Raw genomic sequence first — 54,086 nt, 5'->3', positions numbered from 1 at the left:
ACCCACTTCCCGTCGACCAGCCGCTGTACCTCCAAGAAGGTGCCGCCCCGGCGGACGTTGTTCTTCGGATGCCCGGTGGCGAACTCGACCGTCGCGGTCCGGCCGCGGGCGTACGACGGGTCCGGCGGGGTCAGCACACCGCCGAACGCGGCGCCGGGGGGCGGGTTGTCGTACACCACACCCGTCTGGAAGTTGAACTGCCGCCCCGACTCGTCCGGCGGCGCCGTACCGCGGTCGAGCTCGCCGCCCTCGCGCAGGGACGCCGCGACCCGTGCGTACTCCTGCTGGTAGGCGGGCAGCGTGTAGCGGCCGTAGAGGGTGGAGCCGCCCTCGTACTGCTGGCTGTCGTACTCCTCCGGTGTCGTCACGTACTGGCTGTAGGAGTTGGCGTACCCCTGGAGCAGCACCCGGTCGAGCGGGACACCGAGCTGCTCCGCCACGGTACGGCGGACACGGAGTCCGGAGGTGATCGTGAACTCGCCAGGTCCCGCTACGAGATGGAGTTCGCCGATCTTCATGATCTGCAGGGGCAGGATCTTCGGGGTGACCGGATACACGTTGCTCAGCAGGCCCGTGGGGACGAGGCTCGCCTTCGGGTACTGGCAGGTCGCCAGCCAGGACGGCGTGTCGACGTGCAGCGCGTCGATGATGGAGGCGATCGGGGTGCGTGTGCCCTCGTTGAAGCCGGGGATCGCAGGACCGTCCTCGACACTGCCCGCGAGCGTGGACGCGCCCACGACGGCGGGACAGGTGCGGTGCTCCTGCCCGTCCGGGGTGTACGCCCCGTTCACCGTCACGTTCTCCATGTCGACGTAACTGAGCCGTGAGTCGACACCGCCGCTGATCGGCTCGGCGTTCTGGTAGATCGTGCGGGCCTTGTCGAGCTGGCGTTCGCCGATGATGCGCGCGTTCTCGAACTCGTCCTCGGTCGGGCCGGATCCCGGCTTCAGGTTGAGGTTGGGGGACATGTCGCCGGCGTTGGTGTTGGGGAACGCGGCGACGAACCCGGGTGTGTTGTCGAGATAGCGCACACCCTCCAGGTCGTGTTCCCAGGAGTAGGAGGCGTAGCCCTTGTTGTCGGGGCTGATGAGTGTGTTCTTGTTGGTGATCGAGGTGTTGTGCGTGGCGAACCAGCTGATCGCCCCGGCTTCCTTGTCGCCCTGCCGGAACCGCAGCACGGTCATGGCGGGGTCGACGGCTCCGGGGAACGCGGCCCGGTCGGCCGCCGGATTGCGGTCGAAGGCGGTACGGGACCGGTTGACGCTGGCGTTGGTGAGGGTGCCGGTGCCCAGGCTGATGGTGCCGGGCTTCAGGTCCTCGTGGGCCTTGACGACGGACTCGACCATGCCGTCGACGATGGCCCGGTAGGTGCCGCTCTGGAAGCCGAGAACGGAGAGGTTGTACGCGACATCGTGCGAGTAGCCGCCCGGCCCCGAATGGGTGTGGGTGGCGGACAACAACACGTTCTCGTCGCCGTACAGGCCGCCGTAACGCTCCTTCAGACGTGAGATGACGCCCTGCTGCACGGACTGGAAGACCATCGCCAGGTCGGCGTTGACGTACACGACGCGCTTCCCGCTCGCCGGGTCGGCGACGACGAACGCGCGCGACCGCTGCCGCTGGTGGATGCCGGAGGTCTTCTGGTCGAAGCTCGAATACCCCATCATCCCGGTCTCGGCGGCCTCGCCGGTGACGTCGGCGATGCCGCGCCCGACGAGGTAGTTCCCGTCGCCGGCCGCGTCGCCGGCTTCGCCGCCGGAGGCGAGGGCAGGGGGAGGCGCGGTGAACGAGGCGGCTCCCAGGGCCGCGACGAGGGCCAGGACGGCGAGTCTGCCTCTGGAGCGGCGGGGCGTGGGGGGTGACATGAAACCTCCTGGGCGGGGAGTACGACGGGACGCCCGCCCCGGTTGGCGGGCTGGGAACGGTGCCCCGACGGTAGAGGCGAGAGCCCTGCCGCGCATAGATCTCTACCGGCCAGTACGCGGCCCCTTGGTTCGGCAACCGGGTGCCGGCTGTCGGTGCGGTGGTGTGTGATCGGAGTATGGCGATTGGGTTGGGCAAGCCGGGAGTCGACGGGCTGAGCGAGGCTGTGGGCGTGCTGCGTCAGTGGCAGTACGACGGGGCGCCCATGCAACTGCATCCGGGGGACCTGGGCTGGTTCTGGCGGTCGGGTGCCGAAGCGACCGCCGAGGCGGTCAGGACATGGAGCCGGGACGGACAGATTCTCGCCGTCGGGCTGCTGGACGGCCCCGGGGCTCCTGCGGCTGACGATCGCGCCGGACGCTCGGCGGGACGAGGAACTGCTGCTGGCCTGCGCGGACCCGGGGACGGGCGAGATCAGTCGTCCCGAGTTCTTCGACCGGGCCCTCTCCGGAGCCGTTCTCGCCGCACTGGAGCTGTGCGGCGTGATCACCATCGAGGACCTGCGGATTGTCGAGCTGCGACCGGTCACGCTGGGAGAGCCGGTCCTCGACTCCTTGTCCGAGCAACTCGTGTTCCGGATAAGACGCGGCCAGCCCGACAAGGGCAGGCCCGGCTCGTCGGCCCACGGGAGAGTCTGCGGGCTCTGCGCCCCGAACTGCCCCGTGGCGTCGCCGCCCGCATGGCCGCGGCGGCACGTATCGGCATCGCCGCCTCCCTGACCAAGTGGCCGCTCCAGGGCTGGATCCGCTCGTGGCCCCACTTCCGTGACATCGAGAAGCGCTACCTGGACGCGATGGAGGCCCGTGGGGTGCTGAGCGCCCACCGGCGCCGCGTTCTGGGGCTCGTTCCCCGTACGTCCTGGCGCGTCGTGTCTCCCGGGGACGCCCGGCACTCCGCGGCCGTGATCGCCGAGGCGGTCCAGACGGTCGTGTACGGGCCGGCCCCGGTGCGGCGTCACCGCGCGCCGTCTCTCTGGTCGCCCTGGTCGGGGCCGCCGGCCTTGCCACGCGCATATATCCGGGTCCCGAGCATGCGCGGCATACGGAGCCGTATCGAGCAGATCACCGAGGGTCATCCGATCGGCGCGGCCGTGAGCGCCGTCAGAGAATCCGACCGCCGGGCGCGCAAAGCCGACTGAACGCCCTCGTGCCCGCCGGCCCGGCACGGACCACACCGGGCCAGGTGCCTGAGGTAACCGAGCACTTCGCCGCCGCCGGTCGCGGTGACCCGAAGGCAGTTGTCCATAAGTCCTCCCGCTGGACCGAGCGGCGTCGGCTCACCACACGATGGATGCCGGTGAGGTCTTCGGCCGGATCGTGCCGACCCGTAGCCCACGGTCGGTACGCCCCTCCCCGGCACACCGCGCCGCTGCGGCCGGGACCGGCCCAGGCCGGTTCGGCCGCGTCGGGGGAATGGTGTATGCAGGAGGTATGCGTAGCTGGTCCGGGTATACGGTTTTCAGGCACCCACCGATCGCGGGTGGGGCCCTGATTCTTGTGCCGCTGGCCATCATCATCGCGGTGCCGGTGATCGACATCTGGCTGCCCCCGAACCTCCACGTCGCGCCGCTGCTCGTCGTCGCGCCGACTTTCACCGCGGCGTTCGCCGGCCCCCGGCTCGTGGCGGCCATCGGGGGACTGGCGGTGCTGTCCCAGATCGTCGCGGGCCTGGAAAGACACGCGCTGGGCGAAGAACGCGTCGTGCTGGAAGTCGTCTCGCTGGTTGTCGTCTCGGCGCTCGTCACCCTTTTCTGTTATCTGCGAGAACGGCACCAGCTTCAGTTGGCCAGGGCGCAACTGGTCTCCGAAACAACGCAGTCGGCCTTACTGCGGCCGTTGCCGCCGCATGCGGGGCCACTGCGGATCGCGAGCGAGTACCGCTCGGCGGAGCCCGACAGCCGCATCGGGGGAGACCTGTTCGCGGTCACCCGCACCGAGCACTCGACCCGCTTCCTCATCGGAGATGTCCGGGGCAAGGGGCTCACCTCCCTGAACGGCACCTCGATCATGCTCGGCGCCTTCAGAGCCACCGCCCACCGGCAGGCACCGCTGCCGGAGCTGGCCGCGTATCTGGAGGGCAGCGTCCGCTGGGGCCTCGGAGAGCTCGACTCCGCGCAGGACGAGAGCGGCGAATGGTTCGTCACGGCGCTGGTGGCCGACATCCCGGACGACGAACAGGTCGTCCATGTGGTCAATATGGGGCACCCACCGCCGATGGTGATCCATGAGGCGGCCACGACACCCCTCCTCGTACGCAAATCGGCGCCACCCCTGGGACTCGGCGGGCTCGGCGAGACGTCCTACGTGGAGGAAACCTTCCCCTTCACCCGGGGTGACTTTCTGCTCCTGTACACCGACGGGGTGTCGGAGGCGCGGGACGGCAAGGGCGACTTCTACCCCCTCGCCGAAGGCGCGGCGGTGGCCGGCCGCTCGGCCCTCCGGTCGAACGGCGGCCCCTCCGTCATGCTCCACCACCTCTTGGACGACCTGCTCTCGTACGCGGGTGGCGAGTTGGGCGACGACATGGCGATGGTCGCCGTCTCCTGGGGCGACCCGGGAAGGCCCCCGGGCGACACGCGCACCCCGGCGCCCGCCGACACCTGACAGGGCAAGCCCGCCGGTCCTCGCGGACGAGGTCCGCAACCGCGTCAAACGCTGACCCGACTCCGTCCGTCCGCTGCCGATCGGCAGTGTGGCCGTACTTGGTTTCGAATGACACCGTATCGAATGAGCGGATGGCTGTAGTGTGACCGAATGGTCGCCGATACCCCTCATTCAGCCACTGCCCCGCGTGCGCCCGACCGCCCCGGGGACGCCTCGCCCTTCGCGCTCGGCCTGCTGCTGCGCCGGGCGCACTGGCGCGCGGCCGCGGTGATGGGGGAGGCGCTTCGGCCGCTCGGCATCGAGCTGCGGCATTTCGCTGTGCTGATCGTGCTGGTCAACGAGGGCCCCACGGTGCAGCGGGACTTGGTGGCGGCGACGGGGTCGGACAAGGCCGGGATCATGCGGGTCGTGGACGACCTGGAGGGTATGGGGCTGGCCGTACGGAAGGCCGTTCCGGGGGACCGGAGAGTGCGGGCTGTGGAGATCACGCCCGCGGGGCTCGAACTCTTCGACGCGGCTCATGTGGCGGCGGAGCCGCTGGCTGAGCGTGTGGTCGCCCAACTGGGGCCCGGCGAGTCCGAGCGGCTGGCGGAGCTGCTGACCCGGATCGCCTACCCCGCGGACGGCGAGGCGTAAGCCCACCCGCGCCAGGACGCCGTACGACCGCCCGAAGAAAGGGGACCGAACGGCGTCCGTGGGTCCTCAATTACGTGACGAAGCGAGGCGCTCGACCAGTTCCCTGGCCTTGGTGGCCGCGTCCTCGATGGCGCGTACGCGGGACGCCTCGTAGAGGGGCACCAGATCGGACATGGCCGGATTCCTGGGCGCCAAGGTGAGTTCCGGGACGATGAAGTCGAGGTCCAGGGCGAGGCTGTCCTTGCCTCGCCCGTGGTGCGGCCGGGCAGGAACACGTTGTCCAGCCAGGCTTTGAGGGTCGACGGGATCGAGTAGTTGTGCGTCGGGGCGCCGATCAGGACGGCGTCCGCCTGCTCCAGTTCCTCAATCAGCTTCACACGCGTGGCGAACGCGGCGGCCTGCCCCGGGGTGCGCTCGGAGGGCGCGGCGCAACCGGCGGTCCACGCGGCGGCGGTGATGTGCGGGACGGGGTCGACGGCGAGATCGCGGTGGATCACCGTGCCGTCCGGGCGCTGTTCCTCCCATGCCTCGCGGAAGGCTTTCGCGAGGGCGCGGCCATGTACAGCGCCTTGTCGTGGAACACCTGGAACCAGGTGAGCCCGACGAAGAGATAGATCCCGGCGAGGAGCTGGCACAGGCCGGGCATGAAAATTCCCCATACGCCCATCGCCCGGTCGACATCGGCATTCCGCCGCGGAGCGCGGAGCAGCTCCTGCGGACCGTAGATCAGATAGCCGGTGCCGAGACCGAAGAACCCCAGCACTACAGGCACGAACGCCGAATCGGGGAAGATCACGGCGAATTTGCCGGGGTCCATCACGCACACCTCCACCAGGGGGAAGTCGGGACCGGCGAAATCACCGACCGGCCGGGCTTCGAAATGTGAGACCGAATCAATCCCAGGACGTTGATCGCTGCCACTCGGATGTGCCATCCGTGTCGGCGGGGTCATCCGCGCACCTTCCAGGGGCGGACCCGGGCGCATTTCCCTAGGCTGTATATACGTCGGGCTTTCCGGCCCGGCCTCTGTCGGTCAAGTGCCACAATCCGGCGCGGAGGGATCGGGACATTCATGAGCACCATCGAGGCTTCCTCCGACGTGGACGTTCCGGTCCGCGTGGCCTACAACCAGTGGACGCAATTCGAAAGCTTTCCCCGCTTCATGGACGGCGTGCAACGGATCGACCGGCCGCAGTCGACGATGACCCACTGGGTGACCCGACTGGGGCCGATGACTCACGAGTTCGACGCGGAAATCGTGGAGCAGAGCCCTGACGAGCGGGTCAGCTGGCGAAGCATGGGCAGGCCCCGTCATTCGGGCACCGTGACGTTCCTGGAACTGGCCGAGGACCGTGTGCGGGTGACGCTGAGAATCTTCTTCGCACCGCGCGGACTCGTCGAGCGCGCCGGTGACGCGCTGGGCGTCGTTCACCGTCGGGTGCACAACGACCTGAAAAGCTTCAAGGAATATATCGAGGGTCAGGGACGAGAGACCGGAGAGTGGCGTGGCGCGATCAGCGACAGCCATGTCCGGCCGAACTCAGGACAGAAACATCCACACGTCCCCAACTGGCCGACAGGCTGAGGCGAAAGGCAATCCGGATGAAGAGGCGACCGAACGAGGAACCGAGCGGGAGTGAACTTGAGATCACTCCGCCCAAGAAATGGGCGGCGGGCGTTCCCGCCGTCGCTCACGCGCTTGGCTATTCCCTCGCGGAGACCTCGGCCCGGCACACCGCCCTGACGCTGCTGAACCTCAATCAGATCCGGGGTTTCGACTGCCCCGGCTGTGCCTGGCCCGACCCGGAGCCGGGGAGCCGACACCGTAACGAATACTGCGAGAACGGCGCCAAGCACGTCAACGACGAGGCGACCACACGGCGCATCACCCCCGAGTTCTTCCGTCGTCATTCGGTGACCGAACTGGGCCGAAGATCGGACCTGTGGCTCAATCAGCAGGGGCGGCTCACCGAGCCCATGGTGAAGCGGCCGGGCTCCGAGCACTACGAGCCGATCAGCTGGCACGAGGCGCTGGGACTGATCGCCGACGAACTCCGGAACCTGGACTCGCCCGACGAAGCCGTCTTCTACACCTCGGGACGGGCCAGCAACGAGGCGGCCTTCGTCCTCCAGCTCTTCGCCCGCACCTTCGGGACCAACAACCTTCCCGACTGTTCCAACATGTGCCACGAGTCGAGTGGCGCCGCCCTGCACGAGACGCTGGGCACGGGCAAGGGCAGTGTGAGCCTGTCGGACATCCACCACGCCGATCTGATTCTCATCCTGGGCCAGAACCCCGGCAGCAATCACCCCCGGATGCTCTCGGCGCTGGAGGAGACCAAGCGCAGGGGCGGCCGTATCGTCGCGATCAACCCGCTGCCGGAGGCGGGCCTGATGCGGTTCAAGAATCCGCAGAAGCCCCGGGGTTTGGTGGGCCGGGGGACCGTGATCGCCGACGAGTTCCTGCAGATCCGGCTCGGTGGTGACCTCTCCCTCCTCCAGGCGCTGAACCTGCTGCTGCTGGAGGCGGAGGACGCCGCGCCCGGCACCGTGCTCAACCGGACCTTCATCGACTCGCACACCAAGGACTTCTCGGAGTTCGCCGAGCACATCCGCTCGACGGTCTCCTGGCCCGACGTCCTCAGGGCCACCGGACTGACCCGCGCCGGGATCGAGCGGCTGCGTGATGCCGTCCTCGGGAGCGAACGTGTCGTCGTCTGCTGGGCGATGGGGCTGACGCAGCAGAAGCACGCCGTCGCCACCATCCGGGAGATCGTGAACTTCCTGCTGCTGCGGGGCAACATCGGCAAGCCCGGGGCCGGGCCGTGTCCCGTACGGGGCCACAGCAACGTACAGGGCGACCGGACCATGGGTATCTGGGAGAAGATGCCCGAGGCGTTCATGGAGGCCCTCGGCCGCGAGTTCTCGTTCGAGCCCCCCGCCGCGCACGGTCTGGACACGGTGGATTCCATCAGGGCGATGCTCGACGGGCGGATCAAGTTCTTCCTCGGCCTCGCGGGAAACTTCGTACGGGCCACGCCCGACAGCCCGGTCACCGAGAAGGCGCTGCGCCGCTGCCGCCTGACGGCCCAGATCTCGACCAAGCTGAACCGTACGCACACGGTCTGCGGCGACACGGCGCTGATCCTTCCGACTCTCGGCCGGAGTGAGAAGGACATCCAGGCGGGCGGGGAGCAGTTCATCACCGTCGAGGACTCGATGAGCCAGGTCCACAGCTCCCGCGGACGTCTGGAGCCCGCCTCCAAACAGCTGCTCAGCGAGGTGGCCATCCTCAGCCGGCTGGCCCGCAGGACGCTGGGGGACCGGGTGACCGTGCCCTGGGAGGAGTTCGAGGGGGACTACGGAACAATCCGGGACCGTATCGCCCGGGTGGTACCGGGCTTCGACAACTACAACGCGCGGGCGATCCGTCCCGGTGGCTTCCTGCTGCCGAACCCGGTCAACGAAGGGGTCTTCCCCACCGCCGCCGGGAAGGCGCTCTTCACCCGCAACGCCTTCGAGATGCTGGATGCCCCCGAGGGGCATCTCGTACTGCAGACGCTGCGCTCGCACGATCAGTGGAACACCGTCCCGTACACCACGGACGACCGCTACCGCGGCATCCACGGCTCACGCCGAATCGTGATGGTCAACCAGACCGACCTGGACGCGCTCGGCCTGCGCGACGGCGACGAGGTCGACCTGGTCACCGTCTGGCACGACGACATCGAACGCCGCGCCGAAGGCTTCCGCCTGGTCGCCTACCCGACCGCGGTCGGGTGCGCCGCCGCGTACTACCCGGAGACGAATGTGCTGGTGCCCCTGGACAGCGTGGCCGACGTCAGCAACACGCCGACGTCGAAAGGTGTGGTGATCCGTCTGGAGCCGGTACGAGCAGGAGCGACGGTCCAGCGGTGAGATCCGGTCTCTCCGGGGGCGTCGCGCGATCGTCACCGGGGGGACCCTGACCGGAGTCCGTCCAGGACGACGGTGAGATGCGCCGGCCTCGCACGGCCCGTGTCCGGATCGCGCGGCAACGCGGAGAGGATGGCGAGCACGTCCGCGGACGAGATGTCCCGGCGTACTCGCGCCAGCTCCTGGGCTCGCCGGAACAGCACGTCGAACGCCGCCTTCATCGGCGCACAGAGCTTCCCGACGGGCGACGTGTCCTCCAGCAGCGCCGTGCTGAGGTGGGCGCTCATCCCCCGGTACCGCGCGCCGATCTCCTCGTACGCGCCGATCCACTCCAGCAGCGCCTCCCACGGGTCCCCGGCACTCATCCGGGCCTCGGCCGCCTCGGTGAGAGTGTCCACCTGGGAGCGCAGGATCGCCGCGAACAGGTGCTCGCGCGTGGGAAAACGGCGGTGCATCGTCGCCCGGCCCACCCCCGCGCGTCTGGGGATCTCATCGAGCGGGGCGTCCGCTCCCAGCTCCCGGAAGACCTCCGTCGCGGCGGCCAGGACGGCCGCCACGTTGCGGGCCGCGTCGGCACGCATCACCTGGCCGGGGACTGTCATGATCCGACCGTAACAGCTAAGTGGGCACAGTGCCCACTTAAGGTCTGGCCTGAGGACGCGCAGTCCGTCGAGCAGCGGAGCGGAAATGACCCAGCGGATCTGGCATGTGGGAGTGGCGGTCGACGACCTGGAGAAGGGGAAGAAGGAGTTCACCGAGGTGTTCGGGCTGTCCTGGCGCCCCATTCGAGTCCGCGCGCTGACGCTGACCGACGCGCAGGGCACCGACCACGAGGTCGAATGCCACGTGACCTTCTCAGAAGGAGGCCCGTTCGCCGTCGAGCTGTGGGAATCGATCCCGGGCACCCCGCTGGCGGCTCCGCCCGGCGGAGGCGTGCACCACATCGGCTACTGGGTCGACGGCATGGCCCAGGAGAACGAGCGACTGTCGGCACTGGGATTCGGCCCGCACACGACGGTCGGCGGGCGTCCGCTGCTCAACGCCGGACCGTCCGGAACGGTCGTGGAACTCTGCGACCTGCGCAGCGACCGCCCCCAACTGCGCGACCTGCTCCCGGCCGGCTCGCGGTACGCGGGGCCACCCGTTCTCGACTCCGAGCTGTGAACCATGTCCCGGGCGGTCAACACACCTAGCTGGTGAGGAAGTCGCGGATCGCCGCCGCGATCTCGTCGGCGTGGGTCTCCAGGGCGAAGTGACCGGTGTCGACGAGACGGACATCGGCGTCGGGGATGTCACGCTTGAAGGCCTCGGCCCCGGCGGGGAGGAAGAACGGATCGTTCCTGCCCCACATCGCCAGCAGCGGCGGCCTGTTCGTCCGGAAGTACTCCTGGAAGGTGGGGTAAAGGGCGACGTTGCTCGCGTAGTCCAGGAACAGGTCGAGCTGGATCTCGTGCGCGCCGTCGCGTGCGAGGTAGTAGTTGTCCAGGCCGTATCCGTCCGGACTGACCCGCGTCACCTCGGGGACGCCGTGCTCGTACTGCCAGACGGTCGTCTCCGGCTGTACGAGCGTCCGGATGGCTTCCCGGTTGGCTGCCGACGGGTCCTTCCAGTACGCCTGCACCGGACTCCAGTTCTCGCTCAGCCCTTCCTCGTACGCGTTGCCGTTCTGCGTCACGATCGCGCTGATCCGCTCGGGATGCCGGGTGGCGATACGGAATCCGACGGGCGCGCCGTAGTCGAAGACGTACAGCGCGAACCGGTCCAGGCCCAGTACCTCGGTCAGGCCGTCGATCACGTCGGTGAGGTGCTCGAAGGTGTAGTCGAAGTCGTCTCGCGCGGGCATGTCCGACCTGCCGAAGCCGGGCAGATCGGGAGCCACGATGTGGAACCGGTCGGCGAGCAGCGGGATCAGGTCGCGGAACATGTGGCTCGACGACGGGAAGCCGTGGAGCAGAAGCAGTGTGGGCGCGTCGGGCGCTCCGGCCTCCCGGTAGAACACCTTCAGACCGTCCACGTCTGCCGTGCGGTATGCGATGTCAGCCATGACGTTCACCTTTCTCGGGGAGGCAGTCGGCGGCCCCACGGCCGCCTCCGCCTCCGGACTGCTCCATGTAACTGATCAATTGCCACTGTGAGGGTTATTAGCTGAACGTGTTTCCCGGAGTGAGCCAGGGGTCCTGCGGTTGGCTCAACGACCGGGAGTAACTGCTCTAGCCCCACTAGCAAGGTTAGGAATCGCACCGTAACTTGTCAACACGACTCAAGGGGGTTACTCTCTTGTTCGAGAGTTGACGTTTCACGTTCGCGCGACAGGAAGGGGTGGCCGCATGGCCCAGGACGCTCCGGCTCTGTTCCTGGCCGACACGCTCGGCCTGGACTTTCTCAACTCCGTCGCCACGCCCGCCGACACACCGGTCGACTGGATCGAGGACGGTGACGGCCTGCTGGCCTGGCTGGAGCAGGCGGAACTGGTGTCGCCCGACACGCTCGCATCCCTGCGTGACCAAGCCCTGCCCGGCGAGTTCGACAGCGTCGCCGCCCAGGCCCGTGGTCTGCGCGAGGAGTTCCGCACGTTCGTGCGCGAACACAGGGGCAGGCCCCTGGGTGCGGAGGACGTGGCGGATCTCGCACCGCTGAACCGGCTGCTCGCGCGCGACGAGGCATTCCTTCAACTCGGCGTCGCGGAAGGCGAGAACGCCCCCGGCCTTCAGCTGCGGACGATGCGCCGCTGGCGCTCGCCGGAGTCGCTGCTGCTGCCCATCGGCGAGGCGCTCGCGAGATTCCTCGGCGAGGAGGACTTCTCGGACGTCAAGGCGTGCGAGGGTCCGGCGTGCACGCTGATGTTCGTCGACCACACCCGGGGCCGCGCCCGCCGTTGGTGCAGCATGGCGCTCTGCGGCAACCGCGCGAAGCAGGCCGCGCACCGCGACCGGGTCAAGAAGAGCCGGGCCGCCGCGAGCGGCTGACTCGCCCCGCGGCTCACTCGTACGGCACCGTCCGGGGGCGGTTTCCCCTCAACCGCGACGCCGAGGGGTTCCCGCGCGCGGTGCCACCGGGACAGCTTTACGTTGGACATATGAACAGGCAGAGGGTGAGGAGACCGGAGGAGTACCTGCGCCGCGCGGACCCAGCACTGGGCTCGGTCATCGACGAGATGGAGCACAGTGGCGGCCCCCGCCCCTCGCTGCCGCCCGATGCGTCGATGTCGAACGATCCGAAGATGCCGACGGATTGCTACGGCGCCCTCATCAGGGGCATCGCCGGCCAGAACATCTCGGCCTTCGCGTCGCGTGCGATCTACCGCAAACTCATCGAGCGCTTCGGCGGCCGGCCTCCCACACCCCAGCAGGTCCTTGACGACGATCCCGACGCCCTGCGTGTCGCCGCCGGCCTCTCCCACGCGAAGACGGACTCCCTGCGCTCGCTCGCGGAGCACATCCTGTCCGGCGAGCTCGAACTCGACCGTCTGCACGATCTTCCCGACGACGACGTCATTCATGAGCTCAGCGCTGTGAAAGGCATCGGAACGTGGACGGCCCATATGTTCATGATCTGGCACCTGCACCGGCCTGACGTCCTGCCCGTCGGTGACCTGGGGATCCGTCAAGCGGTCAAGAGGCTCCACCACCTGCCCGGACTTCCGACACCGGCGGAGGTGACACGCATCGGGGAGCCGTGGCGCCCCTACCGGACGCTCGCGTGCCTCTACCTGTGGCGTCTCGAAGAGTCGGAACCCCAAGTCTGACGTGACCACCCGGGCCCCGCCCTGCGGGCGACGGCGCTACTTCGCGGACAGGCCCTAGCCGCAGGACGGGCACAGCCCCCGGTACGTGACCTCGACCTCGGACACCGTGAAACCGAACCGTTCCGCCGCCGGGAGGCCCGCCAGCGGATCGCCGTTCGGGTGGACGTCGCGGACCGTACCGCAGCGGGAACACACCAAGTGCTGATGCGGGTGGCGGGCGTTGGGGTCGTAGCGCATCGCGCGGCCCGCGGTGGAGACCTCTATGACCTCGCCGAGGGAGACCAGTTCGCCCAAGGTGTTGTAGACGGTCGCCCGGGAGATCTCGGGCAGCCGCTTCGCCGCGAGCGCGTGCACCTCGTCGGCCGTGAGATGTACGTGGTCACCGTCGAGCACCTGCGCGACGACGCGGCGCTGGGAGGTCAACCGCCAGCCACGCCCCCGCAGTCGCTCCAGCAGGTCGCTCATATCAGTTCACCTGTTCAGTGTTCGCGGGATCCCGAGGCGCGTCCACGGATGCCCAGTTGGCCGGATTCTTACCGGATGTACTTTTAGTTCACTTCTTGACTTGGACTCTGTCCATCGTAGGATCAGTTCCGGTCGACAGCCAAGAAACAGCGCGTGACGGCTCCCGGCCGCACCGAGCACCGTGATCCGCCAGGTCCAGAAGGATTCCCATGTCTGAGAACCATGATGCAATCGTCGTAGACGCGAAGTCGGAGGGTGAGGGCGGCTGCCCGGTCGCACACGGACGTATCCCTCATCCGACCCAGGGCGGTGGAAACCAGGCCTGGTGGCCGGAGCGGCTCAACCTGAAGATCCTCGCCAAGAACCCCGCCGTGGCCAACCCGCTGGGCGAGGAGTTCGACTACGCCGAGGCGTTCAAGACCCTCGACCTCCCCGCCGTGAAGCAGGACATCGCGCAGGTGCTGACGACCTCGCAGGACTGGTGGCCCGCCGACTTCGGCCACTACGGCCCCTTCATCATCCGGATGGCGTGGCACAGCGCGGGTACGTACCGGATCAGCGACGGCCGCGGTGGTGCCGGTGCCGGCCAGCAGCGCTTCGCCCCCCTCAACAGCTGGCCGGACAACGGGAACCTGGACAAGGCCCGCCGGCTGCTCTGGCCGGTGAAGAAGAAGTACGGCCAGAGCCTCTCCTGGGCCGACCTGATGATCCTCGCCGGCAACGTCGCCCTGGAGACCATGGGCTTCGAGACCTTCGGCTTCGCCGGCGGTCGCGCGGACGTCTGGGAGCCCGAGGAGGACGTGTACTGGGGTCCCGAGACCACCTGGCTCGGCGACGAGCGCTACACCGGTGACCGCGAGCTGGAGAGCCCCCTCGGCGCCGTCCAGATGGGCCTCATCTACGTCAACCCCGAGGGCCCGAACGGCACTCCGGACCCGCTCGCCGCGGCGCGCGACATCCGTGAGACGTTCCGCCGCATGGCGATGAACGACGAGGAGACGGTCGCCCTCGTCGCCGGCGGACACACCTTCGGCAAGACCCACGGCGCGGGCCCGGCGGACAACGTCGGCGCCGACCCCGAGGCCGCCTCGATCGAGCAGCAGGGCTTCGGCTGGAAGAACAGCTACGGCACCGGCAAGGGCGGCGACACGATCACCAGCGGCCTTGAGGGCATCTGGACGAACACGCCGATCACCTGGGACAACAGCTTCCTGGAGATCCTTTACGGCTACGAGTGGGAGCTGTTCAAGAGCCCCGCCGGCGCCAACCAGTGGCGGCCGAAGGACGGCGCCGGGGCGGGCACCGTACCCGACGCCCACGACGCGTCGAAGACCCACGCGCCGACGATGCTGACGACCGACCTCGCGCTCCGCGTCGACCCGGCGTACGACGAGATCTCGCGGCGCTTCCTCGAAAACCCCGACCAGTTCGCCGACGCCTTCGCCCGCGCCTGGTTCAAGCTGACCCACCGTGACATGGGTCCGATCGTGCGCTACCTCGGCTCCGAGGTCCCCTCCGAGACGCTGGTGTGGCAGGACCCGCTGCCCGCCGTGGCGCACGAGCTCGTCGACGCCGCCGACATCGCCTCCCTCAAGGAGCAGGTCCTCGCCTCGGGCCTGCCCGTGTCCCAGCTCGTCTCCACCGCGTGGGCCTCGGCCTCGACCTTCCGCGGCAGCGACAAGCGCGGCGGCGCCAACGGCGCGCGTATCCGGCTCGAACCGCAGCGTGGCTGGGAGGCCAACGACCCCGACCGGCTGGCGACGGTGCTGGGCACCCTCGAAGGCGTACAGGAGTCGTTCAACTCCGCCCAGAGTGGCGACAAGCGGATCTCCCTCGCCGACCTGATCGTGCTCGCCGGTGCCGCGGCCGTCGAGAAGGCGGCCAAGACGGCCGGCTTCGACGTCGAGGTCTCCTTCACGCCGGGCCGTGCGGACGCCTCGCAGGAGCAGACGGACGTGGAGTCGTTCGCGGCGCTGGAGCCGGCCGCCGACGGATTCCGCAACTACCTCGGGAAGGGCCAGCGGCTGCCCGCCGAGTTCCTGCTGCTCGACCGGGCGAACCTGCTGACCCTGAGCGCTCCCGAGCTCACCGTCCTCGTGGGCGGTCTCCGCGTCCTGGGCGCGACCTACCAGGAGTCGTCGCTCGGCGTCCTCACCGACACCCCCGGATCGCTGACCAACGACTTCTTCGTCAATCTGCTCGACCTGGGCACGACGTGGACGGCGACGTCCGAGGACGCGAACACGTTCGAGGCGCGCGACACCGCCACCGGCGAGGTCAAGTGGACCGGCAGCCGCGCGGACCTCGTCTTCGGGTCGAACTCCGAGCTGCGCGCGGTCGCGGAGGTCTACGCGAGTGACGACGCGAAGGAGAAGTTCGTGAACGACTTCGTCGCGGCGTGGAACAAGGTGTCCAACCTGGACCGGTTCGACCTGGTCTGATCGGCTTCCCGGCCGATCGCTTCGGACCCGCCTGACGTCACGACGGCCGGGTCGCCCCGCGGACACCGCGCGGGGCGACCCGGCCGTCGGCCGTCCCCCTCGTGGGCGGGCACGGCGGGTCCCAGGCACCGGTCCGCGGCGTGCCGCCGGGGTGTGGGGCGGCGGCGCGTTCGGCCGCGGCGCTACAGGTACTCACCGGCCTCGGCTCCCAGCACGTTCAGAAGAGCCAGAGCCTCGGCCCCGGCGGATCCCGGCGGCGCGCTGTAGAGCACGAGGTGCTGGTCGCGGTCCGTGAGCGTGAGCGAGTCGCAGTCGACGGTTATCTCCCCGACCACCGGGTGGCGGAAGGTCTTCGTGAGCATCGGCGCGGCCCGCACGTCGTGCCGCTCCCAGAGCCGGGCGAACTCGGCGCTGCCGTCGCGGAGTTCGTCGACGAGGCCGGTCACCGCGGGATCCGTCGGGTAACGGGCGAGGGTGGCGCGGAGCTCCATGACGACCTGGTGCCGGAACTCGGTGGCGTCGGAGATCCCGTACAGTGGGGCGTCAGGTCGCGCCGGCCCCAGGAACGCCCGGCGCGCGAGATTGCGGTCCTTCGGGGCTCGCGCGGCGAAGTCCTCCATGAGCGCGGCCGCCAGGTCGTTCCACGCGAGCACCTCGAAGACGGCGGACGTCACGAAAGCGGCCGTCTGCGGCAGCCGCTCCAGGAGCGTCAGGATGCTCGGGCGGACGTCGCGCCGGTGCAGCCGGACACGGGTCGGCGCGGTACCCGCGAGGACGTGGAGGTGGTCGGACTCCGCGTCGGTGAGCCGCAGCGCGCCCGCGATCCCGGCGAGGACCTCGCCCGACGGCCGCGGCGCCCTGCCCTGTTCCAGCCGGACGTAGTACTCCGTGGAGATGTGCGCGAGGACCGCGGCCTCCTCGCGTCGAAGCCCCGGTGTCCGGCGTCGCGGTCCGGAGGGGAGGCCCACATCCTCCGGCCGGAGCCGCTCGCGACGGCTGCGGATGAATGCCCCGAGCTCCTGCTTGTCCATAGCCCAAGTCTGCACGCCACGCGGCGAAGGATCCTGGTACCGCCTGTGCCTGTATCCGACCGGGGGGCCGGGCCGACAGTGTCGTCATGACCAACAGCACTCACATCGCACCCATCGGCCTGCTCACCGGCAAGGTTGTCTTCATCACCGGCGCCAGCCGCGGCATCGGGGCGGCTGCGGCCCGGCTCTTCGCGTCCGAGGGCGCCGCCGTCGTGCTCGCCGCCCGCAGCACGGACGCCCTTGAGCGGATCGTCACCGAGATCCGCGCCGACGGAGGCGTCGCCGATGCCGTAACCCTGGACCTCGCCGACCGTACGAGTATCCGCGCGGCGGTCGACCACGTCGAGCACCTGCACGGACGGCTCGACGGCGCCTTCAACAATGGCGCGGCGATCCAGCAGCCCGGCCCGCTCGAAACCACGAGCGACGAGGACATCGACGAGCAGTTCGCCGTGAACTTCCGCTCGCACTGGACCGCCATGACCGCCGAGGCCGCACTCATGCGGCAGAACGGTGGCGGGGCCATCATCAACACCTCCAGCATCGGCAGCCGCCGTGCGAACCCCGCCCTCCCCGCGTACAGCGCCATGAAGCGCGCGCTCAACAGCATCACCGAGACCGCGGCCGTGACCTGGGGCCGTCAGGGCATCCGGGTGAACGGCATCACCCCCGGGGGCACCGCCACGGAGATGATCGACAAGTGGGAGGCGGTCTCCCCGGGCATCATCGAGCGCATCGTCGCGGTGACCCCGCTCGGCCGCATGGCCGAGCCCCGTGAGGTGGCCGAGGTGGCCGCGTGGCTGCTCAGCGACCGTGCCTCGATGGTGACCGGCGCGATAGTGCCGGTCGACGGCGGCGCCGGAGCCTGAGGGGGAGAGCCTCAGGTGTTTCGCGTGTCGTAGGTGTCCTGGTGGCGGCGGATCTCCGCCTGCCGGTCGGCAGACCAGGCCGCCAGCTCCAGCACGGTGGTGAGCAGCGAGTTCCCGAGCGCGGTCAGGGAGTACTCGACGCGGGGCGGGACCTCCGCGTACGCCGTGCGGTCGACGAGCCCGCTGCGCCGGAGCTGCTTGAGGGTGAGGGTGAGCATCCGCTGGGAGATCCCGGGGATGGCGTACGCCAGGTCGGAGTAGCGCACGGGTCCGTCGGAGAGGGTGCCGATGATCAGCACGCTCCACTTGTCGCCGACGAGGTCGAGGGTCTCGCGGATGAAGTCGGCGTCCTGATCGTTCCAGTGCGCGCAGGGTCCGGGGATCTGGCGCACGTTCGCCCGCACGTTCGTGCGCCCCCGCCGGAGTTCCTTGTCGACGGCCACGGCGACCAGCCCCTTCCCCAGACTCACGCACATGAATGTGCCTTTTGTGCCACTCGTCATCCTAATGCACAGTGTGGTTACGAACAGATAGTGAGTTTCGAGAAGGGGCCCACCGTGAAGATCGAGTTCTGGTCGGACATCGTCTGCCCGTACTGCGGGCTGATGGACAACCGGCTCCGGCTGGCACTGGAACGTTTCGAGCACGCCGACGACGTCCAGGTCACCCACCGCTCCTTCCAGCTCCACCCGGATCTGCCGCGCGCGGGCGTCACGCAGCGGAAGCTGCTGGAGACGCACGGCATTTCCGCATCGGAGGGAGAGGGGATCTTCGCTCCCATCGAGGCTGCCGCCCGCGCCGAGGGGCTGGAGCCCTACCGCGCGCTGGAGCGGACCCTGGGGCCGACCGACCTCGCCCACGAACTGCTCGCCTACGCCACCGACAAGGGCCGCGGAGCCGAGGTCTGGACGGCGATGTTCCGTGCCCACTTCGGCGAGGGGCGCCGCCTGTGGGCCGAGGGCGAGGGTCTCTGCGGATCCGGCGGCTGCGCCGTGCCGCCCCGTCCCGCCTCCTGAACCGGTCCCGCCCCCGCCTCCTCCCCGCCCCGGCCCCTCCCGCTCAGTCCCGAACGCCCGACAACACGAAAGGCCGCCATCTCATGTCCTACCTGCTGCGCATCGACGCCTCCGCCTCCGGCCCCTCCTCCATCTCCCGGCAGGTCGCGGACTCCTTCACCGCTGCCTGGACCGGCGACATCGTCCGGCGTGACCTCGCGCTCAACCCCGTCGACCACCTCGGCGCCACCGGCATCACGGCCCGCACCACCCCCGCCGGCGAGCACACCCCCGAGCAGAAGGCGGCGGCCCGGCTCCAGGACGAGCTGGTCGAGGAGTTTCTCGGCGCCGCCGCGTACCTCTTCGCCGTACCGCTCTACAACTACTCGATGCCCTCGGTCTTCAAAGCGTGGCTCGACCACACCATGGTGGTCGGCAGGACCATCGGCCTTGGCGACGCGGTGCCGACGGCGGGCCGCCCCGCCGTCGTCGTATCCGCCCGCGGTGGCGGCTACGGCCCCGGCGCACCCCAGCACGGCAAGGACTTCCTGGTCCCCGCACTGGAGACCGTCTTCGGCGACCCGAACCTGATGGCCCTGGACGTCCGCGCCATCACCCCCGAACTGACGTACGCCCCCAGGATGGAGCCGCTCCGGCATCTGCTGCCCCAGCACCACGCCTCACTGGAGGACGCGCACATGCAGGCGCGCCGGCAGGCCGAGGAGATCTCCCGCACCACGAGCGACCGCACGGTGTCCGTTCGAAGCTGACGAGGACATGGATCCGCGCTCTGCCGGTTATCGGTGAGTTTGTCCCAGTTGGTCCGGGTAGGCTGGCACTATGCCGGTGGTCGGTGTGTGGAGGCGGGGTTCTCAGTCGCTGTGGCGTGGCCGGGCGTTCGTGGTTGCGGCGTTCGTGGTTCTGGTGTTGGTGGTGGCGGCTGATGTGTTCGGTGGGTCATCGGTGCGGCTGGGCGGGATGATGCTGGCGTTGCCGGCTCTGGCGGCGGTGTTCACGGGACCTGGGCCGGTGCTGGTGATCGCGGCGGTGATGTTGCCGGCGTTTGTGGTCTCGCTCGGGGCGAACGGGCGTCTGAACTGGGCGGACGCGCCGGTTTCCCTCGCGACGGCGGTGGTCATCAGCGCCGCCGCGGCGGGCGCGGCCGCGGTACGGGAGAAACGGGCGAACGAACTGGCGCAGTCGCGTCGGGTGACGGCGCGGACGCAGGCGACGTTGCTGCGTCCCTTGCCGTCGCGGTTGGGTCCGGTGGAGATCTCGTCGGCGTATCTGGCATCGGACGAGGAGTCGACGATCGGGGGGGACGTGTACGCGTGTGCGGTTGTCGGCGGGCGGCCGCGGGTGATGGTGGGGGACGTGCAGGGGAAGGGGCTGTCCACCCTGGAGGTGGTGCTGTTCCTGCTGACCGCCTTCCGGCAGGCCGCCCGGCAGGGTGTGGCGCTGGATGATCTGCCGGCGTTTCTGGATGACGGGGTGCGCCGTGATCTGTCCCGTGCGAGGGACGTGGCGCAGGAGGGTGGGGAGGTGGGGGAGGGGCCCGAGGCGGGGCAGCGGATGCGGGAGTGTTTCGTGACGGCGGTCGTGGTCGAGGTGGTTGGTGAGGGTGAGGAGGTGCGGCTGGTCAACTGCGGCCATCCGCCGCCGCTTCTCCTGCGCGGGGGCACTGTGAGGGAGCTGTCGGCGTCCCGGCCGGCGCTACCGGTCGGGCTCCTCAGCCTCGACAGCGACCCCGTACGTGTCGACACCCACCGTCTGGATGTGGGTGACACCCTGCTGCTCTACACCGACGGCCTCATCGAGGCCCGCGACGAAGCCGGTGTGTTCTACCCGCTGGCGGAGCGTATCGGCGCCTGGGTGGCCCGTCCCCCGGCTGCCATGCTCGACGCCCTCCAGAGCGACCTGCGCGGGTATGCCCGTCTTGAGGACGATGTCGCGATGGTCACCGTCCGGCGTTCAACCGCCCCGCGTGACGGGTGAGAGGTGCGCCCCGCGAGGGATCATCCAGTGGATGTGGCGGAGATTGTCGGGAACGGGCCGGCGGATCCGTCCCGGAAGCGGCCTCCGGAGTGGCTTCTAGCAGGTGGCGTACGGGTGGTCGTACTTGATGTGGGTGAGGAAGAAGTCCCGGACGTCCTCGGCGAGCAGTTCCGGCACCTCCATCGCGGCGAAGTGGCCGCCGCGATCGAACTCCGACCAGTGCCTGATGTCGTACAGCCGCTCGGCCAGCGGCCGCACCGACTGCGTGATGTCGTGCGCGAACACCGCCACGCCGATCGGTACCGGGCACGGCTCGATCCGCCGCGGAGCGTCGTGGTGCAGCCGCGCCGAGGAAGCCGCGGTGGCGGTCAGCCAGTACAGCGAGATGTCGGTGAGCATCCGTTCGTCACTGATCTGCGAACGCGGGTCGGTCCAGTGTGCGAAGCGCTCGGCGATCCAGGCCAGCTGGCCGACCGGCGAGTCGGTCAGCGCGTAGCCGATGGTCTGCGGAGTGGCGGCCTGCAGCGCCTGGTACGGCGGACGGTTCGCCATCAGCTGCCTGACCTTGTCCAGCCGGGCTTCATCCCTTTCGGACAGTTCGATGCCGGCGTCCGGGACCGGCCGGGGCGGCAGGTAGTTGACATGCACTCCGACGACTCGCTCGGGTGCCACCGCGCCGAGCGCCGTTGAGATGCCCGAACCGAAGTCGCCGCCCTGCGCGCCGTAGCGCTCGTACCCGAGACGGCGCATCAGCTCGGCCCAGGCCCCCGCGATCCGGGTGATGTCCCAGCCGCGCTCGTGGGTCGGACCGGAGAAGCCGTAGCCCGGGATGGACGGAATCACCAAGTGGAAGTCGCGCGACAGAGGCTCGATCACGTCGAGGAATTCCAGGAACGAACCGGGCCAGCCGTGGGTGAGGACCAGAGCGAGCGCGTCCGGGTTCGAAGACCGGACGTGGACGAAGTGGATGTTCTGGCCGTCGATCTCGGTGGTGAAGTGCGGAAGCTCGTTGAGTATGGCCTCGTGCTCGCGCCAGTCGTAGCCGGTGCGCCAGTACTCGGCCAGTTCCTTGAGCCGCGCCAGGGGGAAGCCGTAGTCCCACCCGGCGTCGGCGACCTCGTTGGGCCAACGGGTGCGGGAGAGCCGGTCGGTCAGGTCGTCGAGGTCGGCCTGGGGGATGTCGATACGGAACGGCTTGATCATGGTTTCTCACTCCGGGGGCGTCATTCGGCGTCCGACAGTTCGGGCGACCGGCGTTTGGCGGACGCATTCGTTAGTCGCACCAACGTTCCTCTCGTCGGCGACGATAGTTTGTTAGTTGGACTAACGCAACGTACGATCGCGGCATGAGCAACAGCACGCCCGACACCGTGAGATCGGCCGGCCGGCCGGCCACTGCCGCGCGGCTGCGGAATCTGGGGACCCGGCTTCTGTCACTGGCCGCGATCCAGTCGGATCGCCTGGTGAACGAGGAGTTGGCGCGAGCGGGCGCCCGCAAGTGGCATTACGCGGTGCTCGTGACACTGGAGGAGTTCGGACCCGCGAGCCAGTCGGAGCTCAGCCGCCGCACGGGGATCTACCGCAGCGACATGGTCGCGGTGATCAACGAACTGGCCGATCGCGGACTGGTGGAACGCTCACCCAACCCTGCCGATCGCCGGCAGAACATCATCGCTGTCACCAAGCCGGGCCACCGGCACATGCTGAAGCTGGACAGACTGCTTGCCGAGGTGGAGAACGAGGTGCTCGCGCCACTGACCCCGTCGGAACGCGAGCAGTTGGCCCGACTCCTCGCTGCCCTTGTGGATCACCACGGCCAGACCATGTGACCCGGCCGTGCACCTCACCCGGAAGGTCAGGGACGCCCACGGCCGTGAGCGGCCGGTACGGCGCACGCGCTGGTGGGCACCGGCCCGCCGGTCCGGTGGCGTTCCACCAAATGGCGGGCGCGCCCCGGACCTCGTCACGCACCTGCTCCGTGAGTACGGCCCGGCCCCAACCGCGCCTGGCGTACTGCCAATAGGCGCGCGGCACCTGGGGACCGTACCGGTTCGGAAGGTGGCGGCCACCATCGGCCGGGGCCCTGGTCTTCATGGCCGACCGGCCCCTGGACCCGCCCGCTTCCTCCTACCCCACAAGGAGGACGGGCAGGTTCGCCGACCTCACCCGTCCCGGTTGCGCCGGTGTCCGACGGCCGCGTACGCCAGGAGGAGGGCGGCGGCGTCCTCCGTCAGGGCCGTCGGCCAGTCGGGACGGCCCGCCCCGGCGGCCGTACGACGCCAGTACGCCCCGCCGAACGTGCCCGCCAGTGAGGCGGCGGCGCCGACCGCGGCGGGCACGGCCGGCGGCGCGCCGCCCGGTTCGCGGGAGGCCAGGGCCACGGCGGCGAGCGCGCCGAATGCCATCCGGGACACGATCCCGGATGGGCTGAGACGGCTCGGCGTCGAAGGCAGCTTGTCCCCGACCAGTTCGCCGACGGCCGCTGTGGCGGTGATCCTCTTGGCCCACACCCCGGAGAACAGGTCCGCCGGCCGCCCGCGTTCCCCCGGTCGGGTGGTCAGTGCGACGGCGGCTGTCCCGAGTTGGCTGCGCAGGCCGGCCACCACGCCCACCAGAATCAGCCGTGTCACGCCATCGGGCATACAAGCACCTTTACCCTTCATGCAGCCCTGGGTGCCCCGGCACACTCCCGGGGAAACGGACCGGGCACGGGGTCACCTCAATGCCCATGCCCAGCCCTCCAGCACTCGCTGCTGTCGAGGTCTGTCGCGATCACGCCAGGGGCGTCACTGGGCAGGGTGGCGTCACGTTCTCGCGAGGGAGTCGCACGATGAGCACGTTTGGGATCACCCCGATCGGTGTCGTCAGCAACGTCCGTACCAATGTCCAGGACACCGACAACTGGGGCGCCGTACGGAGCACCGTCACCGTCGATCCACGCTTCGGTGACGACTGCATGCAGGGTCTGGAGGGCTTCTCCCACGTCGAGGTTCTCTTCGTCTTCGACCAGTTCCCGGAGCCGGACGAGTACCGGCCCTTGCCTCCGCGCGGCCGGTCCGACCTGCCCGCCGTCGGCGTCTTCGCCGCGCGCGGTCCGCGTCGCCCCAACCGCATCGGTGTCACCTGCTGCCGCATCACGGCCGTGCGCGGACGGGAACTGGACGTGGTCGGTCTTGACGCGGTCTCCGGTACTCCGGTGATCGACCTGAAGCCCGCGATGTCCGCGTTCGCACCGGGCACCCTGCGGGAGCCCGAGTGGGTCGCGGAGTTCATGGACGACTACTTCAAGCCCTGAAGCCCTGAAGGCTGTCCCGTAGGGCCTGTCCGTCGGGACGTAGCCCCCACCGGCCCGGCGTGACCGGGAGGGAGGCCAGGGGGCGGCGTCCGCCTTCACCGGAGTTCGGCCTGCGAGGTCACCAGCGCCAAGACCAGGTTCAGGCCGTGCCCGAGCAGGCGGTCGGCGGTCGGCGGCTGGATCCCGCGCCTGCGCGCATCTGCGCCGGAAGCCCCGCACGGCGCGCTTGACGTGCTTGACCATGTGATCGTGGGTGAGGCAGCCCCACGACTGACCAGGGACAGGAGGCGTTCATGCCTGACGACGCCCAGTACTTTCCGCAGATGATTGTCCCGGCCGGACATGTCGAACCGGTCGCCCGCCGCATCCGCGCGTTCCTGGCCGGCCGGGTGCTGTTCGACACCGTGCGGGCTCTTTACGTGTGGGAGTGGCCCGGTTATCCGCAGTACTGCGTTCCGGCGGAGGACTTCACCGAAGGAGTTCTCATCGACGAGGACCACACACAGAAGGGGGGCCTGGGGGTGGCACGCCTCCATGGGCTGCGCAGCGGCGGGGTCGCCCGGCCCGGCTCGGCCCGGCTCTGGACCGAGGAAGCGCCCCCGGGCCTCGCGGGCACCGTACGGATCGACTGGGCTGCCCCCGACGCGTGGTTCGAGGAGGACGAGCCGGTGTTCGTCCACCCCCGCAGCCCCTACACGCGGGTCGACGCGCTCCGATCGAGCCGCACCGTCCGCGTCGAACTGGACGGGGAGGTCCTCGCCGAGGCGCCCTCGACCGTCATGCTGTTCGAAACCGGCCTGCCGACCCGCTACTACCTCGACCGCGTGCACACCGATCTCACCCGGCTGGTGCCCAGCGACACCGTCACCAGTTGCCCCTACAAGGGCAGCACCAGCGCCTACTGGTCCGTCACCACGAAAGCCGGCAACTACGTGGACATCGCCTGGTCCTACGATTTCCCGACCCGCCAGCTCGCACCCATCACCGGGCTCGTGGCCTTCTACAACGAACAGACGGACATCTTCCTCGACGGCCGCCCGCTTCCCCGTCCGGCACCCGTTCGCCGAACCGCCGCAGCCGCCGGGCACAAGTCCGGCTGACCCCTCACGGGAGAATCACAGTCTCCGCTGCCCCTTTCCTCCTTTCTCTCCACGGGAGTGGAAGCTGCGCCGAGAGTTGCGTGCCGGGAAGAAGAGGTCGCTGCCTTTCTGGAGCAGGGGCGAGCACTCGCTCTGGAGGAGCAAGGGACCGTCAGTTGGTACGCGTTTCGCCTCGGCGACAAAGAGTTCGGCATCTTTGACACGTTCGACTCCGAGGACGGCCGGACCGCACACCTCGAAGGGCCGATCGCGAAGGCGCTGGCCGAGGCGACCCCACACCTGCTCGCGAGCCCCCCGAACATTCGCCCTGTCACTCTGGTAGCCGTGAAGTAGGGGTGCGCCCGGGGCGTGTGCCTTTCCGCGGGGCTCCACGGCGCCAGGACGAGGCGGCGGCCGAAGCGGCCCGTGCGCTCGTAGATGGCGATGAGTGGAGAAGGAGGCCGAACTCACCTGTTCGGAGGGGGTTTCGGTCACGCGGTCAGTACGGCGGCCCCGCCGGCGGCTTCCGGACGGAGCGGTACCCGTACGCGTAACTGCTCGGAGAGGCTGTCGCCCTTGTTGAAGGGCTGAGGCTACGTGGGTGAGGGTGGCCGGGTCGTGTCGGCGGCCTCGTTCACGCGGGCCTCCACGCACTCCCGTTCGCCGTCGGCCGACGCGGGCCGGAAGCAGGCCCGGACCGTGCTGCCCGGATGGGCTTCGGTCATCTCGGTGTAGACGTAGGTTTCCGCGTCCACCATGTCCTCGATGCGTACGTCGTGTGTCGGGCCGGCCGCCGTGACATCCACCCGGTCGCCGACCCGGGTTCCCCACACACGGGCCCAGCTCGCGCCGCACTTCTCGCTGTAGCGCAGCTCCACGTGGGCGCCGGTGGCGGTGCGGTACGTGGTGAGGTTGTCGGGGTCGATGCCGCAGACCAGGCGCATCGGGTCCAGGCCCTCGCAGGCGGCCGCGTGACACTGAGGGGCGAGGGAGTACGGGGCGGAGGCGGATGGCGGTTCGGCCTCCGGGGCCTCCCGGTCCGGCAGCAGGAAGAACACCAGTGCCACACCACCGACGATCACCGCGCACGCCGACGCCAGCACCACCATGAGCCCGTCCCTGCGTCCGCGCGGCCCCCCGGTCTCGGGAGGCGGCGTCGGCTCCCGCGGCTGTGACCGCGGCTCCCCGGCGGCGGGAGCGGGGACCGCCGCGCGTCCGCTCCAGTCCGACTCGGCGATCTCCCACAGGGCCAACAGCCGCCCGTCCGGTTCGTTCGCGAGCCTGCACAGCTCCTGTACGGCCTGACGAGGGGGCAGGCTCTTGCCGTTGAGATAGCGCTCCCACGAGGACTTGCTGTACGCCGTGCGTTCCGACAGCGCCACCAGGCTCAGACCCGTACGGGCCCGCAACTCCCGCAGCACCGTGGTCAGTCGGGTGTGTTCCGAGGTCACTCCGGCGCCGCCTCGCGCAGGGCCTTCCAGGTGTGCGGGCCGATGACACCGTCCACGACAAGCCCGTACCGTTTCTGGACGCGCACGACCGCACGCTGCGTCTGGGGGCCGAAGACGCCGTCGATCTCTCCCGGCGCGATGCCCGCCCGGCGCAGCAGGCACTGAGCCTCGGCCACCACCGGCCCCACGTGGGTGTACGCCACGATGGTGTCGGTGGTGCGGCTGAGGCCCGCGTACCAGCGGCCGTCACGCTGCTCCAGCCGGCAGGTGTAGATGACCGGCACCAAGGACTCCGACACGATGGCCGGGGCCGTCGAGGTCCTACCGGCCCGTTCTTTTGCGAGCTTGGCGCGGGTGTCGGCGAGCTGCACGGCCAGCAGGACGGCCGCGGAGACCGACAGCACCAGGGCCACCGCTCCCACCGCGACCAGGATGCGCGGGTAAGGCCCGTACGGCTGCCGCTCCGTGGGCGTGGATGACGGCGTCACCGGGGGGCTCTCCGGGCCGCTTTCCGGGGCACCGGTGATGGCGCCTCGTCCCTCCGCCCAGTGTTCGGCGGCGATCTCGTGCAGCACCAGCAGCCGGGTCGGATCGTCACCGCCGATGCGGGCCATCGCCTCGACTGCCTCCCGGGGCGGCAGTGACCTGCCGTTCAGATACCGCTGCCACGACCTCGCGCTGTACCCACTCTTCGTGGCCAGTTGACGTGTGCTCAGTTCGCCGCGGTCCTTCAGTCCGCGCAGTCGCACGATCAACTGGCGTACGTCTGGATGCAGTTCAGCGGGCAGCTCTTTCCAACGCGACATGTTTCCCCCGGCTCGCGTCAGGGGCCGCAAGTCCGGCCCCCCGTGTCCCGGCCTCATTCTCCATCATCAGGGCGCTCACGGTACGGCGACCCCGCCGCGTACAGAATCGGCCATCCCCGCTCGCGGCCGTCCCGCCGTACGGACTCGGCAGCCGACGTCCCAGCAGGTCAGTGCCTGGGACGTCCCGGGATGACGCCACTTCCACGTCAACTGTGGCCGGAGATCGCCCCGAACCGGCATTCTCGTTGCGGAGAGGCACCGGTGCGGTCGGCTCTGCCCATCGCATGTCACGCTTCGTCCTCCCCGGGGGAGAGGATGAGGGCTCCAGAACCGGTGACCGCAGAAGGGGCTACGCCGGACGTGCCTCCGGACCCCGTGGCGGGCCCCGTCCCAGGCTGAGCGATCTGGTCCGCTCCGCCCGCTCTCAAGGAGAAGACCGCTCTGAGGAAGAACACTGTGCGGTGGCTGATACCGGCCGTCGCTTCCGTGCTGGCCCTGCCGCTGTCGAGCGGCTGCGCCATCGACAAGGGCACCGCGCTCGCAGCGGATTTCGAAGAGGACTGGGTCGGCACGGCGGACGTGGCCAGAATCCACACCACCAAGAACAACACGCTGCCCTTCAGCGGGACGACGACCGGGGTGCTGGTCCTGGAGGAGGACACACCGGCGGACCATGTGTCGGCAAGGGCGGAGGAGTTGAGGGAGTACGTCGCCCGGCACAACAACGTCACCGGCCGGATCACGGCGGACGGCATCACGTTCACCGTCGTCGCGGACAAGGAACGCACCCGTGAAGTGATGGCGCTCTGGCGGTCGTTGACGACCGACGACCACGTGGTGACCGGCGACATCAATGACGCGTCCCGGAAAGGGACCGATGGCTGGCGGTCCGAGGTCACCGCGGTCGATGCCACCGGCGCGATGGCGGTGTTCAAGGACATGGTCTCCGCCGGCGGCCGGCACCGGCCGCTCTCGGACGTGTCGTCCTTGAAGGTCGAAACGGGGCGAGGTGTGCGGCCGGGGCTTTCCGTCCGGACCGGCTTCGACGGCACCCTCCCGACCGAGGCGATCGCCGCCTACGAGGCGGTGGCCGCTCAGCACCCGGTGGTCGGTGCGGGCCTTCATCATGATCGTGCAAGCATCGTCGTGGCGGAGGGGGCCGACCTGGTCCACGCCGGTGAACTCGCCAGAGGCGCGGCACCGAACCTCTCCGCCGCCGTCGAGGTCAGGAGCGACAGCGGTGCCTGACCGACGTATACAGACACATTCGTATACAGGCACAGCCGTATACAGAAACACATGAGAAGGAGCCCATCGGGTGACCAGCACTCTGACCCTGCGAGCGCTGCGGCGGCTGCGGACGACTCCCGGCGGGCAGCTCGACTGCCGGATCGACTTCTCCGACGGACCGGGCTCCTCGCGACCGGTCGCCTACGTGGAACGCGAACTGGCGCCGGGCGGCATATCCGCCTACCTCGCGGCCCGGAAGAGCGGCGCCCGCTCCTTCGTCCTGTGGACGGACGAGCACCGACAGACCCGGGTCGCCACCCTTGTCACCCTCACCGGAGGCCGGCGGTCACAGTTCCAGGTGCTCGGCCCACAGGGCGAAACACTCGGCCGGATCACCCGCGACAAGGCGTTCAGCCGGGGCATACGCACACGCTGGACGGTGAGCCGCCCCGGCGCCCCCGACGCCGTGGGGTACAAGGGCCGGCTCTTCTGGTGGTGCGTGTGGTGGTTCTTCTCGCCCCTGCTGCCCTTCGTCCTCATCTCCCCGTTGTTCAGCGGCGGCATCGGTGGTGACTTCCCGCGCGGCCCCCGACGCATCAAGTGGCGTGCCGGCGGACAAGTGCCGCTGGAGTTCAGGTCGTCGGGCGACACGGTTCATCTGAACGCACCCGACCTGGACTGGCGGCTTGGAGCCGCCCTCGCGGCGCTCATCCCCTCGTTCGACGGCTGGATCGGGAATCCCTGGGACAGCAGGAAGGACTGACATGCGGGGATGAGTGTGCGGGGTTGCCGAGGTGCTGACCAAGACCAGTCTCGTGAGCAGCACTGTGAACCGGGGGAGGACTGGCAAAAATCCTGTCCGGTGGGCTAAGTTACGCGGCGATGACTACCGGGACGGCATTGCGCCACACACGGATCGGTGACCCGGCGCTCCTCTGAGCGCCGTACGGGCCGGTGCCGGCCCGCTGGGGGATCGAGGGGCCGACGCCGACGCTGTTGCGCGCGCTCCGCCTCCTGTCGTGTTGATGACAGCTGGACACATCAACCACGACAGGAGACCTCATGCTCACCAAGACCCCGCACATTCCCACCGCGGACGGTCAGGCCGACGCTTTCGCCGCCTTCCCCGACGATGGCGCGCCCCACCCCGGGGTGCTGATGTACGCGGACGGCTTCGGCATCCGCCCCGTATTGCGGGAGATGGCCCGTGAACTGGCCGGGCACGGGTACTACGTGCTCGTCCCCAACCTCTTCTACCGGCACGGCCCGGCACCGGTGATCGAACTTCCCGAGCACATCGGAGAAGAGGTCCGGTCCGCGGTCTTCGCCCAACTGATGCCCTTGATCGAGGCGCACACCGCCGAACGTGTCCTGAGCGACGCCGACGCCTACCTCAGCTTCCTCACCACCCAGCCCGAGGTCGGCCCCGGTCCGGTCGCGGTGACCGGCTACTGCATAGGGGGCCTCGTGGCTGTACGTACCGCCACGGCCTACCCCGGCCAGGTGGCAGCCGTCGCCGCGTTCCACGGACCCGTGGGCGCCGACGGGCCCGACAGCCTCGCAAAGCTGACCGCCCAGGTCCACTTCGGCCACGCCGAAGGCGACATGACGCCCGAGGCCCTCGGCGAGCTCAACCAGGCCCTGGACGCGGCGGGGGTCGCCCACACCTCCGAGATCTACCCCGGTACCGTCCACGGCTTCACCATGTCCGACACCGACGCCTTCAACCCCGCCGCGCTGCGACACCATTGGGACCGCCTGCTGCCCCTCCTCGACCGCACCCTGGGCGACAACTGACGTTCCGGACCGATCCGTGAGCCGAATCCCGTGGCGATCGGCTCACGCGGACGCGCGGACCGCCCAAAGAATCGGACCGGAATTGGTGCGCAACTGAGAATCCGGCTCCTTCGCGGATCGGCGGTCGATCGGCGGATCCTCACCGTCTCACCGCTGTGGACGCTCCCGACGGCCCTACGGAATGCGGATGACGGCGATGCCGTTCTTCACGGCCAGTGCCACCCGGGTGCCGTCCGGGTGGACGGCGGCGACGGGTGAGTCCTCCGAACCCCCGCCGTAGGCGCCCTGCCGCCGGGACATGGCCAGCTCCGGCCACTCGGCGACGAGCCCGCCCGTACGGATGTCGAAAAGACGCGGGTGCCCGTACAGCGCGAGGACCGCTTCGCCGCACCCGAGGATCGTGCCGATCGGCCCGGAGAGGTCGTGGCGGTAGAGCCACGTGGCCGAGGAGAGGGACCACACGCCGAGCTGGTGCTGGCCCAGGTCGATGTCGTCGTCCTCCTCGTCGTCCTCGTCCGGCTCGCCGCCGAAGTCGCCGGTCGCCAGGGCCAGTCGGTCGCCGCCGAGCCAGCAGGCGGAGTCCGCCTCGGCGTCGGAAAGCGGCCAGTGGGGCACGAGACCGCGTCCGTCCAGCACGGAGTTGTCCGCGAGCGCGCGGTCCAGGTCGTAGACCGGGCAGACACCCGCAGGGGTCCACACCCAGCCGGCCGACATCATCCACCGCCCGCCCGGACTGACCGCGGGCCGTGAGTGGAACAGGCTCGACATGGGCTCCCCGGAGCCCGTGGCCAGGCACTCGCCCGTGGCGACATCCTCGATCCGTAGCCGGTTGAACCGCTCCGGGCAGTGCACCAGCACCTCCCGGCCGTCCGTCAACATCCCCAGGGCCACCGGGTAGTCGAACTGCGAGGCGCGGTAGTCGTCCCTGCGCAGTTCCCGGACCGCCCGCTGCCCGTCGAGCAGCAGGGCCTTGGTCCCGCGCTCGGCGTACACCACGGTCCAGCGGCCGGACGGCGATGTGACGGCGCGGTCGTACGACCTGCCGTACGGGCGCCGTGCACGGCGGTGTTCGGTCCCGTCCGGCGACCAGCGGCGCCAACCGCCCACCGGGTCGAGCAGGTCGTCCCCCTTCCACACGAGCGAGCCGACCTCGCCCGTGCGTACCCTCGTTCTGCGTACCGTCACGCCGTCGCCCATCGAAGCCCCCAGGCACGCCGCACCCTCGGCGACGTGCCCCGATCCTCGCCGATCCGGCCGTCACCGCGGGGTCACTTCTCGGAAGGGTTGCTGACGTCTTCGTCGTCGAGGACACGTTGGGCGATCGCGAAGGCGGCGTTGGCGGCCGGGACGCCGCAGTAGATGGCGGACTGCAGGAGGACCTCGCCGATCTCTTCGGGGGTGAGGCCGTTGGCGAGGGCTGCCCGGATGTGGAGGGCGAGTTCGTCGTGGTGGCCGTGGGCGATGAGGGCGGTGAGGGTGACGCAACTGCGGGTGCGCCGGTCCAGTCCGGGCCGGGTCCAGATCTCACCCCAGGCGTAGCGGGTGATCAGGTCCTGGAAAGCCGCTGTGAGTGGGGTGGTACGGGCATTGGCCCGGTCGACGTGGGCGTCGCCGAGCACCTCGCGGCGAACGGCGGTCCCCGCGTCGTATCGGTCGGCTCCCAGATGGGCCAGGAGCGCCGTGGTGACCGCGGCGGGGGCGTCGATGCCGGCCAGGTGGGCGGCGCCGGCGATCTCGGTGAGGCTCGCGTACGGGATGGCGTCCGCGAGTTCACGGGCGTGGGCGGGCGGGGTGGCCGGGTCCTGGCGGCCCGCGACGACAAGGGTGCGGGCGTCTGTCCGGGGCAGGGCCGCGCGCAGATCGTAGGTGGCGAGCGCGTCGCAGCAGGCGGCGTACGCGCCCGGGTCGGTACTCGCGAGGTCGGCCAGGAGGGCCTTGCCGACGAGGGTGGCCGCCGTGGCGGGGGCGGCGAACCAGCGTCGCGGAGTGGTGTCGAGGAGGGGGCGCATGCCTCGTTCGCGTACCAGCGCGGCCCGTTCGTGCCAGGCGGCCGGCTCGCCGAAGCGGGCGGAGGAGCACACCAGGGCGAGCGACGCCAGGCGCTGGGGGTGGTGGACGGCGAGGTGGGCGCCGATGGCACCGCCCAGGGAGACGCCCGCGTATTGGAAGGTCTGCCATCCGTGGTGGTCGGCGAGGTCCAGGACGAGGCGGGCCAGGTCGTCGACGGTCGTACGGCCTGGCCGAAGATCCGGGAGCCGGGCCGCGGGAGAGGCGCCGTGCCCGGGCAGGTCGTAGCGCAGGACCCGGTAGTTCCGGGCGAGGGCGGTGAGTTGCGGCTCCCACAGGGCCAGCGAGGTGCCCAGGGAGGGGCCGAGGATCAGTGGGGGCGCCCCGGGGGGTCCGTCAAGACGGTGGTGGAGCAGGGGGCGGGCGGGGGTCATGGCGTGTTCTCCTGCCGCGTGGCGGGACGGTTCTCGATGCGAAATCCCTGTCAGGGCGGGGAGTTGGCGTGCGTTGGCGGCAATGGGCGTGGGCGGACCGGGTTGGACTTGTGCGGCGTCGCGGAGCCGAGGTCGGCGTCGGGGTGGGGTGAGCTCGGTCCGGCGTCGAGCGGTTCACCCGCGGGCACCCCCGAGGGGCCCGGGCTCGTAGGGGAAGTCGAGGAAGACCGTTTCGTCTTCGCCCTGAAGGCGGATGTCGAAGCGGTACAGCGCGTGCCGTTCGCGCCGTGCCAGGAGTGTCGCCCGGCGCTCGGGCGCCAGCGTGGCCAGCGACGGGTCGGCGGCCAGGGCGTCGGCGTGTTCGGGCAGGTAGGCGCGGGTGCAGAGGTGGTGGAGCAGTCCGCGGGCGAACACGGCGAGGGAGAAGTACGGAACGGCGCGGTCGTGATGTGCGCCGGGGGCGAGGGTGCGGGCGGCCCAGTGCCCGTCGGCGTCGGTCGGTACGCGGCCGAACCCGGTGAACTCCACGCCGTCGCGGCCGATGACCTGTCCCGTGACAGGGTCGCGGCGCATGGAGCCGGGCGCGCCGGAGAGCGAGCCCCGGGGGTCCGCCTGCCAGATCTCGACGATCGCGTCGGGGACGGGCTGTCCGGCGCCGTCGTGGACGTGGCCGTGGAGGGTGATCGTGTCCGCGTGCCCGGTCGGGGCGATGTCGCCGCCGCCCGCGAAGGGCAGCGCGTAGCCGAAGAATGGGCCGACGGTCTGGGAAGGGGTGGGCGGCCGGGTCGTCATCGGACCTTCGCTTCCTCGGGCCGGGATCCGGGCTCGAAGGGGGTGGCGGCCGGGCCGTCGAGGACGACGTCCCAGCGGTAGCCCAGAGACCACTCGGGGACGGACAGTTCATGGTCGTAGGCGGCGACGAGCCGCTCCCGGGCATCGGGATCGGTGACGGACCGCAGCACCGGGTCGTAGGGGAACAGGGGGTCGCCGGGGAAGTACATCTGCGTCACCAGACGCTGATTGAAGGCCGTGCCGAAGACCGAGAAGTGGATGTGTGCGGGGCGCCAGGCGTTCACATGATTGCGCCACGGGTAGGCGCCGGGCTTGATCGTCGTGAAGCTGTAGGTTCCGTCGTCGCCGGTCAGGCAGCGGCCGAAACCGGTGAAGTTCGGGTCCAGCGGGGCCCGGTGCTGGTCGATCTGGTGGGCGTAGCGGCCGGAGGCGTTGGTCTGCCACAGCTCCACGAGCTGGCGGCGCACGGGCCGTCCCGCGCGGTCCAGGATCCGGCCGCTGACGGTGACGCGCTCGCCGAGCGGTTCACCCTGGTGTTGCCGGGTCAGGTCATGGTCGAGGGCGGTCACGTCGGTGGTGCCGAAGACGGGGCCGGTCAGTTCGACCGCTTCCGGGTCACGGATGGGGATCGGCGGCTGAGTGGGGTGGCGGAAGTGGCTGCTGCGGTACGGCGGGTAGTCGCGCGGGGGATGGTGCGACGGGCTGGACACGGCCTGGGCCTTGGCGATCTCGGCGTCGATCTCCTGCTGGGACAACCCGTCGGGCAGGGCGTGGGTGGTCATGCGGCGGCTCCGTGAGTTGTGTGGAGGATCGGTCGGCGTTCGGGGCGTACGGAGGCGAGAGCGCCGCCGTACCCGCCGACCGGGGTGCGTACGGCGTCCACGACGCGGACCTCACGGCGTGCGGGCATCAGTGGACCCCTCCGGCGAATTCGTCGGACGCGGTGATGTGGACCCTGGCGGCTGTCCGCTCCGCGATGTCGGCGGCGGTGACTCCGGGGGCGGTCTCGATGAGCCGGAAGCCCTCCGGTGTCACATCCAGCACACCGAGGTCGGTGATGACGCGGCCGACGCATGCCCTGCCGGTGAGCGGAAGGGTGCACGTTTCGACGAGTTTCGGGCTGCCGTCCTTGGCGGTGTGGGTCATGGTCACGATGACGCGGCGTGCGCCGTGCACCAGGTCCATGGCGCCTCCGATGCCGGTGATGAGCTTTCCCGGTACCGCCCAGTTGCTGAGGTCGCCGGTGGCGGATACCTGCATGGCGCCGAGTACGGCGGTGTCGATGTGACCACCGCGGATCATGGCGAAGGAGAGCGCCGAGTCGAAGAAGGAGGCGCCGGGCAGGACCGTGGTGGTCTCCTTGCCGGCGTTGATGAGGTCGGGGTCGACCTCTTCCTCGCAGGGGAAGGGACCGGTGCCCAGGATGCCGTTCTCCGACTCCAGGACCACCTCGACGCCGGGCGGCAGGTGTCCGGGGATCAGCGTCGGCAGGCCGATGCCGAGGTTGACGTACTCGCCGTCGCGCAGTTCGGCCGCCGCGCGGGCGGCCATCTCCTCGCGTGTCCACGGCATCAGATCCGCGCCCCCCGGGTCGTACGGCGCTCGATCCGCTTCTCCACGGCCTGCGCCGCGGTGAGCGGGAGGACGCGCTGCACGAAGATCCCCGGCAGATGGACCTGGTCCGGGTCGATCCCGCCCGGTTCGACCAGCTCCTCGACCTCGGCGACGGTGACGCGGCCGGCCATGGCGGCGAGGGGGTTGAAGTTGCGCGCGGACTTGTTGAAGACGAGGTTGCCGTGCCGGTCGCCCCTGGCCGCCCGTACGAGGGCGAAGTCGGTGCGGATGGCGTGCTCCAGGACGTAGGAGGTGCCCTCGAAGTCGCGGACCTCCTTGGGCGGCGAGGCGAGCGCGACGCCGCCGCGACCGTCGTAACGCCAGGGCATGCCGCCGTCGGCGACCTGGGTTCCCACACCGGCGGGGGTGTAGAAGGCGGGGATGCCGCTGCCGCCGGCCCGCAACCGCTCGGCGAGCGTGCCCTGCGGGATCATCTCGACCTCCACCTCACCGGCGAGGTACTGGCGGGCGAACTCCCGGTTGGCGCCGATGTAGGAGCCGGTGACGCGGGCGATACGGCCGGCGGCGAGCAGGACGGCGAGGCCGCTTTCCATCGCGCCGCAGTTGTTGGAGACCACATGCAGGGCGCCTGTGCCCGCCTCGTACAGCGCCTGGATCAGTACGTTCGGCACCCCGCTGAGTCCGAAGCCGCCGACGGCCAGGGACGCGCCGTCCGCCATGCCCTCCACCGCCTCGGCTGCGGTGGCCACCACCTTGTCCACCCGCTCCCACCCTGTTCGTCAAGTGAACTATTGTTCATACATGAGCGCGCTTGCAGTGTTGTCCGAACGGCTCGGCCGTGTCAACGGTTTCGGAGCCACCGGTAGCGTGCGCCCCTAGGACGAGAGCAGGAGGGCATCCGATGCCGCGTACCCCAACCGCTGCCCAGGCGGTCGAGCCGCCTGTCGAGCCGCCTGTCGAGCCGACTCTTGAGCCGGTGGGGGAGTCCGTGGCGACCCTGGAGCGGGGGCTGGCCGTCATCGGCGCCCTGTCGGCCGACCGCGAGCGGCGCATGCGTCCCAGCGATCTCGCCCGCGCCACGGGGCTGGCGCGGTCCACCGTCGACCGGATCATCAGCACCCTGGTCCGGCTCGGTTACCTGCGCGCCGAGGGCCGCGACGTGCTGCTCGCCCCGCGGCTGCTGGAGCTGGGCAACGCCTATCTGGCCGCGAGCCGAGTACCCGATGCCGTGGACCAGTACGCTCTGCGGCTGGCCGACGCGCTCGACGAGTCGGTGTCGGTGTGCGTTCCCGACAGGGACGGGGCGCGTTTCGTCACCCAGTTCGCCAGGCGGCGCACGATGGTGGTCAGCTTCCGCGTCGGCGACCTCCTGCCCGCCGAGCGCTGCGCGCCGGGCCCTCTGTTCGCCGTTGACTGGAACGAGACCCGGTGGACCGGCTGGCGGCAGCGGCTGGGTGAGCAGCCGAACCAGGCGGCCTTTCCGGCCCTGCCCCTGAGCCGCGGACCGGCGCGCGGCGCGGCGGACTTCGAGCGCCGGGTGGCCGCCGCGCGGGATGCCGGTCACGCCCTCGACGACCAGCTCATCGAACCCGGCCTGGTCGCCCTGGCGGTGCCGGTGTACGACGTGGACGGTACGGTCCTCTGCGCCGTCAGCGTGGTCAGCCACACCAGTCGGCACAGCGCCGACAGCCTCGCCGAGCACGCGCTGCCCCAACTGCGGGAGTGCGCGGCCGAGATGGGGGCGGAGCTGGCGCACCCCGGCGACGAGGCGAGGGCCGCGGCGCTGTCGCCGATGCTCGACGACACATATCTGCGCGCTGTCAAGGACGAGTTGGGACCGGACTTCCTGCAGTCGCTCGCCCGGGGCCTGGCCGTCCTGAGCACCCTGCGCTTCCCCGGTGGCCTCGCCCTGACCGATGTCGCCGAGGCCACCGGCCTCGCCCGCGCCACCGCGCGGCGCTGCCTGCTCGCCCTGCGGCACCTGGGATACGTCTGCGTATCCGCCGACGGACGGCGCTTCACCCCGCTTCCCCGCGTCCTGGAACTGGGGTACGCGCCCCAGTCGAGGCTCACCTTCGACGAACTCGCCGCGCCGCACCTGGCGTCCCTGGTCCAGCGGGTGCACGACTCCGCCTCGGTCGCCGTGCTCGACGGCGAGGAGATCAGGTACGTGGCCAGGGTCGCGGCCACCCGCATCATGGGCGTCGACCTCGCGATCGGCACCCGGCTGCCCGCGTACGCCACCTCGATGGGGCGGGCGGCACTGTCCGGGTTGCCCGACGAGGAACTGGCGGCCCGAATTCCCAGGGCCCTGACGCCTCTCACCTCGCACACCCGCACCTCCCGTGCCGCCGTCACCAAGGCGGTCAGGGCCGTTCGGAGTGATGGATACGCCCTGGTGGACCAGGAGTTGGAGGAGGGACTGCGCTCCATCGCCGTCCCCGTCCGGGGCCGTGACGGCCGCATCGTGGCCGCCGTGAACGTCGCCGCACATGCGGCACACCGCAGCGCCGACGAGCTGCGCACGGATGTACTCCCGGAGCTAACTGTCACCGCCGGGCGGATCGAGACCGATCTGGCGGCGGCGATCGAGCGGCGCCCGGCAATCCTCAACTGAGGCGTGCCGCCGGGTCCAACCAGTCGACGAGGCTTCAGGAACCCCTTGCCCGGAGTCCATCGCCCGGAGTCCATCGCCCGCAGCCCGCATGTCCCGTCGCGCCTGCCGAGACACGGATGACCGCGCCTGCCAAGAAACCGATGACGCGGAGGCGTTGACACCTCCGACAGCGCTGCCCCAAACTCAACCCCCGATAGTGGACCATACTTCACCTGGCGAACATTCGAGCACGCGGGCCCTGACGTGGGATCCGTTCCACCGGCGGAGAAGGCAAGGACTGTGGCCGAGATCTCCGAGCACCGAACACGTTCCGGGCCCGTTCCCGGGCACGGGCAGGGACCGGTGACGGATGCGTACTGAGGTGGGCATCATTGGCGCCGGGCCCGCTGGTCTTCTGCTCGCCCGGCTGCTGCACCGTGCCGGCGTCGGCTGTGTGGTGGTGGAGAGCCGCGACCGCGCCTATACGGAGCGGCGTCAGAGAGCCGGGATGCTCGAACAGGGCACCGTCGACGTGCTCCGGGCCGCAGGCGCGGGTGAACGCCTGAACCGCGAAGCCCTTGAGCACGACGGAATAGAGCTGCGCTTCGACCGCCGCTCGCACCGGTTGGACTTCCCGGCCCTGACCGGCGGGCGTTCGGTGTGGGTCTACGCGCAGACCGAGATCGTCAAGGACCTGGTCGGCCTTCAGTTGAGGGACGGCCCGCCGCTGGTCTTCGAGGCCGAGGCGGTGGCCGTGACGGGCCTGGACGGGGAACTCCCACGGGTCCACTATCGCAAAGGCGGTCGCGAACACACCCTCACCTGCGACTACATCGCGGGCTGCGACGGCTACCACGGCATCGCCAGGTCAGCGCTGCCGGCCTCGGTCGCCCGTACCTTCGAGCGTACGTACCCCTACGCGTGGCTGGGCGTCCTTGCCGAAGCACCGCCGTCCTGCGAGGTGCTCGTCTATGCCCACTCGCCACGCGGTTTCGCTCTGCACAGCATGCGCTCGCCCACCGTGAGCCGGCTGTATCTCCAGGTGCCGGCGGATACGGACGCCTCGGCCTGGCCCGACGATCGGATCTGGGACGAGCTCGACGCCCGTTTCGCTGTCGACGGTGACTGGAGCCTCACCCGTGGTCCCATCACCTCGAAGTCGGTTCTGCCCATGCGGAGTTCGGTGACGGAGCCCATGCGCCACGGCCGGCTGCTGCTCGCCGGGGACGCCGCGCACATCGTGCCGCCGACCGGCGCCAAGGGTCTCAATCTGGCCGTCGCGGACGTGGTGGTTCTCGCCGAGGCGCTGGCCGGGTGGAAGGACAGCGGATCCACCGCCCTGCTGGACGCGTACTCCGACACATGTCTGCGCCGCGTCTGGCGTGCCGAGCACTTCTCGCATTTCATGACCACCACGTTGCACACCGACCCCGGTCAGAGCCCGTTCGACACCCGGCTCCAACTGGCCCAGCTCGACCGCATCACCACCTCCCGTCACGCGGCCGCCGAACTGGCGGACAACTACGCGGGACTTCCCATCAGTCGTCAAGGACATGACCACTAGGGGCTACACATGCGTCGTTTGCTCACCGGGATCGCCGTCGCCGCGCTGACTGTCGGCGGACTCACGGCGTGCTCGGACTCCGAATCCACCGGCAGCGCGGACCCAGCGGCCGGTGGCTCCGGCAAGACCACCGCCGTCAAGGTGGGCGTCATCCCCATTGTCGACGTCGCTCCCATCTACCTGGGCAAGGAGAAGGGCTTCTACGAGAAACACGGCATCAGCCTCTCCCTGACTCCGGCGCAGGGAGGCGCCGCCATCGTGCCCGGGGTCGTCAGCGGCGACTTCCAGTTCGGCTTCTCCAACGTCACCTCGCTGCTCGTCGCGCAGAGCAAGAAGGTGCCGCTCAAGGCGGTCGCCAACGGCGTCGCCTCCACCGGCGAGGACGGAGCGGACTTCGGCGGCATCACGGTGAAGAAGGACAGCCCGCTCAGGTCCGCCGAGGATCTGGAGGGCAAGAAGGTCGCCGTCAACACCCTCAAGAACATCGGTGACACCTCGGTGAAGGCATCGGTCGAGAAGGCGGGCGGCGACCCGTCCCAGGTGGAGTTCGTCGAGCTTCCCTTCGATCAGATGCCCGCGGCCCTGGACGCGGGACAGGTCGACGCGGCCTGGGTGGTCGAGCCGGGGCTCGCCACGATCAAGGCCAAGGGCGGACGGGTGATCGCCTCGAACTACGTCGACGTCGCTCCCGATCTCACCGTGGCCATGTACTTCACCTCCACCGCCTATGCCAAGCAGAGCCCCGAGGTGGTGAAGGCGTTCCAGGACGCCACCCGCGAATCCCTCGCCTACGCCGACAGCCACCCCGACGAAGTACGCCGTGTCATCACCACCTACACGAAAATCCCCGAAGCGACCCTGAAGAACGTCACCCTGCCCAAGTGGCCCGCGGAGCCCAACCGCGCCTCCATCGACACCCTCGCCGAACTCGGCAAGCAGGACGGCCTGTTCACCGAGGTCCCCAACCTGGACGAGCTTCTGCCATGACTCCGCCTCCCTCCGCGACCGGGCCGGGCGCGGCGACGCTCGGCCTGGCCGGCCTGCTCGGGCTCCTCCTCACCGTGGAGGTGCTGCCGCGCACCGGAGTCGTTTCCGCCGACTATCTGCCGCCCACGTCCCGGATCGTCCGGGCGCTGGCCGTGGAGCTCAACGACCGCGCCTTCTGGCGGGCACTCGGCGACACCCTCACCGGCTGGGCTCTGGGCCTTGCCATCGCGGTGGTCGCGGGCGTGGTGGTCGGCGTGCTGATCGGGAGCGTGCCGTTCCTGAGGGCGGCGACCGCTTCCACGATCGAGTTCCTCCGCCCCATCCCGTCGGTCGCGCTGATTCCCCTCGCTGTGCTGCTGTTCGGCACCGGTCTCGGCTCGACACTGCTGCTCGTGGTCTACGCCGCCTTCTGGCAGGTGCTCATCCAGGTGCTGTACGGCATCCAGGACGTCGACCCTGTCACGCGGGACACCGCCCGCTCCTACAACCTAGGCCCGTGGGCGCGCGTACGCCATGTTCTGTGGCCCACCGCGCTCCCGTATGTGATGACCGGGGTGAGGCTCGCCGCCGCGGTCGCTCTGATCCTGGCCATCACCGCCGAGCTGATCATCGGTTCCCCCGGACTCGGTTCCCGGATAGCGGTGGCCCAGACGTCCCAGGCCGTGCCTGAGATGTACGCCCTCATCATGATCGCCGGCCTGCTCGGCCTGCTCATCAACCTCGCCGCCCGGACGGTGGAGCGCCGGGCGTTGTTCTGGCACCAGTCCGTGCGCGGGGAGGCGGCCCTGTGAGGCGGATCGTACGACGCCTGCTCCACGCACTGGCCCTGCCCGCACTGCTGGCCTCGCTGTGGTGGCTGGGCTCCCGGGGAAGCCAGAGCATCTACGCCCCGCCGCTGTCCACCATCCTCTCCGTCACCGACGACGTATGGACCACCGACCGGCTCACCGGCGATGTCCTGCCCAGCCTGTTCCGGCTGACCGGCGGCTACGCCCTGGCGGCACTCGCCGGGATCGGGCTCGGGGTGGTCATCGGCACGTACCGCGCCGTACGCGCCCTCACCGAGCCGACGCTGGAGTTCCTCCGCGCCGTGCCGCCGCCGGTGCTGATTCCCGTCATCATGCTCTTCGCCGGCATCGGCGACACGATGAAGGTCACCGTGATCGCGGCCGGGTGTGTGTGGCCGATCCTGCTCAACACCGTCGAGGGCGTGCGCGCCGTGGACGGTGTGCTCGCCGAGACGGCCCGCTCCTACGGCATCACCGGTGTGTCGCGACTGCGGCGGCTGGTGCTGCCCGCGGCGTCGCCGCAGATTTTCGCCGGGCTGCGCCAGGCGCTCTCCATCGGAATCATCCTGATGGTCATCAGCGAGATGTCCGCCGCCAGTAACGGCCTCGGCTTCACCGTCGTGCAGTTCCAGCGAAGCTTCGCCATTCCCGAGATGTGGAGCGGGATCCTGCTGCTCGGCACGATCGGCTTCCTGCTGTCGGTCGTGTTCCAGGCGGTCGAGCGCCGGGCGCTCGCCTGGTACCACGGCCTGCGCGCCTCCAAAGGATCGGGCTGAGCCGTATGACACCGAAAGAAGGACGCCACCCGATGCTCGACGTACGGGGCCTGAGGAAGATCTACGGGGGACACGGACGAGAGGTGGAGGCCCTGCGCGATCTCACCTTCACCCTCGATCCGGGCGAACTCGTCTGCCTGGTCGGCCCCTCGGGCTGCGGCAAGACCACCCTGCTGAAGTGTGTCGCCGGACTGCTCGCACCAACCTCGGGCGAGGTCCTGCTGGACGGGAGCCCGGTCACCGGACCACGCCCCGGGATGGCTGTGGTCTTCCAGGAGTACAGCCGCAGCCTCTTCCCCTGGATGCGGGTGCGCGACAACGTCGAACTGCCGCTCCGGCAGAAGAAGTCCCTCGGCCGGCAACGCCGGCGGGAACTGGTCGAGGACGCGCTGGACGCGGTCGGGCTCATGGCGGCGGCCGGCGCCTACCCCTGGCAGTTGTCCGGCGGGATGCAGCAGCGGGTCGCGATCGCCCGGGCGCTGGCCTACGAGCCGGAAGTCCTGCTGATGGACGAGCCGTTCGCCGCGGTCGACGCGCAGACCCGTGCTGGGCTGGAGGACCTGGTCAGGAAGCTGTGGCAGGAGCGCGGAATGACGATCCTCTTCGTCACGCACGACATCGACGAAGCCGTGTACCTGGGACAGCGGGTACTCACGCTGTCGGCGTCCCCCACCGTGGTCCAGGACGAGCTGAAGATCACTCTCCCCCACGAGCGGGACCAGCTGGAGACCCGCGCCGATGCCCGTTTCGCCGAACTTCGCACGCATGTCTACGCCCAGATACGGGCCGCCGGGACCCAACCGGCTCAGGCGACGTAGTCGGCCGGGGGCCGGGCCGGCCACGTCGCGCCCCTGGCCGGTGGCGTGAATGACGCCCCGTTTCCGGGCCAAGCGCGGCGTGCCCCGAGAGCAATCTGATATTCGCTCCGTACTGTGCCCGGCATGGCTGAACAAATGAGTGAGGACGTGTGGAAGGCGTTCATCAGCGAGGGCACACGCACCGGCAAGCTGTCCACCGTCCGGGCGGACGGCAGCCCGCACATTGCGCCCATGTGGTTCCTGCTTGACGGTGGAGACCTCGTTTTCACCACCGAGAATACGACGGTGAAAGCCCGCAACCTTCTGCGGGACGAACGGGCGGCGCTGTGCGTCGACGACGAGCGGCCCCCCTATTCCTTCGTGGTTCTGCGGGGACGCGTGGAGATCTCGGAAGACCCCGGTCAGTTGCTCACCTGGGCGACGAGTCTTGCCGCGCGGTACATGGGTGAGGACCGTGCGCGGGAGTTCGGGGAGCGCAACAGCGTTCCGGGCATGTTGCTGGTGCGGATACGGATCGAGCACGTCACCGCCTACGCGGCCATCGCCTGACTGTCTCTCTGATCTCTTGGCGAGCCTCATTACCTGGAAGGCCTGAGCATGGGCGCGGACATCTCGCGTGAAACTGCGGTTCCCGAAGTATGGGAGGCCGTCACGAAACTGATGGTGAATGGGCGCCCATCCGTCCTGAGCCTCGATACGCGCGTCACGCTCCTGGACGCACTGCGCGATCATTTGGGTCTGGTGGGGACGAAGAAAGGGTGCGACCAAGGAGCCTGCGGTGCCTGCACAGTGCATGTGAACGGGAAGCGAGTGCTCTCGTGTCTCACTCTCGCGGCACAGTGCGAAGGCCACGCGGTGACGACGATCGAGGGAATCGCACGCCCGGGTGCGACGCATCCCGTGCAGGAAGCGTTCGTCGCACGGGACGGCTTCCAGTGCGGATTCTGCACGCCGGGACAGATCATGTCGGCAATTGCCCTGATCGATGAACAACGAGCCGGCACGGATGACGAGATCCGCGAATTCATGAGCGGAAATCTCTGCCGGTGCGGCGCCTATCCGAACATGGTGGCGGCTGTCCGGGAAGTGGCTTCTGAGGGGAACGGCAATGCGGTCGTTTGAGTATGTCCGGGCGACGGAAGTTGCCGACGCGGTGCGACTGGTCTCGGCCCGTCCCGACGCCGCGTATCTGGCCGGAGGGACGACGCAGCTCGATCTGATGAAGGACGGGGTGCTCGGTCCGGGCATGCTGGTCGACGTCACGCGTCTCCCACTTGCCGGTACCGAGCGGCGGGGCGAGACGCTCCAGGTCGGCGCCCTGACGACGATGGAGGAGCTGGCGGCCGACCCGACCGTCGCCGAGCGACTGCCCCTGGTTCGGGAAGCGTTGCTGAAAGGCGCGTCCACCCAACTGCGGAACATGGCGACGATCGGCGGAAACCTGCTCCAGCGGACACGCTGCCGGTACTTCCGGGACCCCGACGTCCCGAAGTGCAACAAGCGCCTGCCCGGGTCCGGTTGTGCGGCCGTCGAGGGCGTGCCCCGTATGCACGCCGTCCTCGGCGCGAACGAGCGGTGCATCGCCCTGCACGCCTCGGACCTCGCCGTCCCCCTGGTGGCACTGGACGCCGTGGTGCACATCCACGGACCCGCGGGCGAACGGCAGATCCCGCTGACGGACTTCTACCTCCTGGCATCGGACAGTCCTGACGTCGAGAACCGCCTCGTACACGGGGAACTGATCACCGCCGTCGAGATCCCGCTGCTTCCCGCCGCGGCTGTCTCGGGCTACCTGAAAGTACGCGACCGGATGTCCTACGAGTTCGCACTCACCTCGGCCGCGGTGGCCCTGGTGATCTCCGACGGGATCATCCGCGAGGCCAGGATCGGGCTCGGCGGGGTCGGCAGCCGGCCCTGGCGGGCGTTGGACGCGGAGCGTGAGCTCGTCGGCTCGCCCGCCGGTACAGAAGCCTTCCGACGAGCGGCGCGGGTGGCCGTACAGGATGCGTGGACCCTGCCGGGCACGGCGTTCAAGGTGGAACTCGCGCAGCGCAGCCTCGTCCGCGAACTGCGCACCGTGTCAGGGGTGGCGGCATGAGCGAGGCAGTCGTCGGGGCCGGGATCAACCGTGTGGACGGTCCCCGCAAGGCGGCGGGCGCCGCGCCCTATCCGTCGGACTTCAACGTCCACCATCAGGCACACGCGGCGCTCGTCGGGAGCACAGTGGCCGCGGGCCGCATCGTACGCATCGACACCGCCGCCGCCGAGGCCTCGCCAGGCGTGATCAGTGTGCTCACGCACCTCAATATGCCGCGGCTGGAGCGCGGGCCCATGACGGCGCTCGGCGCCTCACCGCCGCCGCCGATGCAGGACGACCACATCCGGCACTACGGGCAGCACGTCGCCCTTGTCGTCGCCGAGAGCCCCGAGCAGGCAGCGGCGGCGGCCCGGCTGGTGGCCGTCGAGTACGAGCGCACGGAGCCGTTGCTCGACGTGCTGGACCCGAAGGCCCCGCAGGTGATCGACCCGTGGGGGACGGACAGCGATCGCGGGGACACCGACGGGGCCCTGGCCTCGGCCGAGGCGAAGGTCGTGCAGACGTACACCACCCCGGACAACACCAACAGCCCGCTCGGTCTCTTCGCGACCCTCGCGATCTGGGACCGGAACCGGCTCACCGTCCACGACACCACCCAGTGGCCTTCCATGGTCAAGGAAACACTGGCCGCCGTCTTCAAGGTCCCGGAGAGCTCGGTTCGCGTCCTGGTGCCGTACGTGGGCGGTGCCTTCGGCGCCGGTCTGCGGGCCTGGCAGCACGTGATCCTCACCGTCGTCGCGGCCCGGCGGACCGGCCGGCCGGTCAAGCTCGTGCTGACCCGGCCCCAGATGTTCAGTTGCGTAGGACATCGGCCGGACACGGTGCAACAGGTGTCGCTCGCCGCGAACCGGAGCGGCGAACTGACGGCGATCGACCACCGCACCGTCTCGTCGCTGGCCATGGAGGACGACGACTACGAGGCTGTCTCCGCGGGCTCGGCGTTCGCGTACCGGTGCGGGAACGTGGTCACCCGGGACGTCCAGGCGCGTCTGAACCGTCCCGCCCCCTGCTCGATGCGCGCCCCCGCGGAAGGCCAGGGCAATTTCGCTCTGGAGTCGGCGATGGACGAGCTGGCCTACGCCCTGGCGATGGACCCGCTACAACTGCGTTTGCGCAACTACACCGACGTCGACCCCCGGTCGGGTCTGCCATGGTCGAGCAAGGCGCTGCGGGAGTGCTATCAGGTCGGGGCCGAGCGTTTCGGGTGGTCGTCCCGGAACCCCGAGCCGGGCTCCATGCGGGACGGCGACTGGCTCATCGGATACGGGATGGCCGGATGCAGCTACCCGTGGTACTCGGTGCCCTGCTCCGCGCGGGCCACCGTCAGCCGGGACGGGAGCGCGCTGGTGCTCAGCGCCGTCACCGACATCGGAACTGGCACCTACACCGTGATGACCCAGATCTCGGCGGAGTATCTCGGGCTCCCCATCGATCTGGTCCGCTTCGACCTCGGCGACTCCGACATGCCGGCCGCTCCCCAAGCGGGCGGCTCCGGACTCACCGGAGCTCTGGGGAACGCCGTGTTCGACGCCTGCGGTCGGCTCGTCCGCCGGTTCGCGGAGCTCGCCGCGGAAGACGGCGAGTCGCCGTTGCACGGCGTCGCGCCGGACGCGGTGACCGCCGGTGGCGGAGGCGTCCACGTGAAAGGCGAGCCATCCCGGGGCGAGTCGTACATCGACATCCTCAGCCGTCACGGGCTGGCGGAACTGTCGGCCGACGGTTCGAGCGCGCCCGCTTCCCCGCAGGATGTCGGCATGGCGCCGTCCGGCGCTTTCGGAGCCAAGTTCGTCGAGGTGCGGGTCGACCGCGACCTGGGGCTGGTGCGGATCGCGCGAGTGGTGTCCGCCATCGACGGGGGCCGCATCCTCAACGAGAAGACCGGCCGGAGCCAGATCATCGGGGCGACGATCGGCGGCATCGGCCAGGCACTGTTCGAGGACACCATCACCGACCCGCGTACCGGTCGCATCGCCAACGGCACTTTCGGGGACTACCTCATCCCCGTCAACGCCGACATCCCAGATCTGGACGTCGTTTTCGTCGGCGGACCGGACCGCTTCTCGCCGATCGGCACGAAGGGTATCGGCGAAGTCGGCCTGGTGGGCATCGCCGCCGCCGTGGCCAACGCGGTCCACCACGCCACCGGCAGACGCATCCGCTCGCTGCCGATCACCATCGACGACCTTCTGTAGCGGACAGCCCTTAGGCCATGGCGCCCTTCGCGGAGTTCCAGAGCACGCCGCGATTCACGCGGTCGGGGTAGAGACCGACCATCGTTTCGTACAGCTCGCTGAAGTCCTTCGCCTTCTCCGCTGCCGCTGAGAAGTCGTGAATGTAGCGACGAGTCCGCGTAATGTCCTCGGGGCTGTCCGGATCTCCGTCTCGCTTGTGCCCCGACACAACGGCCTTGGGACTGAGCTCCTCAATGACGTCCAGGGCTTTGAGCCAGCTCTCGCGCGCCGCGGCCTTGGACTCGGCGATGTACATGTGAACCTGGCCGTAGACAGCGTCTCCTGCCACGACCAGCCCGATCGAAGGGACGTGCAACGCGCTGGTGCCGTCGGTGTCGGTGTGGCCGAGTTCGATCGCGTGAAGCTTTTCACCCTCAAGGTCGATCGTCCCGTCCTCAAGCGGCTCGGCGATGAGGTGCTGCTCGGAGATCTGGCCAGGAAATCGCGGACTCCAGAAGCCGTCGAACCACTTGGGGCCCCACTGGGCGGCCATGTATTCGACAACGCCCGGCGTTGCCACCAGCTTCGCCTGCGGGAAGCGTTCGAGGATCGAGGATGCGCCAAAGAAGTGGTCCCCGTGCGCATGGGTAACGAAGACGGCAGTCACATACTTACCCTGCTCGACGGCCCAGTCAGCCAGCAGCCGGGACTCGTCAACAGTCATCAGCGGGTCCACCAGCACTGCGTCGTGATCACCGTAGATGAGTGTGGATGCCGTAGGCGACCACATTCGCCGGTCCTCGCCGGGCGGAAGATCATCCGAGACTGCCGGTTTGGACGGCGCGACACGGACGGAATATGCGAGCCCTGCCATGTTCGTACTCCCTCGATCGAGGTGGTGGAAGAGAGCGATCAGAAGCATCGCAGTGGGGGGCAATCCCCTGAGAGAGCCCAGCCGGGTGAGGGAGCTGCTCACCCCTCACTCCATGGGAACGCTTCCTCACCGACCCTGCAACCGAGGCGAATAATCCGGCAGCATTCGTAAACAGAATTCGCTAATGACGACCCAAGGTCCACGAACACGGTCGACCTCATTCCCCTGATCTCCGGCTGGCGGAGCGCGGCGTCAGGAGGCTCGCCCCCAACGGCATCAAGATCATGCTGAAACGACTCGGTCGTGCGACTGGGATTTCGGGCGTTTACACCCACCGGTGGCCTTACAACCCGCGTATGAATGGAAACGGGCCGGCGGTGACAGCGGCGATTTGATGCTGCTGCTCGGATGGACACCGGATGAGATGCCGCGACGCTACGGGGCCGGCGCCGCACGGAAACGAAACTCTCGCGCCAAGGCTGCGGCGCACGCCTCATGGGCGAGGACGGGTGGCCGAGCCGCACGTACGGCGTCGGCCACTCGTGCGAACCGCTGCCCGGGCTGCGGCCTGGCCTGGACCTGGACCTGGACGGTATTCACTGGGTTATGCCCGGCGGTGAGTCCGGCCCGCGCCACCGCCCGCTGAAACAGGCATGGGTAACCGGGATCCGCGACCGTTGCCAGGACGCGGGCGTCGCCTTCTTTCAAACAACGGGGCTGGCCGCCACCGTCCTGCGCGGCCGGGCGGGCGGTTCGCTGCCCGGCCACCGACGATCAACGCCCAGCTGTGTCCGCCCAATCGCGGGCCACGTCGTTCCATGGGAAGAGGGGCCCGGGGTCAATCCGGCGCCGCACCATCTTCTCCGGCCGGTCTTCTGCGGGGACCAGTCGTTCATCGAGGTCGCTGTGCCGACGCAGTTCCACGATGGCGGGGTACTGCTCCCGCAGAGAGCGAAGAAGTGCGCGAAGCGCTTCGATCTGAGCCGACGGGAACTTCTCCTTCGGCTGCTGGCCCCAGCTCTTGAACCAGTTGGGATAGCGTCCCCGGTTCACCAACTCGATCCCGATGGACGGGGTATTGAACCCCTGGACGTGGAAGGCGACTCGGTCGAACGGCACAAGGCGGTACACCGTCCCGTCTTGGTCCACGTAGAGGTGCCCGCACACGCCCCGGCCGGAATCACTTGCTGAGGCCGACTTCTCGGCCTCAGCCCAGGCAGCCGCCATGTCGGGCAGCTCGGTGGCGTGCAGTACGACCATGGAGACGTCCGAATCGTTTCGCGTCGGCAGAAGGGTGTGCCAGTCGACGATCCGGTCTGTGATCTCGATGCCGCCGCGCGGTTCCATGTGGCGACTCTAGTCGCCGCTCAGCAGCAGGTACGCAACGCACACGGCAACGGCGCAGCCGCCGATAGCGGACAACTTCATCCCCCAGCGGTAGAAGTGGCCGCGCCGCTCCCACACTCCCACCTCACCGGCCCAGAGCTGTCGGGCGTGTTTGGCGTCGGCCGAGGCGATGCAGCGTGCGATCCCCATCCGGGCAATGTGCAACGCACGTACGTACCGGAAGAAGCAGCTGGCACCGGCCCCCACGAGAAACAGGCCCAACAGCAGGAGACACCGGAAGGCCAATGGCATTCCGACCAGCCGGTCGAAGGGCAACTGGGTGAGCGTGACGAGGATGGCCGTCAGGGCAAGCGTCACGTACAGCATCACATGCCGCGCATCCTCACCGGCGACCTCTACCATCGACTCTATGTAGCCGAGTCTCCGCTCTTCCGGGCCTTCCAGATCGGATAAGTCGTCCGGAAAGTCAGTCATCGGAGCAGGTCCCCCTCAGCGACGGCTGTCCGGTTGACGGTATTCGGAACATTCGGCGTGCCAACTCGTTGTGCCTGACCCGCTTCTGGCTCATGGAGGTCTCCTTCGTGTAGCGGCCCGCCACGGTTTGAGGACCCGGTGGCGACGGGTGCAGCCCGTCTGATCACATGCAGAAACAGCTCTCAGGCGGCAAGTCTCCTGGGCAGGACGGATATCTCGCGGGTTTGCTTCGCAGCAGCAGCTTCTCCAGGTTGTCCGCGATCACCGGCACCGCCAGGTCCTTCACCTCCTACGGTCCGGCGCACGGGGCCAGGAAGAGGAACAGCGGTGTCGGTACGGCGCGTTCGACCACATCGTCGAGGACGCCACTGCGCCTTGTCCGCCCAGTAGCCCCCACGGGTTCCCCGCGACATCCCTACCCCCAGGCTCCGGAGTATCCGTCCGACTACAGATGGTGAAGCACGGGACGCGCATCGGGCAAGACCGTCGGAACGGCACGCGCCGGAGGACGAAGAGGCTGCGGAGTACGTACGGAGGGGCTACCGCCCGCCTTACCCGGTCACCTGATCGCATCGCCCAAGCCGCCACGGCTGAGGCGGCTTCTGGGCCACCGGCCGACACTCCTGTACCGGAGCATCAAGACCGCACGGCCGCTGGGCCGTCAGCCCCTCGATGAGCACGCCGCCGAACCGGTACGTGCGTACGCGGCCGCAGAGCGCGAAGGTCGAAACCTTCTCGCCCCGGTGCGGGAACTGGATCGCGCGATCGTCGCGATCAGCGTCAACCCCCGAGTTGGGCAGCGAGGTTGCCGACGCACCGCTGGGCAACTACTCGGACGAGCTCGACAGCGTACGGGTCATCTACTTCGTCGCCGACTTGAGGACGATCACGGTGGTGCGCACGTCGAAGCCCGATGCTCCACTCAGTGGCGGCTCCGGATCCTGTCCGAGCGGGCCCCACCGGGCGTTAGTCGGGCAGGGGCACACGGACAACGGGATCGAAGGGGCGCTTGTTGAAACCGCTGCGCACGTTGCGGCAGCTTGGCGCCTTGCACATGAAGAACTCCTCGACGGTTTTCCGGCCCGTGTGGTTCTTGAGCCAGGTCTTCTCGTTCCCGGTGAGCTGACGGTGGGATTCGTCGGAGTCGCAGGTGTAGCAGAACATGACGTCGGGTGGCACGACACCTCCTGAAACAGGCGGATGAGCCGAACCTGGAGTATATGAGGGCGTGTTGGGTTTCCCACAGGGGCCGACCGGCCGTCTGCCAGGTGGCGAGCTGTCGGAACTGGCCAACCGGACAGGTCAACCAGAGGGCGATGACCTTCGAAGGCCCGGCACCCGCCGGTACCTGCACGGCGCCGTCGTACGAGGGTCAGGACTGCACCGGCGCGGGGGAGTGCGGCGACGAAGCAGTCCTGCGGGACACGGCCCCGAGGAGCGGGTCATGCCGATCGGGAAGGAACACGAGGCGGGACCTCCTGGCGTCGGTTCATCGACAACGGCGTCCGCCGCCGGTAGAAGCCTCGCGTTCGGGGCGGGCGGCCGGCCTGTGGTGCGGCCTGGTCGGCAGGCTGGTCAAGCTGCCGGCGGCGAAGCTGCTTGTTACGGTGCTCTTCACCCCGCTGGGTGAAAGGTCTCCGAGGGCTCCGAGGCACATGGGGCAATAGCGAGTACGGCCGAGACGTTCGTGACAGCGGCCCGCGCCAGGACATGCTCCGTTCGATGACCCGCCGTCGGCGGCCCAGTCGTTCGCCGGACTCGATGCCGGGGAGACGGGCGAGCGCCGACACGCCGGGCTGGGATCCGCACCACGCCCTCCCACGCGTCGTGATCCCGATCCCCGGTGCGACCCGTCCCGCGAGCATCCGGGACTCGCTGCTCGCCGCCGAGCTCGCGCTCACCGCCGACGGACCCTCGGCCCCCTAAAGTGCACGGTGGCCCCGTATGTACTGTGCAGGCCTGAACATCTGAAAGGAAAACCGTCGTGAAGACCTTCACCATGCCCGGCACCGACATCCTCGCCCCGAACATCGTGCTCGGCCTGATGCGTATCGCCGACAAGACAGATGAGGACATCCGCGAACTCGTCCGCACCGCGCGCGATGCGGGCATCGACTTCGTCGACCACGCCGACGTCTACGGCGGCGAGCTGCATGATTGTGAACGCCGCTTCGCCGACGCGATGGCGCTGAGCCCGTCGCAGCGCGACGAGATCACGATCCAGACCAAGGCGGGAATCGTACCGGACGGGCCGTACTACGACTTCTCTTACGAGCACATCGTCAAATCGGTCGAGGGCTCACTCGCGGCCCTGCGGACCGACCGCATCGACATCCTGCTGCTGCACCGCCCGGACGCGCTCGTCGAGCCTGAAGAGGTGGCCCGCGCCTTCGATGAGCTCGAATCCTCGGGCAAGGTGCGCGCCTTCGGTGTCTCGAACCAGACCCCACGCCAGATCGACCTGCTGCGCAAGTACGTGCGTCAGCCCATCGTGGCCAACCAGCTTCAGCTCTCGATCACACACGAGCCGATCATCGCTCAGGGGGTCTCCACGAACATGCTCGCGGAGCAGCAGTCCGTCACCCTCGACGGCGGAGGGATCGTGGACTACTGCCGTCTGAACGACATCACCATCCAGGCGTGGTCTCCCTTCCAGGCCGGTTTCTTCACGGGTGTCTTCCTCGGCTCGCCGGAATACCCGGAGCTCAACGCCGTTATTGACCGCCTCGCCGGCCAGTACGACGTCCCCGCCATCGCGATCGCGACTGCTTGGATCACCCGCCACCCCGCTCAGATGCAGGTCGTGCTCGGCACCACCAACCCGGAGCGCGTCGCGGGCGCCGCCCAGGGCTCCGAACTTCGACTCACCCGGGCCGAGTGGTACGAACTGTTCCGCGCCGCGGGCCACCTCGTTCCCTGAATCCGAGGGCGGGGGAGCACCTGATCATCCGGAATCGGACCGCACTCCCGGTGCGGTCCCGCAACTCATGCCCAAGGCGAGGTGTACGGAACGAGCGGTGTAACCGAGACCGTGCCCTGGTGGGGGTTGAAGTGTCGGCTGCGGGGCGTGTCTCGGGGAACCGGCGATGCGCCGTCGACTTCGATATCCCGAAGCAGGGTGGCAACGCCCGCCATGCACCTGCGTGAGCGGGCATTCGGGCATCCGGGCACGCCCGGGTGGCCCCCGCCGACCGACGGTCGACGGAGCCCACATCCGTTGTCTCCGGAGTGATGTGGCGGTTTCGCACCCGGAGGGGCAACCGCCGCCGGCCCCCCGGCTCCACCCGCACCTTGACCACCGATCACCCCGTCCGTGCCCGAGCGAGCCGTACAGACCGGTCTCGAAGAGGATCCAGAGCCCGAGCAGGAGGGTCACGGTCCGCGAGACGAAGGCTCCCTCCTCGAAGATCCCCGGCTCCTGGTACGAGACCCGCCATCGGAATGCCGCTCTTTCCGTGTCATCCATGAAGCCAGGACGAACGTCAGAGGCTGAACTCGCTCAGTAGGCCCGCGTACTTCTTCGGCGGCGGGGCCGCGTACTCGCCCCGTTTGCTTGTTCGCAGGCCCAGTGACACCAGCGACTCGACCAGCTTCACCGCCGCGCCGACGCCGTCGATCACCTGGGCGCCGGTCCGGCGGGCGAGCGTGGGGGCGAGGGGTGCCATGCCCGCGCAGCCGAGCACGACGACGTCGCACCCGTCCTCGTTCACGGCCGCCGTGCACGCCTCGGTCACGGTCCGCACTGTGGCCGGGCCCGGGTCGTCCAGATCGAGTACGGGGATGTCGCAGGCGTGCACGCCACGGCAGGTCTCGGCGAAGCCGTAGCGTCGCGCCAGGTCCCAGGTGCGTCCCGTCGTCCGGGGCAGCGTGGTCACGACGCTGAAGCTCCGGCCGAGCAGTACCGCCGTGTGCATCGCCGCCTCGGCGATCCCGATCACCGGCCCGGCCGCCAGCTCACGGGCGGCGTCGAGCCCCGGGTCGCCGAAGCAGGCGATGACGTATCCGTCCGCCGCGTCCGCTCCTTCCGCTGTCTCGCCGGCGGCGATCTCCGTGAGCAGGCCGGGGACGGCCAGCGCCTCGTCGTAGTGGCTCTCGATGGACTCCGGTCCCATGGCCGGGTTGACGGCGGTGACGACCGTCGACGGGGCGGCGGCCGTACGCGCGCAGCGGCCGATGGTCTCCGTCATGCCTGGGCTGGTGTTGGGGTTGATCACCCGGATATGGGTCATCGCTCGACCACGATCTGAGGGGACCGCCGCTCCAGCGCGACGAACGCCAGGAAGCCGAGGCCGCAGCCGATGAACCAGCTGTAGTCCGAGATCTCGGTCAGGTCCATGGTGGTGAGTTCGAGGTCGAGCAGCATCTTCGGTATGAGGACGGACGCGACCGCCGGGATCCCGCTGAGGGCTGTCGCCCAGACGGCGTTGGGGTTGTAGCCCTTACGGAACCAGTAGCGGCCGGTCGTCGACCGGGTGAACAGGTCGTCCACGACGACGTACTGACGGCTGA

Annotated in this window: 56 protein-coding genes and 4 pseudogenes (2 of these 60 cut by a window edge); 34 read left to right on the top strand and 26 right to left on the bottom strand. The window is 69.3% G+C overall.

Annotation, left to right across the window (positions count from 1 at the left end; all coding sequences use genetic code 11):
* On the bottom strand, window positions 1-1,865 hold the 5' portion of the coding sequence (locus ACIBBB_RS05580) for a neutral/alkaline ceramidase (RefSeq protein WP_398979041.1). 211 nt of this gene lie to the left of the window's left edge; 1,865 of the gene's 2,076 nt are visible here — the first part of the coding sequence; its start codon is at window positions 1,863-1,865; its stop codon lies beyond the left edge, outside the window.
* Window positions 1,866-2,041: 176 nt separating this feature from the next.
* Between ACIBBB_RS05580 and ACIBBB_RS05575 the strand changes: the two are divergent.
* The 5 genes and pseudogenes from ACIBBB_RS05575 to ACIBBB_RS05555 all read left to right on the top strand — a co-directional run.
* Window positions 2,042-2,303: pseudogene (locus tag ACIBBB_RS05575) on the top strand (GNAT family N-acetyltransferase); the annotation flags it as partial.
* Entirely contained in the window at window positions 2,301-2,642 is a 342-nt protein-coding gene (locus ACIBBB_RS05570; protein WP_398980031.1) for a hypothetical protein, read from the top strand. The pseudogene ACIBBB_RS05575 and the gene ACIBBB_RS05570, both read left to right, overlap by 3 nt.
* The gene (locus ACIBBB_RS05565; protein ID WP_398979039.1) at window positions 2,603-3,061 is read left to right on the top strand and encodes a GPP34 family phosphoprotein; all 459 of its coding nucleotides are present in this window, start codon (window positions 2,603-2,605) and stop codon (window positions 3,059-3,061) included. The genes ACIBBB_RS05570 and ACIBBB_RS05565 overlap by 40 nt, the downstream gene beginning before the upstream one ends.
* A gap of 358 nt (window positions 3,062-3,419) precedes the next feature.
* Window positions 3,420-4,526 (top strand): PP2C family protein-serine/threonine phosphatase, encoded by a 1,107-nt coding sequence (locus ACIBBB_RS05560; protein WP_398979037.1) that lies wholly within the window; start codon window positions 3,420-3,422, stop codon window positions 4,524-4,526.
* Window positions 4,527-4,676: 150 nt separating this feature from the next.
* Entirely contained in the window at window positions 4,677-5,162 is a 486-nt protein-coding gene (locus ACIBBB_RS05555) for a MarR family winged helix-turn-helix transcriptional regulator (RefSeq protein ID WP_398979035.1), read from the top strand.
* Window positions 5,163-5,228: 66 nt separating this feature from the next.
* On the opposite strand, the pseudogene ACIBBB_RS05550 reads toward ACIBBB_RS05555, so the two are convergent.
* Window positions 5,229-5,755: pseudogene (locus ACIBBB_RS05550) on the bottom strand (NAD(P)H-dependent oxidoreductase).
* Window positions 5,656-6,114, bottom strand: a complete 459-nt coding sequence (locus tag ACIBBB_RS05545; protein ID WP_398979033.1) for a hypothetical protein — start codon at window positions 6,112-6,114, stop codon at window positions 5,656-5,658. Before ACIBBB_RS05545 ends, ACIBBB_RS05550 begins: the two are co-directional and overlap by 100 nt.
* Window positions 6,115-6,234: 120 nt before the next feature.
* Here ACIBBB_RS05545 and ACIBBB_RS05540 point away from each other — a divergent pair, with 120 nt between their 5' ends.
* Both ACIBBB_RS05540 and ACIBBB_RS05535 read left to right on the top strand, forming a co-directional pair.
* Entirely contained in the window at window positions 6,235-6,747 is a 513-nt protein-coding gene (locus ACIBBB_RS05540; RefSeq protein ID WP_398979031.1) for an SRPBCC family protein, read from the top strand.
* A gap of 17 nt (window positions 6,748-6,764) precedes the next feature.
* On the top strand, window positions 6,765-9,080 hold the full coding sequence (locus tag ACIBBB_RS05535) for an FdhF/YdeP family oxidoreductase (RefSeq protein ID WP_398979029.1): 2,316 nt from the start codon (window positions 6,765-6,767) through the stop codon (window positions 9,078-9,080).
* A gap of 32 nt (window positions 9,081-9,112) precedes the next feature.
* Here the strand turns inward: ACIBBB_RS05535 and ACIBBB_RS05530 are convergent, their stop codons facing one another.
* Window positions 9,113-9,679: a TetR/AcrR family transcriptional regulator gene (locus ACIBBB_RS05530; RefSeq protein WP_398979027.1), complete on the bottom strand. Its 567-nt coding sequence runs from the start codon at window positions 9,677-9,679 to the stop codon at window positions 9,113-9,115.
* A gap of 85 nt (window positions 9,680-9,764) precedes the next feature.
* On the opposite strand from ACIBBB_RS05530, the gene ACIBBB_RS05525 reads away from it, so the two are divergent.
* A complete protein-coding gene (locus ACIBBB_RS05525; protein ID WP_398979025.1) occupies window positions 9,765-10,241 on the top strand; it encodes a VOC family protein in 477 nt (158 codons plus the stop codon).
* Window positions 10,242-10,266: 25 nt separating this feature from the next.
* Here ACIBBB_RS05525 and ACIBBB_RS05520 read toward each other — a convergent pair whose 3' ends face one another.
* Entirely contained in the window at window positions 10,267-11,121 is an 855-nt protein-coding gene (locus ACIBBB_RS05520; protein ID WP_398979024.1) for an alpha/beta fold hydrolase, read from the bottom strand.
* Window positions 11,122-11,404: 283 nt separating this feature from the next.
* Between ACIBBB_RS05520 and ACIBBB_RS05515 the strand changes: the two genes are divergently transcribed.
* Window positions 11,405-12,043 (top strand): CGNR zinc finger domain-containing protein, encoded by a 639-nt coding sequence (locus ACIBBB_RS05515; protein WP_398979022.1) that lies wholly within the window; start codon window positions 11,405-11,407, stop codon window positions 12,041-12,043.
* Window positions 12,044-12,153: 110 nt separating this feature from the next.
* Window positions 12,154-12,822 (top strand): DNA-3-methyladenine glycosylase family protein, encoded by a 669-nt coding sequence (locus ACIBBB_RS05510; RefSeq protein ID WP_398979020.1) that lies wholly within the window; start codon window positions 12,154-12,156, stop codon window positions 12,820-12,822.
* A 54-nt stretch (window positions 12,823-12,876) separates the two neighbouring features.
* Here the strand turns inward: ACIBBB_RS05510 and ACIBBB_RS05505 are convergent, their stop codons facing one another.
* Complete coding sequence (locus ACIBBB_RS05505) at window positions 12,877-13,287, bottom strand: Fur family transcriptional regulator (protein ID WP_398979017.1); 411 nt, start codon at window positions 13,285-13,287, stop codon at window positions 12,877-12,879.
* 209 nt (window positions 13,288-13,496) lie between these two features.
* On the opposite strand from ACIBBB_RS05505, the gene katG reads away from it, so the two are divergent.
* Window positions 13,497-15,728: a catalase/peroxidase HPI gene (gene katG / locus ACIBBB_RS05500; RefSeq protein WP_398979016.1), complete on the top strand. Its 2,232-nt coding sequence runs from the start codon at window positions 13,497-13,499 to the stop codon at window positions 15,726-15,728.
* A 182-nt stretch (window positions 15,729-15,910) separates the two neighbouring features.
* Here the strand turns inward: katG and ACIBBB_RS05495 are convergent, their stop codons facing one another.
* A complete protein-coding gene (locus ACIBBB_RS05495) occupies window positions 15,911-16,759 on the bottom strand; it encodes a helix-turn-helix transcriptional regulator (protein WP_398979015.1) in 849 nt (282 codons plus the stop codon).
* A gap of 86 nt (window positions 16,760-16,845) precedes the next feature.
* Here ACIBBB_RS05495 and ACIBBB_RS05490 point away from each other — a divergent pair, with 86 nt between their 5' ends.
* Window positions 16,846-17,628 (top strand): SDR family NAD(P)-dependent oxidoreductase, encoded by a 783-nt coding sequence (locus ACIBBB_RS05490; protein ID WP_398979013.1) that lies wholly within the window; start codon window positions 16,846-16,848, stop codon window positions 17,626-17,628.
* Window positions 17,629-17,639: 11 nt separating this feature from the next.
* On the opposite strand, the gene ACIBBB_RS05485 is transcribed toward ACIBBB_RS05490, so the two are convergent.
* Complete coding sequence (locus ACIBBB_RS05485) at window positions 17,640-18,098, bottom strand: winged helix-turn-helix transcriptional regulator (protein ID WP_398979011.1); 459 nt, start codon at window positions 18,096-18,098, stop codon at window positions 17,640-17,642.
* Between the two features lie 63 nt (window positions 18,099-18,161).
* On the opposite strand from ACIBBB_RS05485, the gene ACIBBB_RS05480 reads away from it, so the two are divergent.
* The 3 genes from ACIBBB_RS05480 to ACIBBB_RS05470 all read left to right on the top strand — a co-directional run bounded on the left by ACIBBB_RS05480 (window position 18,162) and on the right by ACIBBB_RS05470 (window position 20,618).
* Complete coding sequence (locus ACIBBB_RS05480) at window positions 18,162-18,644, top strand: DsbA family protein (RefSeq protein ID WP_398979009.1); 483 nt, start codon at window positions 18,162-18,164, stop codon at window positions 18,642-18,644.
* An 83-nt stretch (window positions 18,645-18,727) separates the two neighbouring features.
* On the top strand, window positions 18,728-19,393 hold the full coding sequence (locus ACIBBB_RS05475; protein ID WP_398979007.1) for an FMN-dependent NADH-azoreductase: 666 nt from the start codon (window positions 18,728-18,730) through the stop codon (window positions 19,391-19,393).
* Between the two features lie 70 nt (window positions 19,394-19,463).
* Complete coding sequence (locus ACIBBB_RS05470; RefSeq protein WP_398979005.1) at window positions 19,464-20,618, top strand: PP2C family protein-serine/threonine phosphatase; 1,155 nt, start codon at window positions 19,464-19,466, stop codon at window positions 20,616-20,618.
* 96 nt (window positions 20,619-20,714) lie between these two features.
* Here the strand turns inward: ACIBBB_RS05470 and ACIBBB_RS05465 are convergent, their stop codons facing one another.
* Window positions 20,715-21,821 carry an epoxide hydrolase family protein gene (locus tag ACIBBB_RS05465; protein WP_398979004.1) on the bottom strand — a complete coding sequence of 369 codons (1,107 nt, stop codon included), beginning with the start codon at window positions 21,819-21,821 and terminating at the stop codon, window positions 20,715-20,717.
* Window positions 21,822-21,964: 143 nt separating this feature from the next.
* Between ACIBBB_RS05465 and ACIBBB_RS05460 the strand changes: the two genes are divergently transcribed.
* Complete coding sequence (locus ACIBBB_RS05460) at window positions 21,965-22,447, top strand: MarR family winged helix-turn-helix transcriptional regulator (protein WP_398979002.1); 483 nt, start codon at window positions 21,965-21,967, stop codon at window positions 22,445-22,447.
* Between the two features lie 333 nt (window positions 22,448-22,780).
* Here ACIBBB_RS05460 and ACIBBB_RS05455 read toward each other — a convergent pair whose 3' ends face one another.
* Window positions 22,781-23,260: a hypothetical protein gene (locus ACIBBB_RS05455; RefSeq protein WP_398979000.1), complete on the bottom strand. Its 480-nt coding sequence runs from the start codon at window positions 23,258-23,260 to the stop codon at window positions 22,781-22,783.
* Window positions 23,261-23,448: 188 nt separating this feature from the next.
* On the opposite strand from ACIBBB_RS05455, the gene ACIBBB_RS05450 reads away from it, so the two are divergent.
* Entirely contained in the window at window positions 23,449-23,913 is a 465-nt protein-coding gene (locus ACIBBB_RS05450; RefSeq protein ID WP_398978997.1) for an SAM-dependent methyltransferase, read from the top strand.
* A 293-nt stretch (window positions 23,914-24,206) separates the two neighbouring features.
* Entirely contained in the window at window positions 24,207-25,013 is an 807-nt protein-coding gene (locus tag ACIBBB_RS05445; RefSeq protein WP_398978995.1) for a DUF427 domain-containing protein, read from the top strand.
* Between the two features lie 572 nt (window positions 25,014-25,585).
* Here the strand turns inward: ACIBBB_RS05445 and ACIBBB_RS05440 are convergent.
* Together ACIBBB_RS05440 and ACIBBB_RS05435 are read right to left on the bottom strand one after the other, a co-directional pair.
* Complete coding sequence (locus ACIBBB_RS05440) at window positions 25,586-26,443, bottom strand: DUF2690 domain-containing protein (RefSeq protein WP_398978993.1); 858 nt, start codon at window positions 26,441-26,443, stop codon at window positions 25,586-25,588.
* Complete coding sequence (locus ACIBBB_RS05435; protein WP_398978991.1) at window positions 26,440-27,249, bottom strand: peptidoglycan-binding protein; 810 nt, start codon at window positions 27,247-27,249, stop codon at window positions 26,440-26,442. Before ACIBBB_RS05435 ends, ACIBBB_RS05440 begins: the two co-directional genes overlap by 4 nt.
* 456 nt (window positions 27,250-27,705) lie before the next feature.
* Between ACIBBB_RS05435 and ACIBBB_RS05430 the strand changes: the two genes are divergently transcribed.
* The 3 genes from ACIBBB_RS05430 to ACIBBB_RS05420 all read left to right on the top strand — a co-directional run bounded on the left by ACIBBB_RS05430 (window position 27,706) and on the right by ACIBBB_RS05420 (window position 30,276).
* Window positions 27,706-28,497, top strand: coding sequence for a hypothetical protein (locus ACIBBB_RS05430; RefSeq protein WP_398978989.1), 792 nt, complete (start codon window positions 27,706-27,708; stop codon window positions 28,495-28,497).
* A gap of 70 nt (window positions 28,498-28,567) precedes the next feature.
* Window positions 28,568-29,242, top strand: coding sequence for a hypothetical protein (locus tag ACIBBB_RS05425; protein WP_398978987.1), 675 nt, complete (start codon window positions 28,568-28,570; stop codon window positions 29,240-29,242).
* 299 nt (window positions 29,243-29,541) lie between these two features.
* Window positions 29,542-30,276, top strand: coding sequence for a dienelactone hydrolase family protein (locus tag ACIBBB_RS05420; protein ID WP_398978985.1), 735 nt, complete (start codon window positions 29,542-29,544; stop codon window positions 30,274-30,276).
* A 174-nt stretch (window positions 30,277-30,450) separates the two neighbouring features.
* Here ACIBBB_RS05420 and ACIBBB_RS05415 read toward each other — a convergent pair whose 3' ends face one another.
* From ACIBBB_RS05415 to ACIBBB_RS05385, 7 genes are all read right to left on the bottom strand, one after another.
* Window positions 30,451-31,461, bottom strand: a complete 1,011-nt coding sequence (locus tag ACIBBB_RS05415) for a hypothetical protein (protein ID WP_398978983.1) — start codon at window positions 31,459-31,461, stop codon at window positions 30,451-30,453.
* A gap of 83 nt (window positions 31,462-31,544) precedes the next feature.
* Window positions 31,545-32,717, bottom strand: coding sequence for a 4-carboxymuconolactone decarboxylase (gene pcaC / locus ACIBBB_RS05410; protein ID WP_398978982.1), 1,173 nt, complete (start codon window positions 32,715-32,717; stop codon window positions 31,545-31,547).
* 174 nt (window positions 32,718-32,891) lie between these two features.
* On the bottom strand, window positions 32,892-33,509 hold the full coding sequence (pcaG, locus tag ACIBBB_RS05405; protein ID WP_398978980.1) for a protocatechuate 3,4-dioxygenase subunit alpha: 618 nt from the start codon (window positions 33,507-33,509) through the stop codon (window positions 32,892-32,894).
* Entirely contained in the window at window positions 33,506-34,291 is a 786-nt protein-coding gene (gene pcaH / locus ACIBBB_RS05400; RefSeq protein WP_398978979.1) for a protocatechuate 3,4-dioxygenase subunit beta, read from the bottom strand. Before pcaH ends, pcaG begins: the two co-directional genes overlap by 4 nt.
* Window positions 34,288-34,419, bottom strand: a complete 132-nt coding sequence (locus ACIBBB_RS05395) for a hypothetical protein (protein WP_398978977.1) — start codon at window positions 34,417-34,419, stop codon at window positions 34,288-34,290. Before ACIBBB_RS05395 ends, pcaH begins: the two co-directional genes overlap by 4 nt.
* The gene (locus ACIBBB_RS05390) at window positions 34,419-35,081 is read right to left on the bottom strand and encodes a 3-oxoacid CoA-transferase subunit B (RefSeq protein WP_398978975.1); all 663 of its coding nucleotides are present in this window, start codon (window positions 35,079-35,081) and stop codon (window positions 34,419-34,421) included. The genes ACIBBB_RS05395 and ACIBBB_RS05390 overlap by 1 nt, the downstream gene beginning before the upstream one ends.
* On the bottom strand, window positions 35,081-35,845 hold the full coding sequence (locus tag ACIBBB_RS05385) for a CoA transferase subunit A (RefSeq protein WP_398978973.1): 765 nt from the start codon (window positions 35,843-35,845) through the stop codon (window positions 35,081-35,083). Before ACIBBB_RS05385 ends, ACIBBB_RS05390 begins: the two co-directional genes overlap by 1 nt.
* Window positions 35,846-35,985: 140 nt before the next feature.
* Here ACIBBB_RS05385 and ACIBBB_RS05380 point away from each other — a divergent pair, with 140 nt between their 5' ends.
* The 10 genes from ACIBBB_RS05380 to ACIBBB_RS05335 all read left to right on the top strand — a co-directional run bounded on the left by ACIBBB_RS05380 (window position 35,986) and on the right by ACIBBB_RS05335 (window position 46,903).
* Window positions 35,986-37,701 (top strand): IclR family transcriptional regulator C-terminal domain-containing protein, encoded by a 1,716-nt coding sequence (locus ACIBBB_RS05380; RefSeq protein WP_398978971.1) that lies wholly within the window; start codon window positions 35,986-35,988, stop codon window positions 37,699-37,701.
* A gap of 349 nt (window positions 37,702-38,050) precedes the next feature.
* On the top strand, window positions 38,051-39,244 hold the full coding sequence (locus ACIBBB_RS05375) for a 4-hydroxybenzoate 3-monooxygenase (protein WP_398978969.1): 1,194 nt from the start codon (window positions 38,051-38,053) through the stop codon (window positions 39,242-39,244).
* A 9-nt stretch (window positions 39,245-39,253) separates the two neighbouring features.
* Entirely contained in the window at window positions 39,254-40,231 is a 978-nt protein-coding gene (locus tag ACIBBB_RS05370; RefSeq protein ID WP_398978968.1) for an ABC transporter substrate-binding protein, read from the top strand.
* Window positions 40,228-41,022 carry an ABC transporter permease gene (locus ACIBBB_RS05365; RefSeq protein ID WP_398978966.1) on the top strand — a complete coding sequence of 265 codons (795 nt, stop codon included), beginning with the start codon at window positions 40,228-40,230 and terminating at the stop codon, window positions 41,020-41,022. The genes ACIBBB_RS05370 and ACIBBB_RS05365 overlap by 4 nt, the downstream gene beginning before the upstream one ends.
* The gene (locus ACIBBB_RS05360) at window positions 41,019-41,795 is read left to right on the top strand and encodes an ABC transporter permease (RefSeq protein WP_398978964.1); all 777 of its coding nucleotides are present in this window, start codon (window positions 41,019-41,021) and stop codon (window positions 41,793-41,795) included. Before ACIBBB_RS05365 ends, ACIBBB_RS05360 begins: the two co-directional genes overlap by 4 nt.
* Window positions 41,796-41,827: 32 nt before the next feature.
* The gene (locus ACIBBB_RS05355) at window positions 41,828-42,613 is read left to right on the top strand and encodes an ABC transporter ATP-binding protein (RefSeq protein ID WP_398980029.1); all 786 of its coding nucleotides are present in this window, start codon (window positions 41,828-41,830) and stop codon (window positions 42,611-42,613) included.
* Between the two features lie 123 nt (window positions 42,614-42,736).
* Window positions 42,737-43,162 (top strand): PPOX class F420-dependent oxidoreductase, encoded by a 426-nt coding sequence (locus ACIBBB_RS05350; protein WP_398978962.1) that lies wholly within the window; start codon window positions 42,737-42,739, stop codon window positions 43,160-43,162.
* A 48-nt stretch (window positions 43,163-43,210) separates the two neighbouring features.
* Window positions 43,211-43,735, top strand: a complete 525-nt coding sequence (locus tag ACIBBB_RS05345) for a (2Fe-2S)-binding protein (protein WP_398978960.1) — start codon at window positions 43,211-43,213, stop codon at window positions 43,733-43,735.
* Window positions 43,722-44,711: an FAD binding domain-containing protein gene (locus ACIBBB_RS05340; protein ID WP_398978958.1), complete on the top strand. Its 990-nt coding sequence runs from the start codon at window positions 43,722-43,724 to the stop codon at window positions 44,709-44,711. The genes ACIBBB_RS05345 and ACIBBB_RS05340 overlap by 14 nt, the downstream gene beginning before the upstream one ends.
* Window positions 44,708-46,903, top strand: a complete 2,196-nt coding sequence (locus ACIBBB_RS05335) for a xanthine dehydrogenase family protein molybdopterin-binding subunit (RefSeq protein WP_398978957.1) — start codon at window positions 44,708-44,710, stop codon at window positions 46,901-46,903. The genes ACIBBB_RS05340 and ACIBBB_RS05335 overlap by 4 nt, the downstream gene beginning before the upstream one ends.
* Window positions 46,904-46,913: 10 nt before the next feature.
* On the opposite strand, the gene ACIBBB_RS05330 is transcribed toward ACIBBB_RS05335, so the two are convergent.
* Window positions 46,914-47,858, bottom strand: coding sequence for an MBL fold metallo-hydrolase (locus ACIBBB_RS05330; RefSeq protein WP_398978955.1), 945 nt, complete (start codon window positions 47,856-47,858; stop codon window positions 46,914-46,916).
* A gap of 393 nt (window positions 47,859-48,251) precedes the next feature.
* On the opposite strand from ACIBBB_RS05330, the pseudogene ACIBBB_RS05325 reads away from it, so the two are divergent.
* Window positions 48,252-48,452, top strand: a pseudogene (locus ACIBBB_RS05325) (DUF5131 family protein); the annotation flags it as partial.
* A 78-nt stretch (window positions 48,453-48,530) separates the two neighbouring features.
* Here the strand turns inward: ACIBBB_RS05325 and ACIBBB_RS05320 are convergent.
* The 3 genes from ACIBBB_RS05320 to ACIBBB_RS05310 form a co-directional block, all read right to left on the bottom strand.
* On the bottom strand, window positions 48,531-49,103 hold the full coding sequence (locus ACIBBB_RS05320) for an N-acetylmuramoyl-L-alanine amidase (RefSeq protein WP_398978953.1): 573 nt from the start codon (window positions 49,101-49,103) through the stop codon (window positions 48,531-48,533).
* A 9-nt stretch (window positions 49,104-49,112) separates the two neighbouring features.
* Window positions 49,113-49,577 carry a hypothetical protein gene (locus ACIBBB_RS05315; protein WP_398978951.1) on the bottom strand — a complete coding sequence of 155 codons (465 nt, stop codon included), beginning with the start codon at window positions 49,575-49,577 and terminating at the stop codon, window positions 49,113-49,115.
* 966 nt (window positions 49,578-50,543) lie between these two features.
* Window positions 50,544-50,741 (bottom strand): hypothetical protein, encoded by a 198-nt coding sequence (locus tag ACIBBB_RS05310; protein ID WP_398980027.1) that lies wholly within the window; start codon window positions 50,739-50,741, stop codon window positions 50,544-50,546.
* Between the two features lie 558 nt (window positions 50,742-51,299).
* Here ACIBBB_RS05310 and ACIBBB_RS05305 point away from each other — a divergent pair.
* Complete coding sequence (locus ACIBBB_RS05305; protein ID WP_398978949.1) at window positions 51,300-51,503, top strand: hypothetical protein; 204 nt, start codon at window positions 51,300-51,302, stop codon at window positions 51,501-51,503.
* Between the two features lie 58 nt (window positions 51,504-51,561).
* Window positions 51,562-52,497: an aldo/keto reductase family oxidoreductase gene (locus ACIBBB_RS05300; RefSeq protein ID WP_398978947.1), complete on the top strand. Its 936-nt coding sequence runs from the start codon at window positions 51,562-51,564 to the stop codon at window positions 52,495-52,497.
* A gap of 157 nt (window positions 52,498-52,654) precedes the next feature.
* Here ACIBBB_RS05300 and ACIBBB_RS05295 read toward each other — a convergent pair.
* The 3 genes and pseudogenes from ACIBBB_RS05295 to ACIBBB_RS05285 all read right to left on the bottom strand — a co-directional run.
* Window positions 52,655-52,774, bottom strand: a pseudogene (locus ACIBBB_RS05295) (IS5/IS1182 family transposase); the annotation flags it as partial.
* 285 nt (window positions 52,775-53,059) lie between these two features.
* Window positions 53,060-53,806 carry an aspartate/glutamate racemase family protein gene (locus ACIBBB_RS05290; protein ID WP_398978945.1) on the bottom strand — a complete coding sequence of 249 codons (747 nt, stop codon included), beginning with the start codon at window positions 53,804-53,806 and terminating at the stop codon, window positions 53,060-53,062.
* Window positions 53,803-54,086, bottom strand: the 3' end of a protein-coding gene (locus ACIBBB_RS05285) for an NCS1 family nucleobase:cation symporter-1 (protein WP_398978943.1). Its footprint extends 1,249 nt past the window's final position; the window shows 284 of its 1,533 coding nt (coding positions 1,250-1,533); its start codon lies off the right edge, out of view; it ends in the stop codon at window positions 53,803-53,805. The genes ACIBBB_RS05290 and ACIBBB_RS05285 overlap by 4 nt, the downstream gene beginning before the upstream one ends.

Source organism: Streptomyces sp. NPDC051217 (assembly GCF_044455465.1).
GTDB lineage: Bacteria > Actinomycetota > Actinomycetes > Streptomycetales > Streptomycetaceae > Streptomyces.
Note: the sequence above shows the minus strand (reverse complement) of the source record. Positions and strands in the feature narration are given on the sequence as shown.

Excerpts from the sequence above, each read along its gene's own strand:
- ACIBBB_RS05565 (WP_398979039.1), top strand. The coding sequence starts at position 2,603 with ATGGCCGCGGCGGCACGTATCGGCATCGCCGCCTCCCTGACCAAGTGG.
- ACIBBB_RS05555 (WP_398979035.1), top strand. The coding sequence starts at position 4,677 with ATGGTCGCCGATACCCCTCATTCAGCCACTGCCCCGCGTGCGCCCGAC.
- ACIBBB_RS05545 (WP_398979033.1), bottom strand. The coding sequence starts at position 6,114 with ATGACCCCGCCGACACGGATGGCACATCCGAGTGGCAGCGATCAACGT.
- ACIBBB_RS05540 (WP_398979031.1), top strand. The coding sequence starts at position 6,235 with ATGAGCACCATCGAGGCTTCCTCCGACGTGGACGTTCCGGTCCGCGTG.
- ACIBBB_RS05535 (WP_398979029.1), top strand. The coding sequence starts at position 6,765 with ATGAAGAGGCGACCGAACGAGGAACCGAGCGGGAGTGAACTTGAGATC.
- ACIBBB_RS05530 (WP_398979027.1), bottom strand. The coding sequence starts at position 9,679 with ATGACAGTCCCCGGCCAGGTGATGCGTGCCGACGCGGCCCGCAACGTG.
- ACIBBB_RS05525 (WP_398979025.1), top strand. The coding sequence starts at position 9,765 with ATGACCCAGCGGATCTGGCATGTGGGAGTGGCGGTCGACGACCTGGAG.
- ACIBBB_RS05520 (WP_398979024.1), bottom strand. The coding sequence starts at position 11,121 with ATGGCTGACATCGCATACCGCACGGCAGACGTGGACGGTCTGAAGGTG.
- ACIBBB_RS05515 (WP_398979022.1), top strand. The coding sequence starts at position 11,405 with ATGGCCCAGGACGCTCCGGCTCTGTTCCTGGCCGACACGCTCGGCCTG.
- ACIBBB_RS05510 (WP_398979020.1), top strand. The coding sequence starts at position 12,154 with ATGAACAGGCAGAGGGTGAGGAGACCGGAGGAGTACCTGCGCCGCGCG.
- ACIBBB_RS05505 (WP_398979017.1), bottom strand. The coding sequence starts at position 13,287 with ATGAGCGACCTGCTGGAGCGACTGCGGGGGCGTGGCTGGCGGTTGACC.
- katG (WP_398979016.1), top strand. The coding sequence starts at position 13,497 with ATGTCTGAGAACCATGATGCAATCGTCGTAGACGCGAAGTCGGAGGGT.
- ACIBBB_RS05495 (WP_398979015.1), bottom strand. The coding sequence starts at position 16,759 with ATGGACAAGCAGGAGCTCGGGGCATTCATCCGCAGCCGTCGCGAGCGG.
- ACIBBB_RS05490 (WP_398979013.1), top strand. The coding sequence starts at position 16,846 with ATGACCAACAGCACTCACATCGCACCCATCGGCCTGCTCACCGGCAAG.
- ACIBBB_RS05475 (WP_398979007.1), top strand. The coding sequence starts at position 18,728 with ATGTCCTACCTGCTGCGCATCGACGCCTCCGCCTCCGGCCCCTCCTCC.
- ACIBBB_RS05470 (WP_398979005.1), top strand. The coding sequence starts at position 19,464 with ATGCCGGTGGTCGGTGTGTGGAGGCGGGGTTCTCAGTCGCTGTGGCGT.
- ACIBBB_RS05465 (WP_398979004.1), bottom strand. The coding sequence starts at position 21,821 with ATGATCAAGCCGTTCCGTATCGACATCCCCCAGGCCGACCTCGACGAC.
- ACIBBB_RS05460 (WP_398979002.1), top strand. The coding sequence starts at position 21,965 with ATGAGCAACAGCACGCCCGACACCGTGAGATCGGCCGGCCGGCCGGCC.
- ACIBBB_RS05455 (WP_398979000.1), bottom strand. The coding sequence starts at position 23,260 with ATGCCCGATGGCGTGACACGGCTGATTCTGGTGGGCGTGGTGGCCGGC.
- ACIBBB_RS05450 (WP_398978997.1), top strand. The coding sequence starts at position 23,449 with ATGAGCACGTTTGGGATCACCCCGATCGGTGTCGTCAGCAACGTCCGT.
- ACIBBB_RS05445 (WP_398978995.1), top strand. The coding sequence starts at position 24,207 with ATGCCTGACGACGCCCAGTACTTTCCGCAGATGATTGTCCCGGCCGGA.
- ACIBBB_RS05435 (WP_398978991.1), bottom strand. The coding sequence starts at position 27,249 with ATGTCGCGTTGGAAAGAGCTGCCCGCTGAACTGCATCCAGACGTACGC.
- ACIBBB_RS05420 (WP_398978985.1), top strand. The coding sequence starts at position 29,542 with ATGCTCACCAAGACCCCGCACATTCCCACCGCGGACGGTCAGGCCGAC.
- pcaC (WP_398978982.1), bottom strand. The coding sequence starts at position 32,717 with ATGACCCCCGCCCGCCCCCTGCTCCACCACCGTCTTGACGGACCCCCC.
- pcaG (WP_398978980.1), bottom strand. The coding sequence starts at position 33,509 with ATGACGACCCGGCCGCCCACCCCTTCCCAGACCGTCGGCCCATTCTTC.
- pcaH (WP_398978979.1), bottom strand. The coding sequence starts at position 34,291 with ATGACCACCCACGCCCTGCCCGACGGGTTGTCCCAGCAGGAGATCGAC.
- ACIBBB_RS05395 (WP_398978977.1), bottom strand. The coding sequence starts at position 34,419 with ATGCCCGCACGCCGTGAGGTCCGCGTCGTGGACGCCGTACGCACCCCG.
- ACIBBB_RS05390 (WP_398978975.1), bottom strand. The coding sequence starts at position 35,081 with ATGCCGTGGACACGCGAGGAGATGGCCGCCCGCGCGGCGGCCGAACTG.
- ACIBBB_RS05380 (WP_398978971.1), top strand. The coding sequence starts at position 35,986 with ATGCCGCGTACCCCAACCGCTGCCCAGGCGGTCGAGCCGCCTGTCGAG.
- ACIBBB_RS05375 (WP_398978969.1), top strand. The coding sequence starts at position 38,051 with ATGCGTACTGAGGTGGGCATCATTGGCGCCGGGCCCGCTGGTCTTCTG.
- ACIBBB_RS05370 (WP_398978968.1), top strand. The coding sequence starts at position 39,254 with ATGCGTCGTTTGCTCACCGGGATCGCCGTCGCCGCGCTGACTGTCGGC.
- ACIBBB_RS05365 (WP_398978966.1), top strand. The coding sequence starts at position 40,228 with ATGACTCCGCCTCCCTCCGCGACCGGGCCGGGCGCGGCGACGCTCGGC.
- ACIBBB_RS05355 (WP_398980029.1), top strand. The coding sequence starts at position 41,828 with ATGCTCGACGTACGGGGCCTGAGGAAGATCTACGGGGGACACGGACGA.
- ACIBBB_RS05350 (WP_398978962.1), top strand. The coding sequence starts at position 42,737 with ATGGCTGAACAAATGAGTGAGGACGTGTGGAAGGCGTTCATCAGCGAG.
- ACIBBB_RS05345 (WP_398978960.1), top strand. The coding sequence starts at position 43,211 with ATGGGCGCGGACATCTCGCGTGAAACTGCGGTTCCCGAAGTATGGGAG.
- ACIBBB_RS05340 (WP_398978958.1), top strand. The coding sequence starts at position 43,722 with ATGCGGTCGTTTGAGTATGTCCGGGCGACGGAAGTTGCCGACGCGGTG.
- ACIBBB_RS05335 (WP_398978957.1), top strand. The coding sequence starts at position 44,708 with ATGAGCGAGGCAGTCGTCGGGGCCGGGATCAACCGTGTGGACGGTCCC.
- ACIBBB_RS05320 (WP_398978953.1), bottom strand. The coding sequence starts at position 49,103 with ATGGAACCGCGCGGCGGCATCGAGATCACAGACCGGATCGTCGACTGG.
- ACIBBB_RS05315 (WP_398978951.1), bottom strand. The coding sequence starts at position 49,577 with ATGACTGACTTTCCGGACGACTTATCCGATCTGGAAGGCCCGGAAGAG.
- ACIBBB_RS05310 (WP_398980027.1), bottom strand. The coding sequence starts at position 50,741 with ATGTTCTGCTACACCTGCGACTCCGACGAATCCCACCGTCAGCTCACC.
- ACIBBB_RS05305 (WP_398978949.1), top strand. The coding sequence starts at position 51,300 with ATGACCCGCCGTCGGCGGCCCAGTCGTTCGCCGGACTCGATGCCGGGG.
- ACIBBB_RS05290 (WP_398978945.1), bottom strand. The coding sequence starts at position 53,806 with ATGACCCATATCCGGGTGATCAACCCCAACACCAGCCCAGGCATGACG.